Raw genomic sequence first — 42,728 nt, 5'->3', positions numbered from 1 at the left:
GGGCCCGGCCGGTGCCGGGCCCCGCGCTCCCTCACGCCTCGGTCTCGCTGCGGTCGCCCGCCCACAGGGTGTGGAAGGTGCCCTCGCGGTCCGTGCGCTGGTAGGTGTGCGCGCCGAAGAAGTCGCGCTGGCCCTGGATGAGCGCGGCCGGCAGCCGCTCGGCGCGCAGCGCGTCGTAGTACGACAGCGCGGCGGCGAAGCCCGGCGCGGGGACGCCGTACTGGGCCGCGGTGGCCACCACCGTGCGCCACGCGCTCTGCGCCGCGCCGACCTCGCGGGCGAACTCCTCGTCGGCCAGCAGCCCGGGCAGCGCCGGGTTCTTGCCGTACGCGGCGGTGATGCGGTCCAGGAAGGAGGCCCGCACGATCGAGCCGGCCCGCCAGATGGCGGCGACCGCGCCCGGGTCCACGTTCCAGCCGTACTCCTTGCTCGCGCCCTGGATCATGTGCCAGCCCTGCGCGTACGCCACGACCTTGGAGGCGTACAGGGCCTGCTCGACCTGCCCGGCGAAGCGGACCGCGTCGTCGCGGTGCAGCTCGGGCCGGTGCGGGCCCGGCAAGTGGCGGGAAGCGGCGCGCAGTTCGCCAGCGCCCGAGACGGTACGGGCGAAGACGGCCTCGGCGATGCCGGAGACCGGGGTGGCCAGGTCCAGGGCGATCTGCACGGTCCAGCGGCCGGTGCCCTTCTGCCCGGCGCTGTCGGCGACGATGTCGACGAAGGGCTTGCCGGTGGCCGCGTCCCGGTGGGCGAGGACCTCGGCGGTGATCTCGATGAGGTAGGAGTCCAGGCGGCCCTTGTTCCAGTCGCGGAAGGTCTCGGCGATCTCGGCGGGCTCGTACCCGGCGACGTGCCGCAGCAGGTCGTAGGCCTCGGCGATCAGCTGCATGTCGGCGTACTCGATGCCGTTGTGCACCATCTTCACGAAGTGGCCCGCGCCGTCCGGGCCGACATGGGTCACCGTGGGCGTCCCGTCGGGGGCCTTGGCGGCGATGTTCTCCAGGATGGGGCCGAGCGCCTCGTAGGACTCCGCCGAGCCGCCGGGCATGATGCTCGGGCCGTGCAGCGCGCCCTCCTCGCCGCCGGAGACCCCGGCGCCGACGAAGTGCAGCCCGCGCTCGCGCAGCGCGGCCTCTCGGCGGCGGGTGTCCTCGAAGTGCGCGTTGCCGCCGTCGACGATGATGTCGCCGGGCTCCAGCAGCGGGGCGAACTCCTCGATCACCGCGTCCGTGGGGCCGCCGGCCTTGACCATGATCACCAGTCGTCGGGGCCGCTCCAGGGAGGCGACGAACTCCTCGGCGCTTTGGGCCGCTATGAAGCTGCCCTCCTGGCCGAACTCCTCGACCAGGGCGTCGGTCTTGGCGGCGGTGCGGTTGTGCACGGCCACGGTGTAGCCGTTGCGGGCGAAGTTACGGGCCAGGTTGCGGCCCATCACGGCGAGTCCGGTGACGCCGATCTGCGCCTTCTTCCCGGCGTTGTCCCCGGTCGCCTCTGCGGCCCGTGCGGGGCTCTCTTCGGTAGGCATGCTGGCCACCACTCCTGTCCTCGGTCTCCAGTGGTTCGTACTAACCCCGGCGCACACGAGGTATTCCGCGCCGCCGCGAATACGCCGAGGGTCCGTCACATCACCGGCCGGGAACAGGCGCCCGTACGGGAGCCGTTACCGGTCCGCCGCCACCGCCGTCACCGGTCCGCCGCCACCGGCACCTCCGGCGGCGGCACCCCCGCCCCCGGCAGACTCAGGACCGCCTCCGTGCCCCCGCAGTCCGCGGCCCGCAGGCGTACGCTGCCGCCCGCCTGCCCGACCGTACGGGCCACGATCGACAGCCCCAGCCCGCTGCCGGGCAGGCTGCGCGCCGAGGGCGAGCGCCAGAACCGCTCGAAGACATGCGGAAGTTCGTCCTCGGCGATGCCCGGACCGTGGTCGCGCACCGTCAGGACGCCCTCGCTCAGCCGCACCTGGACCGTGCCGCCCTGCGGGCTGAACTTGACCGCGTTGTCCAGCAGGTTGACCACCGCCCGCTCCAGCGCGGCCGGCTCGGCCCGTACGAACCAGGGGTCCAGCTCGGCGGTGACGCTCAGCGTGGGGCCGCGCCGACGGGCCCGCTCCAGCGCCGCGCCCACGATGTCGTGCAGCGCCACGACCCGTACGGCACCACCGCCCCCGCCGCCCGACTCCGGCGACCTGGACAGCTCCTGGAGGTCACCGATCAGCGTCGCCAGCTCGCTCATCTGCGCCTTCACCGAGTCCAGCAGCGCCTCCTTGTCGGCGGGCGGGATCGGCCGGCCGGCGCGCTCGCTGCGCACCAGCAGATCGATGTTGGTCCGCAGCGACGTCAGCGGGGTGCGCAGCTCGTGCCCCGCGTCCGCGATCAGCTGCTGCTGGAGGTCGCGCGAGGAGGCCAGCGCCCCCGTCATCGCGTTGAAGGAACGCGACAGCCGGGCGATCTCGTCCTCGCCCTCGGCCGGGATGCGGACCGTCAAGTCCTCGGTACGGGCGACGTGTTCGACGGCGGCGGTGAGCCGGTCGACCGGTTTGAGCCCCGCGCGGGCCACCCACAGACCGGCGGTCGCCGCGCCCAGGACGCCGACCCCGGCGACGATCAGCAGGATCAGGGCGAGCTGGTTGAGGGGGTCGGTGACCTGGTTCATCGGCGAGGCGATGGACAGCGCCACCTGGCGGCCCAGTGCGTCGGTGATCGGGCCGTCGTACGGCGTGGTGTAGACCCGCATCTCGCCGCCGTCCTTGGCGCGAGTGGTGTGCATCGCGCTGTGCAGCTGCCCCTTGGCCACCGCGACGTCCGAACTCTGCACGGGAATGGGCGACTTGTCCTGCGAGGTGCACACCGCGCCGCTCGCCGTCACGATCTGGATCGTGTACGGGGTCGGCAGCCGCAGCCGGTCCGGCAGCGGGCTGTTGCAGTTGTCGCCCATCATCTGCACATACGCCTTGGGCACATTGGCGTTGGTCAGCGCCGAGTCCAGCTGCTCCGTGAGCCGGTCTCGGGTGATCAGCCAGCACGCGGCGGCCGACGCGGCGACCGCGAAGGCCACGGCCACAGCGGTGAGCGCGGCCAGCCGCGAGCGCAGCGGCAGCCGTCCGAACCAGCCGAAGAGGCGCCTGGGCACGCTCACTCCGCGCCGCCGTCGGCCCGCAGTACGTAGCCCACCCCGCGCACCGTGTGCACCAGCCGCGGCTCGCCGCCCGCCTCGGTCTTGCGCCGCAGGTACATCACGTACACATCCAGGGAGTTGGAGGTCGGCTCGAAGTCGAAGCCCCACACGGCCTTGAGGATCTGCTCGCGGGTCAGGACCTGGCGCGGGTGCGCCAGGAACATCTCCAGCAGCGTGAACTCGGTGCGGGTCAGCTCCACCTGGCGGGTGCCGCGGAAGACCTCCCGGGTGGCGTGGTTCATCCGCAGGTCGGCGAAGGTGAGCACCTCGCCCTCCTCGGGCTGCACGGCGCCCGCCGCCGCGTAGGAGCTGCGGCGCAGCAGCGCGCGGATGCGGGCCAGCAGCTCGTCCAGCTCGAAGGGTTTGACGAGGTAGTCGTCCGCGCCGGCGTCCAGGCCGGTGACCCGGTCGCCGACGGTGTCGCGGGCGGTCAGCATCAGGATCGGTACGGTCACCCCGCCCGCGCGCAGCCGGCGGGCGGCGGTCAGCCCGTCCATCCGGGGCATCAGCACGTCCAGCACGATCAGTTCGGGGTCGTAGGCGGCGACCTTGTCCAGCGCGTCCAGCCCGTCGACGGCCTGCTCGGTGCCGTACCCCTCGAAGGCGAGCGAGCGCTGCAGCGCCTCACGTACGGCGGGCTCGTCGTCGACGATCAGGATGCGGGCGGGCTGATCACCGTGCTCGGCGGGGCTCATGGTGTGCTTTTCCTCGGGTGGGACGGCGGACGGCGGACGAGCACCGGGCAACGGGGCCCGGCGCCTGAACCTGTGTCCGCTTGACCGTGCTCAGCGGGGGCGCGGACGCAAGGCTCAGAGCCTGCGTCTCCATCCCGGCCGGACCAGCGCACGTCGTCTGACGCGTGCGATCGCAAGGCACCGGGCGCCCGGCCTGGATGGAAACGCAGGCTCTCAGCCTCGCACGGCCCTGGCCCGGCGCTGCCGTGCGGCGTGGCGGGGAGCTGCGGCGGGTACGGCGGCGGCCACTTCGGCGGGGCGGGTGCCGCGGGCGCGGGCCCCCGCCCCGGCTCCGGCCCCGGCCCGGCCTTCGGACCCGGCCCGGGTCTCGGCCTCGGCACGGGTCCTGGCCTCGGCCTCGGCTTCGATGAGTGCGAGGGCGAGCGCCAGGTCCAGGGCGGCGGGACCGGTGGCGATGGCGCCGTGCCGGACGGTGCGGACGGTGGCGGTGCGCCGCGCGTCCCCCGCGCTCCAGGCGATGACGGCGGCGAGCGCCCGGCGGGCCCGGTTGACCGGAACGGTGATCTTGCTGCTGGCCATGACGGCCTCCTCAGGGGCGAGGTGGTGGGGTGCGCCGGGCGGCGGTCAGCTGCCGCTGCCGCCGTTGCGCAGGTTGTCCAGGTCGGCCTTGACGGTGTTGATCGGGATGGCGAAGCCCAGGCCCACGCTGCCGGCCGAGCTGCCGCCGCCCGCGTTCGAACTGGGCGCGTACATGGCCGAGTTGATACCGATGATCTGGCCCTGCATGTTGATCAGGGCGCCACCGGAGTTGCCGGGGTTGAGCGAGGCGTCGGTCTGGATGGCCTTGTAGGAGGTCTTGGAGGAGCCGGTGTCGCCGTTGTACTGGTTGCCGCCGAACTCGAACGGCCACTGCGGCGTCCCGTCGGGCCCCTGCTGCCGGCCCTGGCCCCGGCCCTGCTCCTTGGGCACGGTCACCTCGCGGTTCAGCGCGGAGACGATGCCGCTGGTGACCGAGCCGGTCAGGCCCTCCGGCGAGCCGATGGCCACGACCTGGTCGCCCACCGCGAGCTTGTCGGAGTCGCCGAGCGAGGCGGCGGGCAGGTTCTTGGCGCCCTGGATCTTGATCAGCGCCAGGTCCTTGGCGGGGTCGGTGCCCACCACCTTCGCGGTCTTGGTGGTGCCGTCGCTGAGCCGCACCTGCACCGTGTCGGCGCCCGCGACCACATGGTTGTTGGTGATCACTTCACCGTCACCCGTGATGATCACGCCGGATCCGGTGGACTGCCCGCTGGCCGTACGCGCCTTGATCTCCACGATGGAGGGGCTGACCGCCTTGGCCACGCCCGAGACCCCGCTGCCGCTGGTGGAGCCCGCGTTGACGACCGGGGTGGACTTGAGCCCGCTGCCGTCGTTGGTGGCCCCCGCTATCAGCGCGGCGCTGCCGCCCCCGACGAGCCCGGAGGCCAGCGCCACGGCGGCGAGCAGGGCGATGGGCCTGCGCACCCGGCGCCTGGGCTCCGGCGCGCCGGGCGCCGGCTCCTGGGCGTACGGCGGGTGCGGGGGCGGCGGCGGATACGCCGCGTGCTGAGACTGCTGGGGGTTCTGGGACCACTGTGCGTACTCATCGCCGCTGCGGCGGTAGTTCTCCGTCATGGCTACGACTGTGCGAGCCGTCCATGAGAACCAGCTGAGAACGCCCTAAGAGGCCCGACAGAACCAGATATGCCCGAGATAAAGACACACGTCGGAGGCGTGCGGCCAGCACGCCGGAACAGCGCTCAGCCACACCCGCAGGAGCGGCGTACCACCAGGCGCGAGGGGAACTGCCGCAGCCGCTCGCGGCGCGAACCGACCACCCGCAGCGCGTCGTCCAGCACCAGATCGACCGCCGCCCGCGCCATTGCCTCCCGGTCGGAGGCGACCGTCGTCAGCGGCGGATCGGTCAGCGCCGCCTCCTTCACATCGTCGAAGCCCGCGACCGCCAGCTCGCCCGGCACATCGATGCGCAGCTCGCGCGCGGCCCGCAGCACGCCGATCGCCTGGTCGTCGGTGGCGCACATGATGGCCGGCGGCCGGTCGGGCCCGGCCAGCAGCTCCAGCGCGACCTTGTAGGCGTCGTAGCGGTTGTACGGGGCCAGGATGTAGCGGCCCGCCATGGAGATCCCGGCCTCCTGCATCGCCCGCCGCCAGCCCTCCAGGTGGTCGGTGACCGGGTCGCCGGACTTGGGGGTCTCCTCCAGGCCGCCGAGGAAGGCGACGTAGGGGTGGCCGTGCTCCAGCAGGTGCCGGGTCGCCAGCTGCGCGCCCCCGATGTCGTCCGTCGTCACGGCCACGTCGTCGATCGCGTCGGGCCGGCGGTGCATCAGCACCACCCGGGCGTCCCACGCGTCGATCTCGGCCGCGGCGTGCTCGCTCGTGCCCGCGCTGATCAGGATCAGGCCCGCCACCCGCATGCCCAGAAAGGCCCGCAGGTAGTGCACTTCGCGCTCGTCCAGGTAGTCGGCGTTGCCGACCAGCACCATCTTTCCGCGCTCGGCGGCGGCCTGTTCGACCGCGTGCGCCATCTCCGCGAAGAACGGCTGCCGGGTGTCCGGGACGATCAGGCCTATGAGGTCGGTACGGCGGGACGCCATCGCCTGCGCGACACGGTCCGGCCGGTAGCCGAGCTCCTTGATCGCGGCGAGTACCCGCTCGCGCGTGGCCGGGGCGACCGGCCTTGGTCCGTTGTTGATGACGTAACTGACCACGGCGGTGGAAGTCCCCGCCAGTCTCGCCACATCATCCCGCGTCACCTTGGCCACGCGCGGAAGTCTACGCGGGTGGTCACACCGCCCGGCAGGTCGCACAGCGGGCCGCACGGCAGCGGCCGCGGCGCTCGCCGGGCACCGCCCCGGCGCCCGGTCCGCCGCCCGGCTCCGCCTGCCGCCGAGCGCGCTCCCGGGCGCCCCGTCCTACTCCTGTCCGGGCCGTCCCGGCGTACGTCCGTCCGCCCGCCCGGCCGTTCCGTGCGCAACACCCTCGGCCGCGCCGTTGGAAGCGCTGCGGGGCGCACCGCTGGACGCACCGTTGGAAGCGCTGCGGGACGCACCGTTGGACGCACTGTGAGGCGCCCTCGCGGACAGCGCCGCCTGCTCCCCGCCCGTACCCGACCCCTGCTTCTGCGCGGCCCGGTCCACGGCCCGGCGTACCGCCTGCTCCTTGGCCTCCTCCGCGGCCCGCTCCACCTTCTCCGGCACCACGAAGCGGTAGCCGACGTTGCGGACCGTGCCGATCAGCGACTCGTGCTCGGGCCCGAGCTTGGCCCGCAGCCGCCGTACGTGCACATCCACCGTGCGCGTACCGCCGAAGTAGTCGTAGCCCCAGACCTCCTGGAGGAGCTGGGCCCGGGTGAAGACCCGGCCCGGGTGCTGCGCGAGGTACTTCAGCAGCTCGAACTCCTTGAAGGTCAGGTCCAGCACCCGGCCCTTGAGCTTGGCGCTGTAGGTGGCCTCGTCGACGCTCAGGTCCCCGTTGCGGATCTCCATGGGGCTGTCGTCCGTGGAGATCTGCTGCCGCCCCATCGCCAGGCGCAGCCGCGCCTCGACCTCCGCGGGGCCCGCGGTGTCCAGCAGGACGTCGTCGATGCCCCAGTCCGCGGTGACCGCGGCGAGCCCGCCCTCGGTGACCACCAGGACCAGCGGACAGCCCGGCCCGGTGGAACGCAGCAGCTGGCACAGCGACCGCACCTGCGGGAGGTCCCGCCTGCCGTCGATCAGTATGACGTCGGCCCCGGGGGTGTCCACCAGGGCCGGGCCCTCCGCCGGAGCGACCCGCACGCTGTGCAGCAGCAGGCCGAGCGCGGGCAGCACCTCCGTCGACGGCTGGAGGGCATTGGTCAGCAGGAGCAGCGAACTCATGCTTGCACCTCGCTCCGCGAGGCCCGGCATGCGCTCGGAACGCACCCTTCGACGGCTCGCTCGCCGCGCTCGCTCGCGGGCCGACCACCCGCCCCGGTCGTCCGTTTCCTACTGTCGTCCTGCACGCTTCGCTGGCCCATTACGTCGGTTCCTCCTCGGTCCCTGCGGGAGGGGTACCCCCAGGCCCGTGGAGGGCTGTGGAGGCGTAGCGGCACTGCTTCGTACGGATGCCGGTCACGGCGTGCTCATACGGTCACGAGCCCCCGCGCGCCCGAAGGCGCCCCGGAGCACGCTCGCGCTCATCCGCGCACGACGCGGCCGAAAGCACAAAAGGACCCGGGGGCAACGCTGCCCGGATCCTTCTTGCCCAGCAGAATAGCCCACATGACTTCCGGACCCGAGGCCGACTTTGCACACTCCTGTGTTCCGTCGATCACTTCGAGTGGCCATCGAGCGACGCTGTTGACGGACGACGAAGTCCCCGTCGAGGCGCTCTACCAGCCCGCGCCCGGCCCGCTCACCGCCCCGCGCGACCAGCTCGCCGTCGTCCTCGCGCACGGCTTCACCGGCTCCCTGCAGCGCCCCGCGATACGCCGCGCCGCGGGCGTGTTCGCCCAGCGTGCGGCCGTGATCACGTTCTCCTTCCGGGGGCACGGCGGCTCGGGCGGGCGCTCCACGGTCGGCGACCGCGAGATCCTGGACCTGGCCGCCGCCGTCCGCTGGGCGCGCGCCCTGGGCCACCGCCGGGTGGCGACCGTCGGCTTCTCCATGGGCGGCTCGGTGGTGCTGCGGCACGCCGCCCTGTACGGAGGGGAGCACAGGGGGCGCACCGATGCGCACACCGACGCGGTGGCCTCCGTCAGCGCCCCGGCCCGGTGGTTCTACCGCGGCACCGCCCCCATGCGACGGCTCCACTGGGTCGTCACCCGCCCCACCGGCCGCCTCGTCTCCCGCCTCGGCCTGCACACCCGTATCCACCCCGAGGACTGGAACCCCGTCCCCCTCTCCCCCGTGGCCGCCGTCCCCGCCATCGCCCCCACCCCCCTCTTGATCGTCCACGGCGACCGCGACCCCTACTTCCCCGTGGACCACCCCCACATGCTCGCCGCCGCCGCGAACCCGGCCACCACCACCCTCTGGCTCGAACCCGGCTTCGGCCACGCCGAAAACGCCGCCTCCCCGGAGCTCCTGGCCCGCATCAGCACCTGGCTCACCGCCCACGCGTGACCCGGCGGATCACCGCGGGCGGCTCCCCCACCCCTTCCCTCCTCCCCAAAGGGGAGGCCCAGGGCGGCTCCCCCGCCCCCTCCCTCCTCCCCAAAGGGGAAGCCCAGGGCGGCTCCCCCGCCCCCTCCCCCTCCTCCCCAAAGGGGAGGGGGCGGGGGGTGGGTTCGGGGGTGGGGGGGCGGGCAGGCCGAATGCGCGGCGGATCACTCCGCCGGTGCGACCGCCTCCGCGAACTGGGCCGCGTACAGGCGGGCGTAGGCGCCGTCCGCCGCCAGGAGGGCCTCGTGGGAGCCCTGTTCGACGATGGAGCCGGATTCCATGACGAGGATGACGTCGGCGTCGCGGATCGTGGACAGGCGGTGGGCGATGACGAAGCTGGTGCGGCCGGTGCGCAGTTGGGCCATCGCGTGCTGGATGAGGACCTCGGTGCGGGTGTCCACCGAGCTGGTGGCCTCGTCCAGGACGAGGATGGCCGGCTCGGCCAGGAAGGCCCGCGCGATGGTGATCAGCTGCTTCTCGCCGACGGAGACGTTGTCGCCCTCCTCGTCGATGACGGTGTCGTAGCCGTCGGGCAGGGTCCGTACGAACCGGTCGACGTGGGTGGCCTTCGCCGCCTCGACGATCTTGTCCATCGAGATGCCCTCGGGCGCCCCGTAGGCGATGTTCTCCGCGATCGTGCCGCCGAAGAGCCAGGTGTCCTGCAGGACCATGCCGATGCCGGAGCGCAGCTCCTCGCGGGACATGGCGGCGATGTCGACGCCGTCCAGGGTGATCCGGCCGCCGCTGACCTCGTAGAACCGCATGAGCAGGTTGACCAGGGTGGTCTTGCCCGCGCCGGTCGGGCCGACGATGGCGACGGTCTGTCCGGGCCGTACCGACAGCGACAGGTCCTCGATGAGCGGCTTGTCCGCGTCGTAGCGGAAGGAGACCTTTTCGAAGTCGACGCGCCCGGTGACGTTCTCGGGGCGGGCCGGACGGACCGGGTCGGGGGCCTGCTCCTCGGCGTCCAGCAGCTCGAAGACCCGCTCGGCCGAGGCGACGCCGGACTGCACCAGGTTGGCCATCGAGGCGACCTGGGTGAGCGGCTGGCTGAACTGGCGGCTGTACTGGATGAAGGCCTGTACGTCACCGATGGACAGGGAGCCGGAGGCGACCCGCAGCCCGCCGACCACGGCCACCAGTACGTAGTTGAGGTTGCCGATGAACATCATCGCGGGCTGGATGATCCCGGAGATGAACTGGGCCTTGAAGCCCGCCCGGTACAGCGCCTCGTTCTGCTCGCGGAAGGCCTCGGCGGACTCCTTCTGCCGCCCGAAGACCTTCACCAGCGCGTGTCCGGTGTACATCTCCTCGACGTGCGCGTTGAGCTTGCCGGTGGACTTCCACTGCTGCACGAACTGCGGCTGCGCCCGCTTGCCGATCTTCGTGGCGACCAGCACCGACACCGGCACGGTGACCAGCGCGACCAGTGCCAGCAGCGGGGATATCCAGAACATCATCGCCAGCACGCCCAGGATCGTCAGCAGCGAGGTGACGATCTGGCTGAGGGTCTGCTGGAGCGTCTGCTGGACGTTGTCGATGTCGTTGGTGGCCCGCGAGAGCACCTCGCCGCGCTGCTGCTTGTCGAAGTAGCTCAGCGGCAGCCGGCCGATCTTCTCCTCCACCTGCTCGCGCAGCCGGAAGACGGCGCGCTGCACGACCACGGTGGCGATCCGGGCCTGCAGCAGGCCGAAGAGCGAACCGCCGACGTAGATGGCCAGCACCCACATCAGTACGGTGCCCACCGCGCCGAAGTCGATGCCCTGGCCCGGCACGACGGGCATCGCGCCGAGCATGTCGGCCAGCCCGCCCTGCCCGTCCTGGCGCAGATGGGCGATGGCCTCGGCCTTGGACAGGCCCTCGGGCAGCTGCCGCCCGATGACGCCCGACATGATCAAGTCGGTGGCGTGGCCGAGGACTTTGGGCCCCAGCACCATCAGCGCGCCGCTGAGCACGCTGAACACCAGCGCGAGGGTGATGATCCCGCGCTCCGGCCGCATCTGCCGCAGCAGCCGCTTGCCCGACCCCTTGAAGTCCATGGACTTCTCGGTGGGCTGGCCGCCCATGAAGCGCGCCGGGCCGGCGGCCGGCGCCGGGCCCCTGCGCTGCGGGGCCGCGGCCACGCCGTCCTCCGGCCCCGCGCCCTTCTCCAGGCTCGCGCCCTTGTCCGCGGTGGTCACGCCGCCTCCTGCTCGGTGAGCTGGGAGAGCACGATCTCCCGGTAGGTCTCGTTGCCGTCCATCAGCTCGGTGTGCGTACCCATGCCCACCACCCGGCCCTCGTCCAGGACCACGATCCGGTCGGCGCCGCGGATGGTGGAGACCCGCTGCGCGACGATCACCACGGTCGCCCGCTCCGTCTCCTGGGCGAGCGCGGCGCGCAGCGCGGCGTCGGTGGCGTAGTCCAGCGCCGAGAAGGAGTCGTCGAAGAGGTAGATCTCCGGCCGGCACACCAACGCCCGCGCGATGGCCAGGCGTTGGCGCTGCCCGCCGGAGACATTGCCGCCGCCCTGCGCGACGGGCGCCTGCAGCCCGCCCTCCATCCGCTCGACGAAGTCGCTCGCCTGCGCGGTGCGCAGCGCGTGCCACAGCTCCTCGTCGCTGGCCTGCGGGTTGCCGTAGCGCAGATTGCTGGCCACCGTCCCGGAGAAGAGGTACGGCTTCTGCGGCACGAACCCGACGACCGAGGCCAGCGTCTCGGGCGCCAGGTCGCGTACGTCCTCGCCGTTGACCAGCACCGTGCCGCCGGTGGCGTCGAACAGCCGCGGTACGAGCCCGAGGAGGGTGGACTTGCCGCTGCCGGTGGAGCCGATGACGGCGGTCGTCTCGCCGGGCCTGGCCAGGAAGGAGATGTCCTTCAGGACCGGCTCCTCGGCGCCGGGGAAGCGGAACTCCACGCCGCGCAGCTCCAGTTCGCCGTGCCGGCGCAGCTCGGTGACGGGGTCGGCGGGCGGGGTGACGCTGGTGTCGGTGCCGAGCACCTCCTGGATGCGCTCGGCGCACACCTCGGCCCGCGGCAGCATCATGACCATGAACGTCGCCATCATGATCGACATGAAGATGTACATCAGGTAGCTCAGGAACGCCGTCAGCGCGCCGATCTGCATCCCGCCGCTGTCGATACGGAATCCGCCGAACCACACCACGGCCACGCTGGAGAGGTTCACGATCAGCATGACCAGCGGGAACATCGTCGACATCAGGCGCCCGGCGCGCACGGAGATGTCGAAGAGGTCGGTGTTGGCGCCCTTGAAGCGCTCCCGCTCGTGCCGGTCGCGCACGAAGGCGCGGATGACGCGGATGCCGGTGATCTGCTCGCGCAGCACGCGGTTGACGGTGTCGATGCGCTCCTGGACCCCGCGGAAGAGCGGGCGCATCTGACGGATGATGAGCGAGACGAAGATGCCGAGCAGCGGGACGATGACCAGCAGCAGCCCGGAGAGCGGCACATCCTGGTTGAGCGCCATCACCGCGCCGCCCACGCACATGATCGGCGCCGCGACCATCATCGTGAACGTCATCAGCACCAGCATCTGGACCTGCTGGACGTCATTGGTGGTGCGGGTGATCAGCGAGGGGGCGCCGAACTTGCCCATCTCGCGGGAGGAGAAGGACTGGACCCGGTCGAAGACGGCGAGGCGGATGTCGCGCCCCAGCGCCATGGCCGTACGGGCCCCGAAGTAGACGGCGCCGATGGCGCAGGCGACCTGGAGGAGGGTGACGGCGACCATGAAGCCGCCCATGCGCAGGATGTATCCGGTGTCGCCCTTCACCACCCCGCTGTCGATGATGTCGGCGTTGAGGGTGGGCAGATACAGCGTGGCCAGCGTCTGTATCAGCTGCAGCAGCACGATCAGGGATATGGAGCGCCTATGGGGCCGAAGATGCGCCCGCGCGAGTCGGACCAACACCTGTCGAGCCTATGCGAGCAGTTTCGGACGGCAATCGAATATCCCCGGCCGTACGGGGTCGTCCCGGCAGGCTTTGCCAGAACTTGCCCGGAAACGGACGGAACCTGGGCGTCCACGGCGTGCGCCATCATGGAGGGCGGCAACGACGGAGAAGAGGGAGCCGTGACAACCACTGGCACCGTAACCGGCACCGTGCGCTACTGGGCAGCGGCCAAGGCCGCCGCCGGTACGGCCGAGGAGCCGTACGCGGCGGCGACGCTCGCCGAGGCGCTGGAGCTGGCCCGCGCGGCACACGCGGCGAACCCGGAGTTCGCCCGCGTCCTGCTGCGCTGCTCGTTCCTGGTGGACGGCGACCCGGTCGGCACCCGCGACCACGCGAGTGTGCGGCTGGCCGAGGGCGGCACGGTCGAGGTCCTCCCGCCGTTCGCAGGAGGGTGATCCCAAGACCATGAGCAACAGCCAACCGCGCGATCCCTACGATCCGCACCAGCCCTACGAAGGGCAGCCGGGCCCGTACGAGCCCTACGACCAGCAGCACTACGGCCAGGCGCAGCACCAGGACCTGCCCGCGGCCTCGCCGCAGGGGCCGGGCTCCTACGGACAGGATGCGTACGGTCAGGGCTCCTACGGCGGGGAGCCGTACGCACAACAGGCGTACGGCGAGCCCTCGTACGGGCAGCAGGCGCCGCACCCGGCGGCCCACGGACACCTGCCGGGGCAGCCGACGCACGAGCGCCAGGCCTACGACCCGTACGCCCAGCAGCAGCACCAGCCTCAGGCCCAGCAGCACCAGCCGCAGGCCCAGCGCCAGCAGCACCACGCCCCGGGCCCGGTGTCCTGGCCCACCGCCGGGCAGCCCGGCCGCCAGGACGGCTACGGCTACCCGCAGGACGGCCAGCAGCAGCCCCCGGCCGACCACCGCGCGCCGCACACCCCCGCCCCCCAGGACGACGGCCCCCAGACCCAGATCTGGAGCGCGCCGACCTGGGACACCAGCGTCCAGGCGGCGATCCGGGAGCCGGAGATGGGCTCCGACGCCGCCGAGACCGCCTACCTCCCGCCCCAGCAGGCCGCCCCCCGGCCCGCCCCCGCACCCCAGGAGCCCGCCGCGACCCCCGCACCCGCCCCCTCGGACACCGGCAGCCGCCCCGAGGCCCCCGTCGACCTGTCGCGGCTGGCGCCCAACCAGCGCGCCCGCGCCGAGGGCCGCTCGCCGATCATCCCGCCGGGCTTCAAGCCCGCCGCGCTCACCGCCGTCCTGGCGCTGCTGCTCGCGCTCACCGCGCCGCTGGCCCGCCCGGTACTGGCCGTCCCGGTGGCGCTGCTGCAGGCCGTCACGGCGGCCGGCTGGTTCCGCCTCAACGGCATGTGGCCCGCCCGCCAGGGCATCGCGCTGGCCTTCCTCGCGGGCCTGACCGCCGACATCGCGCTGCTGGCCACCGACCGCGAGAGCGCGCCGGTCGTCGCCATCGGCACGCTGGGCGTGTGGTGCCTGTTCGTCCTGGTCCTGCAGCTGCGCAACCGCAGCAGCGCGGACGAGCGGATGTACGCGCTGACCGCGGGCCTGGCCTCCACCGCCCTGACGGTCCTGGCCGCCGGGCAGCTGGCCGCCGACGCCGACGCGGTGGTGGTCGGCGCCGCCGGTGTGGCCGTGGCGGCCCTCGCCCGCGCCCTGCCGCTGCCCTCCGCCGCCTCCGTCGTGGTCGCGCTGCTGGCCGCCACCGGCGCGGGCATCGCGGCAGGACAGCTCACCGACCTGGGGGCCTCCGGCGCGCTTCTGGGCCTGGCGGCCGGCGCCTGCGCGCTGATCGGCCTGCGGGTGGCCAGCTACGACTACCCGTCCCGCTTTGTGCACATGACGGCGGGCGTCGCCCTCCCCCTGGCCCTGGCCGCCCCGGCGGTGTACGTCCTCGGGCGCGCGCTCGGCTGAGCGGCGCCCCATGAGGGGGCGCCCCTCAGGGGCGCGGGGCCGTATCGGCATGCGTCGCAGACGGCCCGCGGCCGACCGCCACTCCGCTCCGTACGGATGTGATGTTTCCATCCGTACGGGGCGGAGTGCGGCGCCCGCCTCCGGTTAGGCTCACGGACGCTGGGCCCGTACGAGAGGGCGGGTGGCCGGACCGGCCGTAATAGGAAAATCCGGGACCGGAGAAAACCGAGCCCCCCAAATCGGCGTCCAACCAAGAGGCAAGCGGAAAGCGGAAGCGGCCGGGAACCGGCCCTGTGGGGAAGTGGTTCTATGCGCGCTCTACGAGTGCTGTTGTTCGTCGTCGTCATATTCGGCGCCCTGTTCGTGGTCGCCGACCGCGTCGCGGTGAACATCGCCGAGGACAAGGCCGCGGACAAGATCCGCAGCAGCCAGGGGCTCGACCAAACCCCCGAGGTCTCCATCAAGGGCTTCCCCTTCCTGACCCAGGTCGCGAGCCGCTCGCTGGACGAGGTCGACGCCGAGCTGGGCGGGGTCCAGGCCAGCGCCGAGGGGCACACCCTGCGCATCGAGAAGCTGACGGCACAGTTCCACGACGTCAAGCTGACCAGCGACTTCTCCTCCATCGAGAGCGCGGCCAGCGCCACCGGCAGCGCCCGCCTGAGCTACGCCGACCTGACCAAGGCCTCGGGCCGCAACGTCCAGGTCAGCTATGCGGGCGAGAAGAACGGCCGCAGCCAGGTCAAGATCACCCCGGCCGTCGAGCTGCTGAAGTCGCTGGAGGTCACCGGCACGGTCAGCACCGTCAACGGCGACACGGTCCGGCTGCGCGCCGACAAGGTCCCCGCGCTGTGCTCGGCCCTGCCCGGCTGCGAGTCGCAGGTGCGCGCGCAGACCGACCACGACTGGAAGCTCTCCCAGCTGCCCGGCAATCTCAAGCTGGACCGGGTCGAGACCACACCCGACGGCATCTCGATCTCGGCCACCGGCAAGGACGTACGGCTCAAGGGCTGACCGGGGCCGTACGGCCCGGGGCTGACCTGCGACGCCTCTGAAGGCCGCACCGCCGTCCGTACGCTGAGACAGCACCGTCCGCACCCCAGACGCCTGCCTCCCGGCGCCGCCCCGCCCCCGGCCCGTACGCCCTCCGGCCTCTCTCGCATCCCACATCCCGGACGAATGCGTCTCACCATTCAACACACCGGTGACACGCCCGACGGTCCGTCCCTACGATCGGACCCATGAGGCAACAGGCGGATCTCACGAAGCGGCGGGCAGTCGACCTGTGCCGCGTCGCCGCCATGCTCTGTCGCGCTGCCTGACGGGACAGCTCAACTCCCGTCCTTTTCCGGCCCCTTGAGGCCCCTCGCGCCATCCCGCCCCACCCGCACAGCGCCGCGCGCACCTCCCCAGCCGCCGCGCGCACCGGCGTACGCGTGCAAGTCCGCAACTGCCCCGGAGGAGAAGAACATGAGCCGTAGCGACGTCCTCGTGGACGCCGACTGGGTCGAGGCCCACATCGACGACCCCAAGGTGGTCATCGTCGAGGTGGACGAGGACACCTCGGCCTACGACAAGAACCACATCAAGAACGCGGTGCGCATCGACTGGAAGAAGGACCTCCAGGACCCGGTGCGCCGCGACTTCGTCGACCAGGAGGGCTTCGAGAAGCTGCTCTCCGCCAAGGGCATCGCCAACGACGACACCGTCGTCCTCTACGGCGGCAACAACAACTGGTTCGCGTCGTACGCCTACTGGTACTTCAAGCTCTACGGCCACGGCAGCGTCAAGCTCCTGGACGGCGGCCGCAAGAAGTGGGAGCTGGACTCCCGCGACCTGGTAGACGGCGACCAGGTGCCCCGGCGCCCGGCCACCGACTACAAGGCCAAGGCCCAGAACACCGCCATCCGCGCCTTCCGCGACGACGTCGTGGCCGCGATCGGCACCCTCAACCTGGTCGACGTCCGCTCCCCCGACGAGTTCAGCGGCAAGCTGCTCGCCCCGGCGCACCTCCCCCAGGAGCAGTCGCAGCGCCCCGGCCACGTGCCCAGCGCCCGCAACATCCCCTGGTCCAAGAACGCCAACGACGACGGCACCTTCAAGTCCGACGACGAGCTCAAGGCGCTGTACGAGCAGGAGTCGGTCGACCTGGCCAAGGACACCATCGCCTACTGCCGCATCGGCGAGCGCTCCGCGCTGACCTGGTTCGTGCTGCACGAGCTGCTCGGCCAGACCAACGTCAAGAACTACGACGGCTCCTGGACCGAGTACGGCTCCCTGGTCGGCGTCCCGATCGAGCTGGGCGCGGCCAAGTAGTCCCAGCGGCCCGTTCGCTTCCCCTCCCCCGAACCCCAAGGAAGTACCCCTATGTGTGGAGCACAGGCAGGCGGCCCCGACGCCTCGACGATCAAGCCGGGTGAGACGACCATCCAGGGCAGCGTGACCCGCGACGGCGAGCCCGTCACCGGGTACGTCCGACTCCTGGACAGCACCGGCGAGTTCACCGCCGAGGTCCCCACCTCCGCGACCGGACAGTTCCGCTTCTACGCGGCCGAGGGCACCTGGACGCTGCGCGCGCTGGTGCCCGGCGGCACCGCGGACCGCACCGTCGTCGCCCAGCAGGGCGGCCTGGCGGAGGTCGCCATCGCCGTCTGAGACACGGCCGTCCGGGACTCAGCTTCCAGGACGCGACCTGTCCGGGACACGGCTTCTGTACGGCCGGAGGGCCGCACCCCAGGGGGTTGGACGCCTTGGCCGGGGGTGCGGCCCTTCTGCTGTGCGGGGTGGCGGACTTACCGTGGACTTATGTACGCGCACCGCAGCGGGCCCGCAGCGCACCGCCGTCACCGCTGGTACTTCGCCATGATGGCGCTGTGCATCGGGCTGTTCGTCCTGGCCTGGGGCGTCGTGCGGATCTGGTCCGTGCCCGCCGCCGTGGCGATGTGCGTAATCGCCATGGTCATCCCGCCCGTCGCGGCGGTCGTCGCCAACCGCCGCGAGCCCGGCGAGCGCTGGTGGGACGAGTCCGGCGACCCCGAGTCCGACCGCTGGTGGCGCGAGCTGGACGACCACCGCCCCCGCTGAGAGCGGGCGGTCAGTAGACCAGCGCCTGCACCCCGTCGGCCATGGCCTCGCTGACGAAGACCTGCGCCCCGGCGATCCGCGCGCCCTCGATCAGATCCTTCTCCTCGATGTCCCGGCGGGCCGCGCACTGCGTGCACACCGTGATCGTGCCGCCGCCCGCCGTGATGCCGTCGATCAGATCCGGCAGCGGCGCCGCGTGCGGCAGCTCGAACTCGGCCGCCCGCCCCGGCAGCGCGAACCACGCGGACTCCCCCGTCAGCCACAGGGAGACCTCCACCCCGCTGGCCACGGCCACCGCCGCCACCGTGAACGCCTGCGAGCACCGCTCGGGCGCGTCCGCGCCCGCCGTCACCTTGATCACGAGCTTCTTCGCCATGGCTGCACTCTAGAGCGGCTCCGGGGCCGCCGGACCCGGGCGCGGCACACCTCACAGCGCCGCCGCCACCCCCGCCGACTAGACTCGCTCCCGGTCCGTAATACCTCACTCCGTCCGAGGAGCGCGCTCGTGCTTGAGGCAGTCTTCACCACCCTGCTCGTCCTGGTCGGCGTCGCCGTCGTCGCTTTTGCCGGCCTGACCTGGAAGAAGCTGTACCAGGGCCAGCGCTGAGACCGCGCCCTCCCCACACCCTCCGCCCTCTAAAGATCGCCTGAGCTCATGATCGAGATCCCGTCCGACCTGAACCCGTCCCTCGTGCCCCTCGTCTTCCTCCTCGGCAAGTGGGAGGGCGCCGGCGTCGCGGACTTCCCGGGCACCGAGAAGTGCAACTTCGGCCAGGAAGTCACCTTCACCCACGACGGCCGCGACTTCCTCGAGTACACCTCGCACAGCTGGGTGCTCGACGGCGAGGGCAAGAAGGTCCGCCCGCTGGAGACCGAGTCCGGCTTCTGGCGCATCGACAAGGACCGCAAGGTCGAGGTCGTCATGATCCGTGACGGCGGCATCGCGGAGGTCTGGTACGGCGAGCTGGCCGACCAGAAGCCGCAGATCGACCTGGCCACCGACGCCGTGGCGCGCACCGCCGCCTCGGGCCCCTACAGCGGCGGCAAGCGGCTGTACGGCTACGTCAACAGCGACCTGATGTGGGTCGGCGAGAAGGCCACCCCCGAGGTGCCGCTGCGCCCGTACATGTCCGCGCACCTGAAGAAGGTTCACGACCTGCAGGAGTGGGCGCAGAACCTTCCGGAGGACACCCCGGACGGCGTCTCCTTCTTCAACCCGGACGGCACCCCCTACCAGGGCTGAGCCGCCCCGGCCGGGGTCTTGCCCCGGCCCCGTACACAGCTTCATACGCGCCCCGCGGGGGAAGTCCGGTGAGAATCCGGCGCTGACCCGCAACGGTGGACGGCCCCCGGAGACAGGCCTCGGGGGCCGCGAGCCCGATCACCCGCGGCGGCGTGCGCTCCTGACCAACTCGCCGCGGACTGCGAGGGGACGCCGTCGCCTCCTCGCGCCGCTCCTGTACGCAGACCGGCGGCCCGAGCCGAAGGCGGACCGCCCCGTGGCGATATCCACCCAGGCCACACCCGGCGACCCCGAAGCGGCCGATGCGCCCGGCGGCGCCCGGCCGCCCGCGCGGCGGCTGCCCGTACCGCCCCTGGTGGCCGCGCTCGCGCTGGCCCTGCTGATCTCCCTGGTCTGCGGCGTGGGGCTGGGCTCCTCCGGCCTGACCTGGGGCGAGGTGCTGGGCTTCCTCAAGGCCGGGCTGACCGGCTCCGCCATCGCGGCGGACGAGGTCTCCGCCTACACCATCGTGTGGGAACTGCGCTTCCCGCGCGCCGTCCTGGCCGCCGTCGTCGGCGCCGGGCTGTCCGCCATCGGCGTCGCCGTCCAGGCCCTGGTGCGCAACGCGCTCGCCGACCCCTTCGTGCTCGGCATCTCCTCGGGCGCGGCCGTCGGCGCCAACGCCGTGATGCTCTTCGGCGCGCTCGGCGCCCTGGGCGTGTGGGCGCTGTCCGCCTCCGCCTTCGCCTCGGCCCTGATCGCCATGGCGCTGATCTACGCCGCGGCCCGCACCGCCCACGGCCTGACCCCGCTGCGCCTGGTCCTGACCGGCACCGCGATGTACTACGGCTTCTCCGCCATCACCACGCTGATGGTCTTCGCCGCCGACCGCGGCGAGGCCGCCCGCTCGGCCATGATGTGGCTGCTGGGCAGCCTGAGCGGGGCCGGCTGGGCCTCGGTGCCGATCGCCGCCGCCGCGGTCGCCGGCGCACTGGTCCACCTCCTGCTGTCCGCGGGCCGCCTCAACGCCCTGGCCATGGGCGACGAGACCGCCGCCGCGCTCGGCGTCGACCCGCAGCGGCTGCGCCGCGAGCTGTTCGTGGTCTCCGCGGCCGTCACCGGCGCCGTGGTCGCCGTCAGCGGCGCGATCGGCTTCGTCGGCCTGATGGTGCCGCACGTCGCCCGCATGCTGGTCGGCGCCGACCACCGCCGGGTACTGGCGATCGCCCCGCTGCTGGGCGCCGTCCTGCTGGTGTGGGTGGACATCCTCTCCCGCGTCCTGCTGGCCCCCGCCGAACTCCCGGTGGGCGCCATCACCGCCGTCGTCGGCGTGCCCTGCTTCATCCTGCTGATGCGGCGGCGCGGCTACAGCTTCGGAGGGAGCAAGTAATGGACCTCACCGTCGACGACCTGTCCGTGGACGTGGCGGGCGCCCGGCTCGTACGGGACATCACCCTGCGGGCCGGCAGCGGCCGGGTCGTCGGGCTGGTCGGGCCCAACGGCAGCGGCAAGTCCACCCTGCTGCGCTGCGTCTACCGGGCGCTGCGCCCGGCCGCGGGCGCGGTGCGTCTGGACGGCGCGGACCTGCACGCCATGACGGCCCGCGAGGGCGCGCGGCTGCTGGCAGCGCTGCCCCAGGAGGCCACCACCGAGTTCGACTTCACCGTCACCGAGGTCGTGGCCATGGGTCGGCTGCCGCACCAGCGCGCCAGCGGGCGGCCGAGCGCGGCGGACGAGGCGCTGTGCTCCGAGGTGCTGGCGAAGGTCGGCGCGGGACACCTGGCCGCGCGCGGCTTCCTGAGCCTGTCCGGCGGCGAGAAGCAGCGGGTGCTGATCGCCCGCGCACTGGCCCAGCAGCCGCGGGTCCTCGTCCTGGACGAGCCCACCAACCACCTGGACATCGCCCAGCAGTTGGAGGTGCTCTCCCTGGTACGGGGCTGGGGGCGCACCGGGCCCGAGGGCGGGCTGACCGTCCTGACGGCGCTGCACGACCTGAACCTGGCCGCCTTGCACTGCGACGACCTGTACGTCATCGCCGGCGGCCGCATCGTCGCCGGCGGCGCCCCGTACGACGTGCTGACCCCCGACCTGCTCGCCGAGGTCTTCCGGGTGCGCGCGCACCGCGTCCCGCACCCCGAAACCGGCGCCGTACAGCTGCTGTTCGACCGCCTGAACCCCTAAGAGGACCGCCTGTCATGCTCCGCCGTACCACCGCCGCACTCACCACCCTCGCCCTCGCCGCCCTCACCGGCTGCGGCGCCAAGGTCGCCGCCGAGGACGCGCCCGCCGAGGCCGCCGGGCACTACCCCGTCACCATCGAGAACTGCGGGGTGAGGACGACGTACGACAAGGCCCCGAAGCGGGTGGTCACCAACGACGTGGGCATCGCCGACATCATGTTCGCGCTGGGCCTTCAGGACCACATGGCGGGCTATGTCATGCCCGAGTACCGGGGCCGCATCGACGCCGTGGCCTGGCGCACGGCCTACGACAAGGTGCCCTGGCTGTCCAAGAAGCCGATCAGCAAGGAGATCGCCCTGGACGCCAAGGCCGACCTGGTCTTCGCGGGCTGGAACTACGGCTTCGGCGAGGACAACAACGTCACCCCGGCCTCCCTGAAGAAGCTCGGCATCGGCAGTTACGTGCTGACCGAGTCCTGCCGCAACGGCACCAGCGCCTCCTCCCGCGGGGTGATGCCGCCCCTGGAGGCGCTCTACACCGACCTGGAGACCCTGGGGAAGATCTTCGACGTCGAGGACCGGGCCACCGCGCTGATCAAGAAGTACAAGCAGCAGGTGGCCGACGCGCAGGCGCAGGTGCCCAAGGACGGCAAGCGGCCCTCGGTCTTCCTCTACGACGACGGCCGCGACAAGCCCATGACCTCGGGCCGCTACGCCGGGCCGCACGACATCATCACCAAGGCCGGCGGCGACCACGTCATGAAGGACCTCAAGGACTCCTGGACGACGGTGGGCTGGGAGTCCGTCGTCGAGCGCGACCCCGAGGTCATCGTGATCAACGACTACGGCGACACCAGCGCCGAGCAGAAGAAGGCGTTCCTGAAGTCCTACGGGCCGCTCGCCAACGTCTCCGCGATCAAGAACGACCGGATCTTCGTGCTGGACTACGCCGACCTCGTGGAGAGCCCCCGCAACCCCGCGGCCATCGCCTCCCTGGCCGCGTACCTGAAGAAGGTACGCACCGGCTGAGCGCCCGCGCGCTCCCCCGCCGCCGGGGCCCGGCGCTCCGACGGGCCTCCCGCGGCGCCGCGCCCTCCTACACTGGGAGCGTGGTGACCACCGACTGGCAAAGCGACCTACGCAAGCGCGGGTACCGCCTGACCCCTCAGCGCCAGCTCGTGCTGGAGGCCGTGGACCGGCTCGAACACGCGACGCCCGACGACATCCTCACCGAGGTCCGCAAGACGGCGGGCGGTGTGAACATCTCCACCGTCTACCGCACGCTGGAGCTGCTGGAGGAGCTGGGCCTGGTCAGCCATGCCCACCTCGGGCACGGCGCCCCCACCTACCACCTCGCCGACCGGCACCACCACATCCACCTGGTGTGCCGGGACTGCACGGAAGTCATCGAGGCCGATCTGTCGGTGGCCGAGCCGTTCACGGCGATGCTGCGCGAGCGCTTCGACTTCGACACCGACCTGAAGCACTTCGCGATCTTCGGCCGGTGCGGGAAGTGCGGCAGGACACAACAGGCTCCGGGCGCCGAGTCGTAGGCTGGGGATCATGCTGCGACATTCCTCTGCCAGTCCCCTGCTGTCGCTGCCTGGTGCCGTCCCCGCCGAGGCGCCCGACGAAGGCGTGGCCGCGCATTACGGCGACCTCTTCCGCGAGCAGCGCACCCTTGCCGACGGCTCGGGCTTCGTGGACCTCTCGCACCGCGGCGTCATCGCCGTCAGCGGTCCCGAACGCCTCAGCTGGCTGCACCTGCTCATCACCCAGCACGTCAGCGACCTGCCGCCGGGCCAGGCCACCGAAGCGCTGATCCTCTCCGCCAACGGCCACATCGAGCACGCGCTCTACCTGGTCGACGACGGGGAGACGACCTGGCTGCACACCGAGCCGGGCGACCAGGAAGCGCTGATCTCCTACCTGGAGAGCATGAAGTTCTTCTACCGGGTCGAAGTGGCCGACCGCACCGAGGACTTCGCCGTCGTGCATCTGCCCGCCGGGTCGATCACCGAGGCGCCCCAGGGTTCGGTCGTACGGGAGACCCCGCACGGCCGCGACCTGTTCCTGCCGCGCGCCTCGCTGGAGTCCTTCGCCGCCGCACACGGCCCGGCCGTCGGCGTACTGGCCCTGGAGGCGCTGCGCGTGGAGGCGCACCGCCCGCGCCTGGGCCTGGAGACCGACCACCGCACCATCCCGCACGAGCTGGGCTGGCTGGGCACCGCCGTCCATCTGCAAAAGGGCTGCTACCGCGGCCAGGAGACCGTCGCCCGGGTGCAGAACCTGGGCAAGCCACCGCGCCGGCTGGTCTTTCTGCACCTGGACGGCAGCGAGGTCAAGCTGCCCGCCCACGGGGCGCCCGTACGGCTGGCCTCGGACGGCGAGGAGGGCCGCCAGCTGGGGTTCGTGACCACTTCGGCCCGCCACCACGAGCTGGGGCCGATCGCGCTGGCGCTCGTCAAGCGCAATGTGCCGCTGGACGCGCAGCTGATCGCGGACGGCACCGCGGCGGCCCAGGAAGTCGTCGTCGAGCCCTGAGCGAGAGCACGGGCGGATGAACAACCGATGATCCCGGCCGGTGCGGCCGGCGCCCATGCGCAGGCCGGCTCCGGGCTGAGCCCCGAGCCGGCCGCGGACACGAAAAAGTGCGGTTCACACCAGCCAGAGCTGGCGAACCGATTTGCCGTCACGGGACTTGAGCAGCACCTCGTTGCCGTTCGCGGTCTCGCGCTCCACAAGATCCAGCAGCGCCACGGCGCGACGCACCGTCTCCGTGATCGAGATGCCCTTGTTCTCCTTGTACCAACGGAGCTTGGCGGCCGTCTCCGCGTTGATGTTCACGCTCAGCCGCGTGACCTGAGTGTCACTGTCGGCGGCGGCCTGCGTCTCGGTCCGGTGTTCAGCCATGCCAGGGCCCCTCAAGTCGAATCACGAATCATCCACGTCATCACGTATCAGCTCGGCCGCGTCGTATCGAAGACGCCGAAGCGAAGTACCGGCCGGGACGGCAACCCACGTCATCAGGAGCGGTCAGGGCGTGCGCGTATGACCTGTCACAAGCCAACCTCCCGAGCCCGGTCCCGGCGGAACGGATGTATTCATCATGGCGACCGGCACACGCCGTGTCAAGCAAATCCTCACGCGATGAGCATCGAGTGCGTCACAGATACACATCCGATGTGCATCGCGTACTGACAGAATACTGCACTCAGGCGCATGGCGCGTGGTACGCTGCCCCCCGAGCGGAGCTTGGGGGGCGCTCCGTATCCCGCCGTCGCGAGCCACAGCGGGAAATCTGCGCCCCGGAGCAACACAGGAGGGGCCACCTGCGCATGGACGACCAGAGCCCTGCACGCGACGAGCCTCCCGAGTTAGCGGAGCGGACGACAGCGCGACGGGTGCCGCAGCCCGGCGGCGCCGTGGTGGTCTGCCGGAACGTCAAGGTCGGCTACATCAGCCCGTACGACGAGTGGCACAATGCCGATCAGCTCCGCAGCGTGCCGGAACTCCCCGAAGGCCTGGGTGAGTTGATCGATCCGGACGACGCCGACCCGGGGCTGAGCGGCATCCACACCCTGATGCGGGAGGACGAGGAACCCTTGCCGGACCGCGCGCCTTGGCACCACATCGGCCCGCCGATGCATCTGCAGCCCTGCGACCCCGAACAGCAGGAGTGCGACGGGCATGACTGATCAGGGCGGAGCCCGCGGCGGGGCCGGCCCCTCCGGCGGCCCGCCGGAGGGGCCCGACGCACTGATCGAGCACGATCCGCCGCCCGGCGAGGGGCTGAGCGTCGAGTTCCTGCGGCCCGCCGCCACCACGGACGGCAACAGCGCTCCCGCCCCGCCCGCCGTTCCGGCGGAGCTGGTCGAGAACGTCCTCCCGTCCGCGCAGGGGCTGGCGACCGACGAGTGGCTGAAGTTCAGCAAGCAGGAGCACATGAACGAGACCCGGCGCACCCTCGCGCGGGGTCTGCTGGTGCTGGTCGGCGTCCTCGCGGTCATCCCCAGCCTGGCGCTGGTCTTCAGCCACTGGACGCACTTCAAGAGCGACGACTTCCGCGAGCTGAGCCTGGTGTTCACTCCGATCGTCGCGCTGGCCAGCGCCGCGTTCGGCTTCTTCTTCGCCAGCGACGAGCGCAACCGCGACCCGTGAGCCGCCGTAGGGGCCGCCGCCCGGCGCGGCCCCTGCCACATCCCGCTCAAGGCCCGCTCAAGGCACTGGTCAGACCTCGACCAGCACCGTGAACGGCCCGTCGTTGGTCAGCGACACCTTCATGTCGGCGCCGAAGCGCCCGGTCTCCACCCGCGCCCCCAGCGCGCGCAGTTGAGCCACCACCTCGTCCACGAGCGGCTCGGCCACCGGCCCGGGCGCCGCGGCGTTCCAGGTGGGGCGGCGGCCCTTGCGGGCGTCACCGTAGAGAGTGAACTGGCTGATGACGAGCAGCGGCGCGTCCGTGTCCGAGCAGGACTTCTCGCCCTGCAGGATGCGCACGGACCACAGCTTGCGGGCGAGCTGCGCCGCCTTGTGCGCGGTGTCCTCGTGCGTGACCCCGACCAGCACGCACAGCCCCTCACCCACGATCTCGCCGACCGTCTCGCCGTCCACGACGACCTTCGCGCCGTCCACTCTCTGCACCACAGCTCGCATACAGGCCATGATGCCCGCCCCCCGCGCGCGCCCGGGAGCCGCATTACCACCGGGGCCGTTCGGGTGCCATGGCCCTGCGCGCGGACCGCCCAGAGTGGCACGATGCGTGCACCCGGTGCGTAACTGCATTTCCCGGAGGCACCGCGACATATGCGGCTCGGTCGCGCGGCCCCCGGAACCCCCGGCGAGACGGACCAGGCGTCTTCAAGGGGGCAACCTGCCCTTGATGTCGCACCGGCCGAGGGGACGGAAGAGACGATGAGCACTGCCGGCTCGGGGCCCACCCCCGGTCCCGTACCAACCGCCCGTACGACCCCGCCCGGTGCCGTGCACCCGGCCGCGGCGCACTCCGCGCAGGGGCCGCTGCCCGGCGCCGTACCGGAACCCGTGGCGGCCACGTCCCACGACGACGGCCGGCTGTTCCTGTCCGGCCCCGCCGGGGCGCAGCGCACGCCCCTGCAGCGCGACCGCTTCCGCCCGGCCCCGCAGCCCGACCTGTCCGCGCTGAGCCTGCCCGACCTGCGGGTACTGCGCCGCACCTCGCAGCAGGAGGAGGCGGACCTGAGCTATGTGCGCCGCCTGCTCCAGGGGCGGATCGACATCCTGCGGGCCGAGCTGGCGCACCGTACGGCACCGGCCGCCCAGGCTCCCGCCCCGGTGCCCTGCGCCGGGCCGGTGGCGGACCTGCTGCCGGTGCTGGACCGGCTCCCGGAGATCCTCGCCGACGGGCCCTCCCGGCACCGCTCCTCGGCCCGGCACGTGACCTTGGGGACTCCGCTGCGCGAGGAGTACCGGCAGCTGGCCGAGGACATGCTCGCCGAGGTGGAGCTGTCCGACCTCTCGGCCCGTACGGACCAGGAGCTGCACGACGCGATGGCGCGGCTGGTGCGCTACGAGCAGCAGGTCTCGCGGTGCCGTCAGGCCCTCCAGCGGACCGCCGACGATTGCAGTGCCGAGATCACCCGCAGGTACCGTGAAGGAGAAGCACAAGTAGACGACCTGCTCTCCTGACCCTGGAGTCACACGCCTTCCGGGGCAGGCGACAGCCGGTCACACCCCCGGAAGGCCGACGATGACCTCCTGCACCGCCGACGCCCCCGCCGGAGAGACCCCCGGCATAGCCCCCGTCCTCGCCGAGGTCGTACGTTCCGGCTTCGTCGAGGGCCGCCATCGGGGGTCGATGGTGATACTGGCGGCGGACGGCAGCGTGGAGAGGGCGCTCGGCGATGTGACGGCACCGGTCTTCCCCCGCTCGGCCAACAAGCCCATGCAGGCCGCGGCCGTCCTGCGGGCGGGCCTGGACCTGTCGGGCGAGCGCCTGGCGCTGGCCGCGGCGAGCCACTCCGGGGAGCCCTTCCACCTCGACCTCGTGTACAAGATGCTCACCGAGCACGGCCTGTCCACCGGCCTGCTGCAGACCCCGCCGGACCTGCCGCTGGACCCCGCGGAGGCGGAGACCTACCTGGCGGCCGGGAACGTGCGCGAGCGCATCACCATGAACTGCTCCGGCAAGCACGCCGCGATGCTCGCCGCCTGCGCCGCCAACGGCTGGCCCCTGGACTCCTACCTGGACGCCTCCCACCCCCTGCAGCGCCTGGTCCTGGACTGTGTGCGCGAGGCCAGCGGCGAGACGGTGGACCACATCGGTACGGACGGCTGCGGGGCGCCGCTGATGGCGATCTCGCTGACCGGCCTGGCCCGCGCCTTCCGGCACTTCGTGCTGGCCGCGCCCGGCACGCCCGAGCGGCGGGTGGCGGACGCGATGCGCGCCCACCCCGAGTACGTCGCGGGCACCCGCCGCCCGGACACCTGGCTGATGCAGGCGGTGCCCGGCACGCTGTCCAAGATGGGCGCCGAGGCCGTGCAGGCGCTGGCCCTGCCCGACGGCCGGGCACTGGCCTTCAAGATCGACGATGGCGCCACCCGCACGCTGGGCCCGATACTGGGCCGCGCGCTGCGCCTGATGGGCCTGGACTCCCCCGTGCTCCCCCGCATCGAGAACGCCCCGCTGTGGGGCGGCGCCGAGCAGGTGGGCGAGATCCGCGCGGCCTTCTAGGGCCGGCTCCGAGGCATTCCGACGGCCGGGCCGCCCCTCGCGCGGAAAATCATGCGACGTCCCGACAGGGGCGTGCCTACCGTACGGACCTGAGCATCCCACCCGGCCGGGACCGGCCGCAGCAGCGATCACGATCATCGAGGGCCGCCATGAGCGTTGAGATCCGTACCGTAGGCGAAGACGACCTCCCGGGCTGGCTACGGGCGAAGAGCATCGGCTTCCTCCAGCCGCCGGACGTCTCCAAGGAAGAGATCGAGTACCACCGCGCGGCATTCGACCCGCGGCGCACCCAGGGCGCGTACGACAGCGCCCACGGCGACGGCCGCTGGGTGGCCACCTTCCGCAGCTTCGCCCAGGAGCTGACGGTCGAGGGCGGCGCCGCGGTGGCCGCCGACGCCGTCTCGGCGGTCACGGTCTCCCCCACCCACCGGCGGCGCGGGCTGCTCAGCCGGATGATGGACGCCGACCTGCGGGCCGCCAAGGAGCGCGGCGAGATCGTGGCGTCGCTGGTCGCGGCGGAGTACCCGATCTACGGGCGGTACGGCTTCGGCCCGGCCACCTCCTTCGCCCGGTGGCGCGTGGAGGTGCCCCGCGCCCGGCTCGACAGCCGCTACGCGGGCCCGCAGGACGGCGGCCGGGTCGACTTCGCCGACGCCGCCGAGGTCCGGGCCCTGGGCCCCGAGCTGCACGAGCGCTTCCGGGCGGGACAGCCCGGCGCCATCGACCTGAGCGCGCAGTGGTGGGATCGCCACACCGGCGCGATCCGGCTGCCCAAGGACTCCTGGACGGAGCCCTTCCACGCGGTCTACCGCGCCGCCTCGGGCGAGGTGCAGGGCCTGCTCACCTACACCGCGGACGACGTCTGGGAGCACAAGCTCCCGCAGGACACCGCCACCGTGCGGCGGATGACGGCCACCACGGTGGCCGCCGAGCGCGCCCTGTGGCACTTCCTGTGCTCGATCGACTGGGTGACGCGCATCGACACCGGCTGGCGCGCCCCCGACGACCTGCTGCCGCACTACCTCGGTGACCCGCGCGCCGCCGAGGTCCGCGAGCAGTCCGACTTCCTGTGGCTGCGGCCGCTGGACGTGCCCGAGCTGCTGACGGCCCGTACGTATCCGGCCGAGGGTTCGCTCGTGCTGGAGGTCACCGACCCCGCGGGCCTGGCCGGCGGCCGCTTCCTGCTGGAGGCGGGCGAGGACGGCGCCACCTGCGCCCCCACCACGCGCTCGGCCGAACTCACCCTGGGCGCGAGCGAGTTCGGCTCGCTCTACCTGGGGGACGAGTCGGCCACCCGGCTGGCGGCGCTGGGCCGTATCAGCGAGGAGCGGCCCGGCGCGCTGCGGACGGCGAACGCCCTGCTGCGGTCGGCGCGCCGGCCGTGGTGCACGGACGTCTTCTAGAGCGGACATCGCCCGGAGGGGCCCGCACCGGTTCCCGAGGGCTCCGCGCCGCTGCCGCGGGGCCCGGTTTCCGGCACACCCCCGGTCCGGGGGCCGGGCGCCGGGTGCGCGGCCCCCGGTCCTGCATAAGGTGGCGAGCACGGACCGACCCACGGGACGTGCCACTCACCAGACCACAAGAGCAGGAGGCCGGTGGCCATGAGCGACATCAGCCCTGACGCGCAGGGACCCGAGGCGACCGAGCACGCGCACGACCCCGAGGTGCTGCAGCTCGCCGCGAAGGTGTTCGACCTCGCCCGGCACGGGGACACCGACACGATCGCCGCGTACGTGGACGCCGGTGTGCCCGCCAACCTCACCAACAACTCCGGCGATTCGCTGGTGATGCTGGCCGCCTACCACGGCCACGCCGCGACGGTCAGCGCCCTGCTGGAGCGCGGCGCGGAGGCCGACCGGGCCAACGACCGCGGACAGACGCCGCTGGCCGGGGCGGTCTTCAAGGGCGAGGACGAGATCGTACGCATCCTGCTGGCGCACGGCGCGGACCCGGCCGCCGGGGCGCCGTCCGCCATCGACACGGCCCGGATGTTCCAGAAGACGGAGCTGCTGGAGCTGTTCGGGGCGCAGTGAGATGTGCGCGGGAGGGGCGGTCCGGCAGCGGCGCGGCGGGCCGCCGAAGGACCGTTCCGGGACCGCGTGTTGACATGAACTTTGGTTGAGGTTTTAGCGTCGGGGCCCTGAGACGCCAACGCCGTCGCGCACCGCGCCGGCGCAGACTCGAAAGGGCCCCGCCATGACCGAGACCACCGCCGCGACCGCGACCGCCACCGCCGACCAGGACCGCTTCACCCTCGCCGTCATCGTCGCCAGCACCCGCGAGGGCCGCTTCGCCCCCGTCATCGCGAACTGGTTCGCCGGGCACACCGGCCGCCGCGAGCACATCGACGTCGACGTCATCGACCTCGACGAGCTGCGCCCCTACGAACTGCGCTACGGCAGCGAGGAGTACACCTCCTTCGCCAAGCGCGTCCACGCGGCGGACGCGTACGTCGTGATCACGCCCGAGTACAACCACTCCTTCCCCGCCCCCCTCAAGCACGCCGTCGACATGCTGCGCCCGGAGTGGCGCGGCAAGCCGGTCGGCTTCGTCTCCTACGGCGGTATCTCCGGCGGCCTGCGCGCCGTCGAGCAGCTGCGGCTGGTCTTCGCCGAGCTGGGCGCGGCGACGGTGCGCGAGACGGTGAGCTTCGCCATGGCCGGCAGCCTCTTCGACGAGCAGGGCCGGCTGACGGACGCCGGTCCCGCGGACGCCGCGGCCGACGCCCTGCTGGACCAGCTCACCTGGTGGGCCCTCGCGCTGAGCGCCGGCCGGGCGGCGCGCCCGTACGTCGGCTGACGGCCCGCGCGGGACCCTTCGGGCGGCGTCCGGCCCGGCCGCCTCCCCGGCCGCTGACCTACCATTCCCCGTACCTACCGTCACTGCGGAAAGCCATCGGGCGGCAGGGCGGGGACCGGGGAAGGGAGTCGGGCATGTCCGAGCACGGCAAGGGCCCGTACACCTGCGGCATGGACGCCGCGGTGGACGTCATCGGCGGAAAGTGGAAGGTGCTCCTGCTGTGGGCGCTGGACGCCGGCGTACGGCGCTTCGGCGAGCTGAAGCGGGAGCTGCCGGGCATCAGCGAGAAGGTGCTGATCCAGCAGCTGCGCGAGATGGAGGCGGACCGCATCGTCCACCGCGAGGTCTACCAGCAGGTTCCGCCGAAGGTGGAGTACTCCCTCACCGAGCTGGGCGTCTCCCTCAACCAGGCCCTGATCCCGCTCGGCGAGTGGGGCAGGCGGCACATGGACGAGCTGGTGGAGACGTACGGAACCCGTCACCCCCGGGCGAGTTGAGCCCGGCCGCGACCACCTCAGCACCTGCCTCAGCGCGCGCGGCGGCGGGCGCGGGGCCGCGGCGGCCGTCGTCAGGGGCGGTGGTGCGCTGCACGGGTGTCAGGCCTGCCTCTGGTGCCGCGGCTCCGGCTCCCGCCGTCGCGCGCGGTCCAGGTACGCCGCCAACTCCCGCCAGGCGCCGCCCCGCTCGTCCTGACCGGCCCTGCCCTGACCGGCGGTCGTCGCCCCGGACATCGCCACCGGGTCCTCGTGCCACGCCGCACGCACCCCGTCCGAGACCGCCGCGTCGCCTCCGCTGAAGAGCGCGCCCCGCTCGTCCATACGGGCCACCAGGCGGCCGACGCGGGCGTCGCGCGGGTCAACTCCCTTGGCGCGCAAGGCTTCCGCCTGCTGGTACAGCCGGGGCCACTCGATCTCCAGCAGGTAGTGCGCGGCCGGTCCGACGGCCTCCGTGCGCGCCCGCAGCACCTGGAGCTGATCGGCGTCCAGGTGACGCCCCAGCACCCGGGCCCCCTCGGGGCCGCCGCCCGTGGCCCGGCCCGTGGCGCGCAGCGCGTCCAGCAGCGTGTCGGCGTCCGGCGCCCGCTCGGCGGCCAGTTCGGCGGCCAGTTCGGCGTCCAGGCGGCTCAGCCGCTGCCGCAGCGCCTGCAGGTCCGCGATCGAGGCCTCGACCTTCGCCAGGTGATCGCGTACGACCCGTACGGGATCGACCCCGGCCTCCAGGCAGATCGCGATGGACTCCAGGTCCAGGCCCAGTTCGCGCAGCGCCAGCACCTGATAGAGCCGGGCCACGTCCCGCTCGGTGTACTCGCGGTGGCCGCCGGCGGTGCGGCGGGAGGGACTGAGCAGGCCGATGCCGTCCCAGTAGTGCAGGGTGCGTACGGTCAGCCCGGCGGCCTCGGCCAGCGGACCGACCTTCCATGTCGCGGAAGCGGAAGGGGTCATACCGACACCTTGCATCCTCACGCCGCGTCGGGTTCAAGCCCGGTGCGCCGCGAGCCGCGTCAGTCCTGCGGCACCCAGACGTCCCGGCCGTCGGCGCCCCTCTCCACGCGCCCGAACACCGCGTCCGCGAAGTGCACGCCGAAACCGAGGGTGTCCGGCTCGCGCAGCTCCGCCACCAGCAGGCGCCGCAGGCGTGCGGACTGCGCCGGGTCGTGGTCGACGCCCGAGGACCACTCGGGGTGCGCCACCTGGACGGGAGAGTGCAGCGCGTCCCCGAACGCGATCAGCCGCCGACCGCCCGAAGTGATCGTGAACGCCGCGTGCCCCACCGTGTGTCCGGGGACAGAGCGCACCCGTACGCCGGGGAAGATCTCCTGCCCGTCGGCGACGGTACGCACCTGCGGTGCCAGCGCGGCCAGCATCTCCGGCGAGGTGCCGTGCCCCACGGCCAGGTCGCGCCGCTCCCACTCGGGCGCGGTGAACAGGTAGTCCGCGCCCGCGAACACCGGCCGGCCGCCGTCCGGCGCGGGGTGCCAGGCCCAGCCGATGTGGTCGCTGTGCAGATGGCTGAAGGCCACCGCCTCGATGTCCTTGGGCGTACGGCCGAGGCGGGCCAGGCTCTCCACGAGGGCGCCGCCGTACAGGGCGCCGGTCAGCGGGTTGTCCGGGTCGTCGGGCACGGACCGCGGCCCGAAACCCGCGTCGATGAGCAGCGCCCGCTCGCCGTGCTCGACCAGCAGGCCGCCGAAGCCCGCCACCAGGTACCCGGACGCGTCCAGGTACTCGGGGTGGCGGGCCCAGTCCTGCGGTGTGGAGTCCGGCAGCCAGCCCCGCGGCTTCAACTGCCCCGCGCCGTCCGGCACATAGCTGACCCTCAGCTCGCCCAGCCGCAGCGACCGGATGCCGGGGGCGGTCCGCAGCCGCTCCCCCGCCCCTGCCTGCGTCTGCGTCTGCGTCTGCGTCTGCGTCTGCGTCTGCGCACCGTCGCTCGTCATGCCGCCGCCCGCCTCTTCCGTTCCTCCGCCGTACGGATCACTCTCTTCTCGTCCGCGACAACTGCGGAGGGCGGCGCTGCCATCCCGTCAACTGCCCGGAATTTCCCGGGCGCTCAGCGTGTTCAGCCCGCCCGCGAGAACCCGGGAACCCGTACCCGCCGGATCTCTCCGACGCCCAGGACCCGGGCGAGCAGCACGAACAGGACGCCCATCGTCACGCCGCCGGCCACCAGTGCCAGCGCGCTGACCCCCATCGGCCCGATCGCGTCGGTGGCCTGCCCGCACAGGCGCGCCACCAGCCAGCCCAGCGCCCCCGCCGCGAGCGCGGCGGCCGTGAGCCTGCCGTACGTACGGCTCAGCCGCTTGCCGTCCAGGCGCCCCTCCAGCCGCCGCCGCAGCAGCAGCGCGGTGATCAGCAGACCCACTCCGTAGGAGACGGCGTACCCGGCGGCCATGCCCACCACCGCCCAGCGCGCGGGCAGCAGCAGATGGCTGGCCAGGGCCAGGGCGACGTTGACCGCGCCGATCCACACGGACATCCAGAACGGCGTGCGGGTGTCCTCGAAGGCGTAGAAGCCGCGCAGCAGCAGGTACTGCGCGGAGAAGGGGATCAGCCCGAGGCCGAAGGCCTGGAGCATCTGCCCCAGCGGCTCGGTGGCCCCGGCCCCCGCGCCGTGCCCGAAGGCCAGCGTGGCGATCTGCGGCCCGAAGGCCAGGAAGAAGACCGCCGCGGGCACGATGGCCACGCCGCTGAGCCGCAGCCCCCTGGACAGGTCGCTGCGCAGGTCGTCCAGCCGGTGTTCGGCCACCGCCCGGCTCATCCGGGGCAGCAGCGCGGTCATCAGGGAGACGGTGATGATGCCCTGCGGCAGCGACCAGATCAGCTGCGCGTTCTGGTACGCGGTGGAGCCGACGCCGGAGGTGGGCAGCGCCTGGTCGGCGGCGTTCGCGAAGTGGATCACCACGCCCAGCGCGATCTGGTTGACCAGCACGAACAGCAGCGTCCAGCGGGCCGCCTGGGCGCTCTTGCGCAGCCCCGTACCCCGCCAGTCGAAGCGCGGCCGGAAGCTGAAGCCCGCCTCGCGCGCGTACGGGACCAGGGCCAGGGCCTGCAGCACGATGCCGACGGTCGTGCCGATACCGAGCAGCCTGACCTGGGCCTCAGTGATGTCCGCGACGGTCTCGGGCACGGTCAGCAGCCCGAGGTAGAGCCCGAACATGGCGATCAGTACGACGTTGTTGAGGACCGGTGTCCACATCATCGCGCCGAACTTGCCGCGCGCGTTCAGGACTTGGCCCAGGATGCCGAACAGGCCGTAGAAGAAGATCTGTGGCAGCAGGAAGCGGGCGAAGACGACGGTGAGGTCGTAGGCGCCCTGGTTGTCGGCCGTGTTGGGCATGTAGAGCGAGACGATCTGGGGCGCCACCCATACGGCCAGGGCCGTGCCGAGCGCGAGCACACAGAGCACGAGCGTGACCAGCCGCTGCTCATAGGCGCGTCCGCCGTCCGCGTGCTCGGTGCGGGCGCGGACCAGCTGCGGTACGAGCACGGCGTTCAGCGCCCCGCCGATCACCAGCGTGTAGAGGCTGGTCGGCAGGGCGTTGGCGGTGCCGTACGTACTGGCCAGCAGCCCCGTGCCGAGCGCGGCGCCCTGCAGCACCATGCGGATCAGCCCGGTCGCCCGCGAGACGACCGTGCCTATCGCCATCAGGAGCGAGGCCCGCCGCAGCCCGGCCCCCTCCGCACCCGACTCCGGCTTCTTCTCCTGCGACTCCGGCTCCGGCTTCCCGAACTCCCCCTGCACCGGAACCCGCGCCGCCGTCCCCGCCGTACCCCTGCTCGCCCTTGCCTCTTCCTCCCCCGCACGCCCCCTGGCGTGCCTGCCGCTCAACGGCGGTGGGCCGGCAGCGCACAGGCCGCCGTGCCGCCGGGCATCCGCTCGCGGTTGTTCGCGACGAGCCGGTAGACGCCGTGGGCCACCCAGCGCAGGGGCGCGATGGTGAGCAGCGCCCCCGGTACGGCCCACCCGCCACCCGCGCTCATCAGCAGCTTGGCGACGGCCTGCGTGCCGCCGTACACCCGCCCGGTGGGGGTGACCCAGAGCACCTCGTACTCGGCCCGCTCCTGAGTGGTGCCCAGCGCGTCCAGGTCCGCCATCTGCCAGGCGGTGATCTCGCAGTTGGGCCGGATGCGCCGCTCGGCGAACTTCACCGAGGTCGTACAGAAGGCACAGTCGCCGTCAAAGACAAGTACAGGTCGATTCCGCATCCCCACATCATGCCGCGCCCCCTCCCACCCCCTACATCACTCCCTCCCCACCGACCTCACCGTCACCACGTGCACACGCATCGCACAGGGGACCTGGCCATCCGGCAGCGCCAGCCCCGCCGCCCGCGCCAGAAACCTCTCCCGCAGCCCGGCGACGCCCTCGGCCTCCAGCACCGCCAGGTCGTACATCCCACCGACCCGCGACCAGACCTGCTCGGCCGTCCCGCTCAGATCGATCCGTACGGTCTCCCAGTCGGCCGCCCCGAACCCGGCCCGCCCGAAGATCTCTTCCAGCCCCGCCCGGCTCCGGGTCCGCCGGTCCCCCAGCACGGGCATCCGCCGCCCCGCGGGCGCCGCGTCGAGCGCCGGCCGCAGCAGTTCCAGGAACAGCTCGTACGCCTCCCCGCCCGCGGCCCCGCCACCGACCGCCGCGGCGAACACCCCGCCCGGCACCAGCACCCGGGCCAGCTCCGCGGCCACCCGCTCCATGTCGCCCATCAGCATCAGCGCCATGTGCGACACACAGGCATCAAAACTGCCGTCCCGCAGGGGCAGTTGCTGCGCCCTGGCGATCGCCAGAGCAGCGTCCGTCACCCCCGTCCGCCGCCGCGCCAGTTCCAGTTCGGCGGGCGAGAGGTCCACCCCCGCGAGCCGCGGCTCCCCGGCCGCCCGCCCGCTCTGCCGCCCGCCGTCCTCGGCCAGCATCTGCAGCAACAGGCCGTCCCCGCACCCCAGATCCAGTACGCGCCGGCATCCCCGCACCCGGTCCCGCAGCATCCCGTAACTGGAACGGCCGTCCGGCCCCCGCCCGTCCCCCATCGTCTGGGAGGTCACGGCGGGGTGCGCGGCGTGAAACGCCCGCAGGAAGCCCTCGGCCTCCGCCACCCCGCCCGCTTCAGTCGTCGTCATCCCCCGACGATAGGCAGTCGGCCCCGCGCGTCAGGACTCGACCGTGCCGTCCATGCGGATGCCGCGGAAGGAGGTCCAGACGACGAGGATTCCGCCGCAGACGACCGCCGTGTCGGCGATGTTGAAGACCGGCCAGTAGCCGATCTGGATCCAGTCCACGACGCGGCCCTCCAGGGGGGAGGGGGCGCGGAAGAGGCGGTCCACCAGGTTTCCTGCGGCGCCGCCCATCACCAGGCCGAAGGTGACCGCCCAGATACGGGTGCGGATGCGCCGCGCGTACCAGAGCATGCCGCAGATCACGGCGAACTTGGCGAGGCTGAAGACCCAGGTCGCGCCTTCCCCGATGGAGAAGGCCGCGCCGGAATTCGTCACGAGCTTGAACTGCAGCCAGCTGCCGAGCACTTGCACCGGTCTGACTTCGGAGAACTGCGCCAGCGCCACCTGCTTGGTGATGAAGTCCACCACCAGCGGCACCAGCGCGACCAGCGCCAGCAGCCCGAACTGCCGCGACTTGACCTCGCGTATACCGCTGGTGCCGACAGCTTCGCCCGTCGTCATCTCGTACCCCGTGCCCTATCTACCGTGTTTGCTGTTCGCCGCAATCTTCTGCGCCGTCAAAGGCCCCGCCGCACCGTCGCCATACCGCCCGGCGCGGCCGGGACCACGAAGAACAATGGCACAGGATCTTCGCGCACGAGTCCCGTACGAATACGGTGCCGCGCGCCCCCTCGGCCGCCCGTCACCCCCCGTCCGCCCCGGGCGGCTCAGCCGGCTCCGCCGTCCCCCGCACGGTCGCCACGATCCGCTCCAGCGCCGCCGCGTGCCGCGCGAACGCCCGCCGTCCGTGCGCGGTGAGTTGTACGTGAGTGCGCCGTACGCCCTTCTCGCGCCCCTTGCGCACCGAGACGTACCCGGCGTTCGCCAGCGCGGAGATCTGCTTGGACAGCGCCGAGTCGCTGGTCCCGAGCGCGTCCCGCAGGAACGCGAACTCCGCCCAGTCGGCGGGGGCCAGCAGCGCGACGAGCGACAGCCGCGCCGGTACGTGCAGGAACTCGTCGAAATCGGGATCCATCAGCCGCGCCGGCCCTCCCGCCGCACGATCGCACCGACGAGCGGACGCGTCAGGATTGCGGCCACCAGGCTCACCAGCGCCACCGCGGTGGCGGCGATCGTGTGCGGAACCGGTAGCTCCAGCGCCTTGGCACCGGCCACCGCACCCGCGAACACCGCCACGTAGACGGCCGACACCCCCGCGTACAGCAGCAGTTCGGGTCCGCTGGGGTTTCTCCGCACGGGAGCCCCCCGCCGCTGCACGATCAGCCCGACCAGCACTGCCGCGGCCGCGAACACCGCGGCCAGGGTGCTCCACCGCCCCGGTAGATCCATCCCGGCGAACGCGATGAACAGCGCCACCGCCGCACCGAGCACATGCGCCCGGCCGAACCCGTGCCGCACATACGCCTCGCGCGCCTGCCCCTGCCTGCGCCGGATGTCCTCCAGCGCAACCTGAGCGTCATAAGCAGCCATGAGTCCTCCCCATCCCTCCAGCAACTTTCCTGAGAGGAAAGTAGCATCCACTTTCCCTAGAGGAAAGTAGGTCGCCGGGGCGGCGCCGGGGCACCGCTCAGACGGCGAGCCCCAGCACCAGGGCCCCGACCGCCGGCGCCGCGTACACCAGCGGGAAGGGAATGTGGGTGTACCAGCGCGCCCGCACGACGGCGAGGACGGCCCCGGCGAAATACAGCACCAGACCGACCCCGGCGGCCACCCCGACGACCGGCACGAACAGCCCCGCCACCAGCCCCACCGCCCCCGCGGCCTTGGCCGCACCGAGCCAGGGGCGCCACGAGCGCGGGATGCCGTAGTCGTTCATCGGCTGCACCACCCACTTGGCGCCGAGAAAGGCCGAGACGGCCGAGAACCCCACCATGGCGGCGGCCAGCAGGGTGACGACGAGGTATGCGGTGAACATCAGAAGCGCTCCCATCCGATCCGGGTTGGTCACCCCCTGACGCGCGGCGGCGCGGAAGTGTGACCGCCGACCGGGATCCCTTCGCGCGCTTCCTGGGAAGTCATGGAAGGGGCGGGGGCATGGGGCGGCAGTAGCAGTGGCTTGCATCACTGTTGCTAGCGAATGCTTGCAAAAGTTAGCGGGGGTGGCGCACCATCGGGGCATGGCATCACTCAACGTCGGCAATCTGGGGGAGTTCCTGCGGGAGCAGCGGCGCAACGCGCAGTTGAGCCTGCGGCAGCTCGCCGATGCCGCCGGGGTGTCCAATCCGTATCTCAGCCAGATCGAGCGCGGCCTGCGCAAGCCGAGCGCCGAGATCCTGCAGCAGATCGCCAAGGCGCTGCGGATCTCAGCGGAGACGCTGTACGTGCAGGCCGGGATCCTGGACGAGCGGCGAGAGGACGAAGGGGCCGGGGACGGGGCGCGGGTGCACGGCGCGATCCTCACCGACCCGTCCCTGACCGAGCAGCAGAAACAGGTGCTGCTGCAGGTCTATGAGTCCTTCCGCAAGGAGAACGGGCACGGGAGCGGCTCCGCGAGCCGTCCCGCGAGCGAGCGCAAGCACGCCACCGGTCACGCCCAGGACGCCCATGAGGCCGACGGCGACCCGCACGCCACCTGAAGCAATCGATTCCAGGAGGAAGAACGTCATGGCCGTCACCGACGACATCCGCAAGGTTCTGACCGACCCCAAGCCCTTCTACGCGCTGGCCGGCACCGCCGACCTCGCCGCCGAGAAGGCCCGGGAGGTGCCGGGCGCCGTCGAGAAGATCATCGATGAGGCGCCCAAGCGCTTCGAGGCCGTACGCTCCACCGACCCCAAGGCCGTGCAGGAGCAGATCACCAAGCAGGCCAAGGAGGCCCAGGAGTGGCTGACCGGTCTGCTGGGCACCCTGGACGCCGACTTCAAGAAGCTCAGCCAGCAGGCGCAGGACCTGGCGCTGCAGGGCGTTGGCCGGGTGGCCGAGGCCGCGGCCAAGGTCCAGGACAAGTACGGCGAGCTGGCCGACCGCGGTGAGAAGGCCGTGCAGACCTGGCGCGGCGAGGCCGCCGAGGAGGTCCAGGACCTGGCCGTCGCGATCGAGCCGGAGCCGAAGCAGGACCCCGCCAAGGCCGAGAGCGAGACCGGGGCAGGCACGGCGGCCAAGGACAACGGCGACGAGGCCAAGGCGGCCCCGGCGAAGAAGACCACGGCCAAGAAGACGACGGCCAAGAAGACCACGCCGTCGGCCAAGTGACCGTTTGAGGGACAGGCCCGGCGGTACGCCGAGCCGTCCGCGGGCCCCGCAGGGGCCTGGGTGGTCATGACAACGGGCCGGGCACGCACCACGTGTCCGGCCCGTTCTTTGGGTACCGTGGGGCGGCGACGGCACTAGTCGAACGGGTGGTGGGCAGCGTGTTGATTTCCGGGTTCAACGACGTGCTGAGCTGGGTGCAGCTGGCACTGGCCGTGTACGCCGGGGTGATGTTCATCGACGCGGCCGTCCACCGCGAGGACGCCTACCGCGCCGCGGGCAAACAGACCAAGGGCATGTGGCTGATCTTCCTCGGCATCGCCACGGTCCTGCTGCTCCTGCTCCCCCTGATGTCGTTCCTGCCGATCATCGGCGTCATCGCGGTGATCGTCTACACCGTGGACGTACGCCCCGCGCTGCGCCAGGTCTCCGGCAAGCGCGGTCCGCGCCGCGGCGGCTCCAGCTCGGACGGCCCGTACGGCCCGTACAACGGAGGGCGCTGAGCGGGCGGACGGCCCCCGACGGGGCGGCGGCTCAGCCCCGCACCGCCGGCACCCGCCCCCGGTCCAGCAGCAGCACCGCCACATCGTCGGTCAGCTCGCCGCCGTTGAGGTCGCGCACCTCCGTGACGGCCGCGTCCAGCAGCGCCTCGCCCCGCAGCCCCGCGGCCATGCGGCGGGCCACGAGTTCGGTCATGCCCTCCTGGCCGAGCCGCTGGGTGCCCTCGCCGATACGGCCCTCGATCAGGCCGTCCGTATACATCATCAGGCTCCAGGCGCCGCCCAGTTCGACGTGCCGGCGCGGCCAGCGGGCCCGCGGGAGCAGGCCGAGGGCCGGGCCGCCGCTCTCGTACGGGAGCAGGTGCGGCGGCCGTCCCGCGCGGGCGAGCAGCGGCGCGGGGTGGCCCGCCAGGCACAGCCCCGCCTGCCGCCCGTCGGGCGCGATGTCCACGGTGCACAGCGTCGCGAAGATCTCCTCGTCGGCGCGCTCGTGCTCCAGGACCTGCTGCAGGGTGCCCAGCAGCTCGTCGCCGCACAGCCCGGCGAAGGTCAACGCCCGCCAGGCGATGCGCAGTTCGACGCCCAGGGCGGCCTCGTCGGGGCCGTGTCCGCACACATCGCCGATCATCGCGTGCACGGTGCCGTCGGGCGTGCGCACGGCGTCGTAGAAGTCGCCGCCCAGCAGCGCGCGGCTGCGGCCCGGCCGGTAGCGGGCCGCGAAGTGCAGGTCGGAGCCGTCCAGCAGCGGCGTCGGCAGCAGGCCGCGCTCCAGGCGGGCGTTCTCCTGCGCGCGCATCCGCGACTCGGTGAGCTGGCGCTGGGCGAGGTCGGCGCGCTTGCGCTCGACGGCGTAGCGCACGGCCCGGCTGAGCACCGCCCCGTCCAGCTCGCCGCGGAAGAGATAGTCCTGCGCGCCGACCCGTACGGCCTCCACGGCGCGCTCGGCGTCCGTCTCGGCGGTCAGCACGAGTACGGCGTGCTCGGGCGCCAGCCGCAGCACCGAGCGCAGCACGGCCAGTTCGTCGCCGTCCTCGCGCGCACAGCCTTCGTCGTGGGCCGCGTCGGGTGCGGCGCCGTCCTGCGACGGGGCCAGGTCCAGCAGGATGCAGTGCACGTCGTCGGTGAGCAGCCGCTGGGCCTCGGTGAGGTTACGGGCCGTACGGACCCGGACCCGGCGCCCCGCCCAGTCCCACATCTCGGGTACGGGGCTGGCGGGGTCGGCGCCGATCACCAGGAGGCCGATGGGGTGCCCGGCCGCGTCCGCCGGCGGCTCGGCGTCCGGCGCGGCGTCCGCGTCGTCCCGTACCCCGTGGGCGAGCGCGTCGCGGGCGCACGCGTCCAGGCGCACACCGTCCACCGGGCCGGCCTGCTGGGGCAGCACGGCAGACCGCGGGCGCGGTACGGGTATCGGCATGGGTCTCGTGTCCTTCCCTCCCCCCGAGGGTGCGGCGGCGGCCGAGCGGCACACCACCGTGCCCGGTCGAGCGCCGCTCGCTGGTCGGGCGAGCGGTGCGCCACCGGGCACCGAAGAGCGACCCTAGCGGTAACCGAGGGCCTTATGGAATGACCGAGAGCACACCGCCAACGTCATATGCCGGGTGCCATAAGGGACTTGACCTGGGGGGAGAAGAATGACGAATGACAAACATCACCCGCGTCCGCACAATCGGTAATCGGCCGATAACCAACCAATGTTCCGGACACTTCGGTTACCGGCCGCAGTGAACCGAGCGGGGTGGCGCCGCTGCCGAACTGCGCTATGCGCCGGGCCGTACGACACCGAGGATCGGCATCGACCCGGCGCCCGCGATGGTCACCTGCCGCCCGGGCCGCGGCGCGTGCACCATCGCGCCGTCGCCGATATACATCCCCACATGACTGGCGTCCGTGTAGTAGATGATGAGGTCACCGGGGCGCATGTCCTTGATCTCCACCCGCGGCAACTGCCGCCACTGCTCCTGCGAAGTGCGCGGTATGGCCCGGTCCGCCGCCTCCCACGCCCGCATCGTCAGCCCCGAGCAGTCGAAGGTGTCCGGCCCCTCGGCGCCCCACACATAGTCCTTGCCGATCTGTGAAGTGGCGTACGAGACGGCCTTTTTGCCCTCCGCGGTGGCCTTCCCCGCGATATCCCGCAGCGCTCCGGAATCCAGCCATTTCTGCTGTTCCTGGTGCGCCTGCGCCTCCTCCAGCTTGCGCAGCCTTTCCTTTTCCTCGGCCGCCAGCTTGGACTCCAACTCCTTTGCGGCGTCGATCTTTTTGCCGATGTCTTTCTGCGCCGCTTCCTTCTTCTTGCGGTTCGCCTCCAACGCCTTCCAGCGGTCGCCGGCTTGGTCCGCATAACTCTGCAAGTCGGCCTTGGTGCGGTCGAGTTGGCCCAGCAGGCTCTTCGCCGCCTGCTGCCCCTTGCGGGCGAGCGTGGCATCGTCCAGGAAATTCCCGGGGTCCCGGTTGAGCATCAGCTTGGCCTCGGCGGGAATTCCGCCGCCGCGGTACTGGGGGGGGGGG

Annotated in this window: 48 protein-coding genes; 25 read left to right on the top strand and 23 right to left on the bottom strand. The window is 72.3% G+C overall.

Annotated elements, in window-relative coordinates; all coding sequences use genetic code 11:
• Window positions 1–31: 31 nt before the first annotated feature.
• From gnd to AC4IJH_RS34350, 7 genes are all read right to left on the bottom strand, one after another.
• Window positions 32–1,522, bottom strand: coding sequence for an NADP-dependent phosphogluconate dehydrogenase (gene gnd / locus AC4IJH_RS34380; RefSeq protein ID WP_490855873.1), 1,491 nt, complete (start codon window positions 1,520–1,522; stop codon window positions 32–34).
• Window positions 1,523–1,680: 158 nt separating this feature from the next.
• On the bottom strand, window positions 1,681–3,126 hold the full coding sequence (locus tag AC4IJH_RS34375) for a HAMP domain-containing sensor histidine kinase (protein WP_490855872.1): 1,446 nt from the start codon (window positions 3,124–3,126) through the stop codon (window positions 1,681–1,683).
• A gap of 2 nt (window positions 3,127–3,128) precedes the next feature.
• Window positions 3,129–3,866: a response regulator transcription factor gene (locus AC4IJH_RS34370; RefSeq protein WP_490855871.1), complete on the bottom strand. Its 738-nt coding sequence runs from the start codon at window positions 3,864–3,866 to the stop codon at window positions 3,129–3,131.
• Between the two features lie 213 nt (window positions 3,867–4,079).
• On the bottom strand, window positions 4,080–4,445 hold the full coding sequence (locus AC4IJH_RS34365) for a hypothetical protein (protein ID WP_490855870.1): 366 nt from the start codon (window positions 4,443–4,445) through the stop codon (window positions 4,080–4,082).
• Window positions 4,446–4,490: 45 nt separating this feature from the next.
• Window positions 4,491–5,519 carry a S1C family serine protease gene (locus AC4IJH_RS34360; protein ID WP_490855869.1) on the bottom strand — a complete coding sequence of 343 codons (1,029 nt, stop codon included), beginning with the start codon at window positions 5,517–5,519 and terminating at the stop codon, window positions 4,491–4,493.
• Between the two features lie 125 nt (window positions 5,520–5,644).
• Window positions 5,645–6,667 carry a LacI family DNA-binding transcriptional regulator gene (locus tag AC4IJH_RS34355; RefSeq protein ID WP_490855868.1) on the bottom strand — a complete coding sequence of 341 codons (1,023 nt, stop codon included), beginning with the start codon at window positions 6,665–6,667 and terminating at the stop codon, window positions 5,645–5,647.
• 150 nt (window positions 6,668–6,817) lie between these two features.
• On the bottom strand, window positions 6,818–7,762 hold the full coding sequence (locus AC4IJH_RS34350; protein WP_490855867.1) for a response regulator transcription factor: 945 nt from the start codon (window positions 7,760–7,762) through the stop codon (window positions 6,818–6,820).
• Between the two features lie 384 nt (window positions 7,763–8,146).
• On the opposite strand from AC4IJH_RS34350, the gene AC4IJH_RS34345 reads away from it, so the two are divergent.
• Window positions 8,147–8,989: an alpha/beta hydrolase family protein gene (locus AC4IJH_RS34345; protein WP_490855866.1), complete on the top strand. Its 843-nt coding sequence runs from the start codon at window positions 8,147–8,149 to the stop codon at window positions 8,987–8,989.
• Window positions 8,990–9,192: 203 nt separating this feature from the next.
• Here AC4IJH_RS34345 and AC4IJH_RS34340 read toward each other — a convergent pair whose 3' ends face one another.
• Together AC4IJH_RS34340 and AC4IJH_RS34335 are read right to left on the bottom strand one after the other, a co-directional pair.
• On the bottom strand, window positions 9,193–11,094 hold the full coding sequence (locus AC4IJH_RS34340; protein WP_490855877.1) for an ABC transporter ATP-binding protein: 1,902 nt from the start codon (window positions 11,092–11,094) through the stop codon (window positions 9,193–9,195).
• A gap of 110 nt (window positions 11,095–11,204) precedes the next feature.
• Complete coding sequence (locus AC4IJH_RS34335; protein WP_490855865.1) at window positions 11,205–12,938, bottom strand: ABC transporter ATP-binding protein; 1,734 nt, start codon at window positions 12,936–12,938, stop codon at window positions 11,205–11,207.
• 192 nt (window positions 12,939–13,130) lie between these two features.
• On the opposite strand from AC4IJH_RS34335, the gene AC4IJH_RS34330 reads away from it, so the two are divergent.
• From AC4IJH_RS34330 to AC4IJH_RS34300, 7 genes are all read left to right on the top strand, one after another.
• Complete coding sequence (locus AC4IJH_RS34330) at window positions 13,131–13,376, top strand: MoaD/ThiS family protein (protein WP_490855876.1); 246 nt, start codon at window positions 13,131–13,133, stop codon at window positions 13,374–13,376.
• A gap of 10 nt (window positions 13,377–13,386) precedes the next feature.
• The gene (locus AC4IJH_RS34325) at window positions 13,387–14,868 is read left to right on the top strand and encodes a hypothetical protein (protein ID WP_490855864.1); all 1,482 of its coding nucleotides are present in this window, start codon (window positions 13,387–13,389) and stop codon (window positions 14,866–14,868) included.
• Between the two features lie 309 nt (window positions 14,869–15,177).
• Entirely contained in the window at window positions 15,178–15,879 is a 702-nt protein-coding gene (locus AC4IJH_RS34320; RefSeq protein ID WP_490855863.1) for an LmeA family phospholipid-binding protein, read from the top strand.
• A gap of 227 nt (window positions 15,880–16,106) precedes the next feature.
• On the top strand, window positions 16,107–16,187 hold the full coding sequence (locus AC4IJH_RS34315; RefSeq protein WP_490855875.1) for a putative leader peptide: 81 nt from the start codon (window positions 16,107–16,109) through the stop codon (window positions 16,185–16,187).
• 148 nt (window positions 16,188–16,335) lie between these two features.
• Complete coding sequence (locus AC4IJH_RS34310; RefSeq protein WP_490855862.1) at window positions 16,336–17,181, top strand: sulfurtransferase; 846 nt, start codon at window positions 16,336–16,338, stop codon at window positions 17,179–17,181.
• A gap of 51 nt (window positions 17,182–17,232) precedes the next feature.
• Entirely contained in the window at window positions 17,233–17,520 is a 288-nt protein-coding gene (locus tag AC4IJH_RS34305; protein WP_030085405.1) for a DUF1416 domain-containing protein, read from the top strand.
• Window positions 17,521–17,670: 150 nt separating this feature from the next.
• A complete protein-coding gene (locus AC4IJH_RS34300) occupies window positions 17,671–17,949 on the top strand; it encodes a DUF3099 domain-containing protein (RefSeq protein WP_490855861.1) in 279 nt (92 codons plus the stop codon).
• 10 nt (window positions 17,950–17,959) lie between these two features.
• Here AC4IJH_RS34300 and AC4IJH_RS34295 read toward each other — a convergent pair whose 3' ends face one another.
• Window positions 17,960–18,325: a DsrE family protein gene (locus tag AC4IJH_RS34295; RefSeq protein WP_490855860.1), complete on the bottom strand. Its 366-nt coding sequence runs from the start codon at window positions 18,323–18,325 to the stop codon at window positions 17,960–17,962.
• Between the two features lie 279 nt (window positions 18,326–18,604).
• On the opposite strand from AC4IJH_RS34295, the gene AC4IJH_RS34290 reads away from it, so the two are divergent.
• From AC4IJH_RS34290 to ygfZ, 6 genes are all read left to right on the top strand, one after another.
• Window positions 18,605–19,192, top strand: coding sequence for a heme-binding beta-barrel domain-containing protein (locus AC4IJH_RS34290; RefSeq protein WP_490855859.1), 588 nt, complete (start codon window positions 18,605–18,607; stop codon window positions 19,190–19,192).
• 337 nt (window positions 19,193–19,529) lie between these two features.
• Complete coding sequence (locus AC4IJH_RS34285) at window positions 19,530–20,561, top strand: FecCD family ABC transporter permease (RefSeq protein WP_490855874.1); 1,032 nt, start codon at window positions 19,530–19,532, stop codon at window positions 20,559–20,561.
• Complete coding sequence (locus AC4IJH_RS34280) at window positions 20,561–21,352, top strand: ABC transporter ATP-binding protein (protein WP_490855858.1); 792 nt, start codon at window positions 20,561–20,563, stop codon at window positions 21,350–21,352. The genes AC4IJH_RS34285 and AC4IJH_RS34280 overlap by 1 nt, the downstream gene beginning before the upstream one ends.
• Window positions 21,353–21,366: 14 nt before the next feature.
• The gene (locus AC4IJH_RS34275) at window positions 21,367–22,380 is read left to right on the top strand and encodes an ABC transporter substrate-binding protein (RefSeq protein WP_490855857.1); all 1,014 of its coding nucleotides are present in this window, start codon (window positions 21,367–21,369) and stop codon (window positions 22,378–22,380) included.
• A gap of 80 nt (window positions 22,381–22,460) precedes the next feature.
• Window positions 22,461–22,904 carry a Fur family transcriptional regulator gene (locus AC4IJH_RS34270; RefSeq protein WP_490855856.1) on the top strand — a complete coding sequence of 148 codons (444 nt, stop codon included), beginning with the start codon at window positions 22,461–22,463 and terminating at the stop codon, window positions 22,902–22,904.
• 10 nt (window positions 22,905–22,914) lie between these two features.
• Entirely contained in the window at window positions 22,915–23,895 is a 981-nt protein-coding gene (ygfZ, locus tag AC4IJH_RS34265) for a CAF17-like 4Fe-4S cluster assembly/insertion protein YgfZ (RefSeq protein WP_490855855.1), read from the top strand.
• A 114-nt stretch (window positions 23,896–24,009) separates the two neighbouring features.
• Here the strand turns inward: ygfZ and AC4IJH_RS34260 are convergent, their stop codons facing one another.
• A complete protein-coding gene (locus AC4IJH_RS34260; protein ID WP_490855854.1) occupies window positions 24,010–24,264 on the bottom strand; it encodes a ribbon-helix-helix domain-containing protein in 255 nt (84 codons plus the stop codon).
• Window positions 24,265–24,689: 425 nt separating this feature from the next.
• Between AC4IJH_RS34260 and AC4IJH_RS34255 the strand changes: the two genes are divergently transcribed.
• Together AC4IJH_RS34255 and AC4IJH_RS34250 are read left to right on the top strand one after the other, a co-directional pair.
• Window positions 24,690–25,049, top strand: coding sequence for a hypothetical protein (locus AC4IJH_RS34255; RefSeq protein WP_490855853.1), 360 nt, complete (start codon window positions 24,690–24,692; stop codon window positions 25,047–25,049).
• Window positions 25,042–25,512: a hypothetical protein gene (locus AC4IJH_RS34250; RefSeq protein WP_490855852.1), complete on the top strand. Its 471-nt coding sequence runs from the start codon at window positions 25,042–25,044 to the stop codon at window positions 25,510–25,512. Before AC4IJH_RS34255 ends, AC4IJH_RS34250 begins: the two co-directional genes overlap by 8 nt.
• A 69-nt stretch (window positions 25,513–25,581) precedes the next feature.
• Here the strand turns inward: AC4IJH_RS34250 and dtd are convergent, their stop codons facing one another.
• Window positions 25,582–26,007 (bottom strand): D-aminoacyl-tRNA deacylase, encoded by a 426-nt coding sequence (gene dtd / locus AC4IJH_RS34245; RefSeq protein ID WP_490855851.1) that lies wholly within the window; start codon window positions 26,005–26,007, stop codon window positions 25,582–25,584.
• Between the two features lie 258 nt (window positions 26,008–26,265).
• Between dtd and AC4IJH_RS34240 the strand changes: the two genes are divergently transcribed.
• The 6 genes from AC4IJH_RS34240 (at window position 26,266) to AC4IJH_RS34215 (ending at window position 31,359) form a co-directional block, all read left to right on the top strand.
• Window positions 26,266–27,018, top strand: coding sequence for an RsiG family protein (locus AC4IJH_RS34240; protein ID WP_490855850.1), 753 nt, complete (start codon window positions 26,266–26,268; stop codon window positions 27,016–27,018).
• Window positions 27,019–27,079: 61 nt separating this feature from the next.
• Window positions 27,080–28,063 carry an asparaginase gene (locus AC4IJH_RS34235; RefSeq protein WP_490855849.1) on the top strand — a complete coding sequence of 328 codons (984 nt, stop codon included), beginning with the start codon at window positions 27,080–27,082 and terminating at the stop codon, window positions 28,061–28,063.
• A 149-nt stretch (window positions 28,064–28,212) separates the two neighbouring features.
• Window positions 28,213–29,466, top strand: coding sequence for a GNAT family N-acetyltransferase (locus AC4IJH_RS34230; protein WP_490855848.1), 1,254 nt, complete (start codon window positions 28,213–28,215; stop codon window positions 29,464–29,466).
• Between the two features lie 198 nt (window positions 29,467–29,664).
• Window positions 29,665–30,096 carry an ankyrin repeat domain-containing protein gene (locus AC4IJH_RS34225; protein WP_490855847.1) on the top strand — a complete coding sequence of 144 codons (432 nt, stop codon included), beginning with the start codon at window positions 29,665–29,667 and terminating at the stop codon, window positions 30,094–30,096.
• Window positions 30,097–30,259: 163 nt separating this feature from the next.
• Window positions 30,260–30,862, top strand: coding sequence for an NADPH-dependent FMN reductase (locus AC4IJH_RS34220; RefSeq protein ID WP_490855846.1), 603 nt, complete (start codon window positions 30,260–30,262; stop codon window positions 30,860–30,862).
• A 134-nt stretch (window positions 30,863–30,996) separates the two neighbouring features.
• Window positions 30,997–31,359, top strand: coding sequence for a winged helix-turn-helix transcriptional regulator (locus tag AC4IJH_RS34215; protein ID WP_490855845.1), 363 nt, complete (start codon window positions 30,997–30,999; stop codon window positions 31,357–31,359).
• Between the two features lie 99 nt (window positions 31,360–31,458).
• Here the strand turns inward: AC4IJH_RS34215 and AC4IJH_RS34210 are convergent, their stop codons facing one another.
• The 9 genes from AC4IJH_RS34210 to AC4IJH_RS34170 all read right to left on the bottom strand — a co-directional run bounded on the left by AC4IJH_RS34210 (window position 31,459) and on the right by AC4IJH_RS34170 (window position 38,449).
• Entirely contained in the window at window positions 31,459–32,304 is an 846-nt protein-coding gene (locus AC4IJH_RS34210) for a MerR family transcriptional regulator (RefSeq protein ID WP_490855844.1), read from the bottom strand.
• Window positions 32,305–32,363: 59 nt separating this feature from the next.
• Complete coding sequence (locus AC4IJH_RS34205) at window positions 32,364–33,299, bottom strand: MBL fold metallo-hydrolase (protein WP_490855843.1); 936 nt, start codon at window positions 33,297–33,299, stop codon at window positions 32,364–32,366.
• 122 nt (window positions 33,300–33,421) lie between these two features.
• Window positions 33,422–35,104, bottom strand: coding sequence for a murein biosynthesis integral membrane protein MurJ (murJ, locus tag AC4IJH_RS34200; protein ID WP_490855842.1), 1,683 nt, complete (start codon window positions 35,102–35,104; stop codon window positions 33,422–33,424).
• Between the two features lie 83 nt (window positions 35,105–35,187).
• A complete protein-coding gene (locus AC4IJH_RS34195) occupies window positions 35,188–35,568 on the bottom strand; it encodes a thiol-disulfide oxidoreductase DCC family protein (protein ID WP_490855841.1) in 381 nt (126 codons plus the stop codon).
• Between the two features lie 36 nt (window positions 35,569–35,604).
• Window positions 35,605–36,477 carry a class I SAM-dependent methyltransferase gene (locus AC4IJH_RS34190; protein ID WP_490855840.1) on the bottom strand — a complete coding sequence of 291 codons (873 nt, stop codon included), beginning with the start codon at window positions 36,475–36,477 and terminating at the stop codon, window positions 35,605–35,607.
• 30 nt (window positions 36,478–36,507) lie between these two features.
• Window positions 36,508–37,035, bottom strand: a complete 528-nt coding sequence (gene lspA, locus AC4IJH_RS34185) for a signal peptidase II (RefSeq protein ID WP_490855839.1) — start codon at window positions 37,033–37,035, stop codon at window positions 36,508–36,510.
• A gap of 181 nt (window positions 37,036–37,216) precedes the next feature.
• Window positions 37,217–37,549 (bottom strand): transcriptional regulator, encoded by a 333-nt coding sequence (locus AC4IJH_RS34180; protein ID WP_490855838.1) that lies wholly within the window; start codon window positions 37,547–37,549, stop codon window positions 37,217–37,219.
• Window positions 37,549–38,004, bottom strand: coding sequence for a hypothetical protein (locus tag AC4IJH_RS34175; RefSeq protein WP_490855837.1), 456 nt, complete (start codon window positions 38,002–38,004; stop codon window positions 37,549–37,551). Before AC4IJH_RS34175 ends, AC4IJH_RS34180 begins: the two co-directional genes overlap by 1 nt.
• Window positions 38,005–38,101: 97 nt before the next feature.
• Complete coding sequence (locus AC4IJH_RS34170; RefSeq protein ID WP_490855836.1) at window positions 38,102–38,449, bottom strand: DoxX family protein; 348 nt, start codon at window positions 38,447–38,449, stop codon at window positions 38,102–38,104.
• A 202-nt stretch (window positions 38,450–38,651) separates the two neighbouring features.
• Between AC4IJH_RS34170 and AC4IJH_RS34165 the strand changes: the two genes are divergently transcribed.
• The 3 genes from AC4IJH_RS34165 to AC4IJH_RS34155 all read left to right on the top strand — a co-directional run bounded on the left by AC4IJH_RS34165 (window position 38,652) and on the right by AC4IJH_RS34155 (window position 40,226).
• On the top strand, window positions 38,652–39,110 hold the full coding sequence (locus AC4IJH_RS34165) for a helix-turn-helix domain-containing protein (RefSeq protein ID WP_490855835.1): 459 nt from the start codon (window positions 38,652–38,654) through the stop codon (window positions 39,108–39,110).
• A gap of 28 nt (window positions 39,111–39,138) precedes the next feature.
• Complete coding sequence (locus AC4IJH_RS34160) at window positions 39,139–39,726, top strand: hypothetical protein (protein ID WP_490855834.1); 588 nt, start codon at window positions 39,139–39,141, stop codon at window positions 39,724–39,726.
• 158 nt (window positions 39,727–39,884) lie between these two features.
• The gene (locus AC4IJH_RS34155; RefSeq protein ID WP_490855833.1) at window positions 39,885–40,226 is read left to right on the top strand and encodes a DUF2516 family protein; all 342 of its coding nucleotides are present in this window, start codon (window positions 39,885–39,887) and stop codon (window positions 40,224–40,226) included.
• Between the two features lie 31 nt (window positions 40,227–40,257).
• Here the strand turns inward: AC4IJH_RS34155 and AC4IJH_RS34150 are convergent, their stop codons facing one another.
• Together AC4IJH_RS34150 and AC4IJH_RS34145 are read right to left on the bottom strand one after the other, a co-directional pair.
• Window positions 40,258–41,637 carry a PP2C family protein-serine/threonine phosphatase gene (locus AC4IJH_RS34150; RefSeq protein WP_490855832.1) on the bottom strand — a complete coding sequence of 460 codons (1,380 nt, stop codon included), beginning with the start codon at window positions 41,635–41,637 and terminating at the stop codon, window positions 40,258–40,260.
• Between the two features lie 343 nt (window positions 41,638–41,980).
• The coding region (locus AC4IJH_RS34145) for a C40 family peptidase (RefSeq protein ID WP_490855831.1) at window positions 41,981–42,728 on the bottom strand (748 nt) is incomplete at its 5' end.

The sequence above is a fragment of the Streptomyces sp. UF-297 genome (assembly GCF_058245575.1).
The sequence above is the reverse complement of the archived record's forward strand: the minus strand, read 5'-3'. Positions and strand labels throughout refer to the sequence as shown.

Bases quoted from the DNA above. Each gene is read 5' to 3' on its own strand.
- AC4IJH_RS34360 (WP_490855869.1), bottom strand. From the start codon at position 5,519: ATGACGGAGAACTACCGCCGCAGCGGCGATGAGTACGCACAGTGGTCC.
- gnd (WP_490855873.1), bottom strand. From the start codon at position 1,522: ATGCCTACCGAAGAGAGCCCCGCACGGGCCGCAGAGGCGACCGGGGAC.
- AC4IJH_RS34260 (WP_490855854.1), bottom strand. From the start codon at position 24,264: ATGGCTGAACACCGGACCGAGACGCAGGCCGCCGCCGACAGTGACACT.
- ygfZ (WP_490855855.1), top strand. From the start codon at position 22,915: ATGCTGCGACATTCCTCTGCCAGTCCCCTGCTGTCGCTGCCTGGTGCC.
- AC4IJH_RS34340 (WP_490855877.1), bottom strand. From the start codon at position 11,094: ATGGGCGGCCAGCCCACCGAGAAGTCCATGGACTTCAAGGGGTCGGGC.
- AC4IJH_RS34170 (WP_490855836.1), bottom strand. From the start codon at position 38,449: ATGTTCACCGCATACCTCGTCGTCACCCTGCTGGCCGCCGCCATGGTG.
- AC4IJH_RS34235 (WP_490855849.1), top strand. From the start codon at position 27,080: ATGACCTCCTGCACCGCCGACGCCCCCGCCGGAGAGACCCCCGGCATA.
- AC4IJH_RS34320 (WP_490855863.1), top strand. From the start codon at position 15,178: ATGCGCGCTCTACGAGTGCTGTTGTTCGTCGTCGTCATATTCGGCGCC.
- AC4IJH_RS34280 (WP_490855858.1), top strand. From the start codon at position 20,561: ATGGACCTCACCGTCGACGACCTGTCCGTGGACGTGGCGGGCGCCCGG.
- AC4IJH_RS34310 (WP_490855862.1), top strand. From the start codon at position 16,336: ATGAGCCGTAGCGACGTCCTCGTGGACGCCGACTGGGTCGAGGCCCAC.
- AC4IJH_RS34290 (WP_490855859.1), top strand. From the start codon at position 18,605: ATGATCGAGATCCCGTCCGACCTGAACCCGTCCCTCGTGCCCCTCGTC.
- AC4IJH_RS34350 (WP_490855867.1), bottom strand. From the start codon at position 7,762: ATGAGTTCGCTGCTCCTGCTGACCAATGCCCTCCAGCCGTCGACGGAG.
- AC4IJH_RS34215 (WP_490855845.1), top strand. From the start codon at position 30,997: ATGTCCGAGCACGGCAAGGGCCCGTACACCTGCGGCATGGACGCCGCG.
- AC4IJH_RS34255 (WP_490855853.1), top strand. From the start codon at position 24,690: ATGGACGACCAGAGCCCTGCACGCGACGAGCCTCCCGAGTTAGCGGAG.
- AC4IJH_RS34225 (WP_490855847.1), top strand. From the start codon at position 29,665: ATGAGCGACATCAGCCCTGACGCGCAGGGACCCGAGGCGACCGAGCAC.
- AC4IJH_RS34345 (WP_490855866.1), top strand. From the start codon at position 8,147: ATGACTTCCGGACCCGAGGCCGACTTTGCACACTCCTGTGTTCCGTCG.
- lspA (WP_490855839.1), bottom strand. From the start codon at position 37,035: ATGACGACGGGCGAAGCTGTCGGCACCAGCGGTATACGCGAGGTCAAG.
- AC4IJH_RS34165 (WP_490855835.1), top strand. From the start codon at position 38,652: ATGGCATCACTCAACGTCGGCAATCTGGGGGAGTTCCTGCGGGAGCAG.
- AC4IJH_RS34250 (WP_490855852.1), top strand. From the start codon at position 25,042: ATGACTGATCAGGGCGGAGCCCGCGGCGGGGCCGGCCCCTCCGGCGGC.
- AC4IJH_RS34325 (WP_490855864.1), top strand. From the start codon at position 13,387: ATGAGCAACAGCCAACCGCGCGATCCCTACGATCCGCACCAGCCCTAC.
- AC4IJH_RS34370 (WP_490855871.1), bottom strand. From the start codon at position 3,866: ATGAGCCCCGCCGAGCACGGTGATCAGCCCGCCCGCATCCTGATCGTC.
- AC4IJH_RS34205 (WP_490855843.1), bottom strand. From the start codon at position 33,299: ATGACGAGCGACGGTGCGCAGACGCAGACGCAGACGCAGACGCAGACG.
- AC4IJH_RS34160 (WP_490855834.1), top strand. From the start codon at position 39,139: ATGGCCGTCACCGACGACATCCGCAAGGTTCTGACCGACCCCAAGCCC.
- AC4IJH_RS34275 (WP_490855857.1), top strand. From the start codon at position 21,367: ATGCTCCGCCGTACCACCGCCGCACTCACCACCCTCGCCCTCGCCGCC.
- AC4IJH_RS34240 (WP_490855850.1), top strand. From the start codon at position 26,266: ATGAGCACTGCCGGCTCGGGGCCCACCCCCGGTCCCGTACCAACCGCC.
- AC4IJH_RS34195 (WP_490855841.1), bottom strand. From the start codon at position 35,568: ATGCGGAATCGACCTGTACTTGTCTTTGACGGCGACTGTGCCTTCTGT.
- AC4IJH_RS34210 (WP_490855844.1), bottom strand. From the start codon at position 32,304: ATGACCCCTTCCGCTTCCGCGACATGGAAGGTCGGTCCGCTGGCCGAG.
- AC4IJH_RS34315 (WP_490855875.1), top strand. From the start codon at position 16,107: ATGAGGCAACAGGCGGATCTCACGAAGCGGCGGGCAGTCGACCTGTGC.
- AC4IJH_RS34230 (WP_490855848.1), top strand. From the start codon at position 28,213: ATGAGCGTTGAGATCCGTACCGTAGGCGAAGACGACCTCCCGGGCTGG.
- AC4IJH_RS34305 (WP_030085405.1), top strand. From the start codon at position 17,233: ATGTGTGGAGCACAGGCAGGCGGCCCCGACGCCTCGACGATCAAGCCG.
- dtd (WP_490855851.1), bottom strand. From the start codon at position 26,007: ATGCGAGCTGTGGTGCAGAGAGTGGACGGCGCGAAGGTCGTCGTGGAC.
- AC4IJH_RS34220 (WP_490855846.1), top strand. From the start codon at position 30,260: ATGACCGAGACCACCGCCGCGACCGCGACCGCCACCGCCGACCAGGAC.
- AC4IJH_RS34295 (WP_490855860.1), bottom strand. From the start codon at position 18,325: ATGGCGAAGAAGCTCGTGATCAAGGTGACGGCGGGCGCGGACGCGCCC.
- AC4IJH_RS34175 (WP_490855837.1), bottom strand. From the start codon at position 38,004: ATGGCTGCTTATGACGCTCAGGTTGCGCTGGAGGACATCCGGCGCAGG.
- AC4IJH_RS34180 (WP_490855838.1), bottom strand. From the start codon at position 37,549: ATGGATCCCGATTTCGACGAGTTCCTGCACGTACCGGCGCGGCTGTCG.
- AC4IJH_RS34365 (WP_490855870.1), bottom strand. From the start codon at position 4,445: ATGGCCAGCAGCAAGATCACCGTTCCGGTCAACCGGGCCCGCCGGGCG.
- AC4IJH_RS34190 (WP_490855840.1), bottom strand. From the start codon at position 36,477: ATGACGACGACTGAAGCGGGCGGGGTGGCGGAGGCCGAGGGCTTCCTG.
- AC4IJH_RS34300 (WP_490855861.1), top strand. From the start codon at position 17,671: ATGTACGCGCACCGCAGCGGGCCCGCAGCGCACCGCCGTCACCGCTGG.
- AC4IJH_RS34150 (WP_490855832.1), bottom strand. From the start codon at position 41,637: ATGCCGATACCCGTACCGCGCCCGCGGTCTGCCGTGCTGCCCCAGCAG.